This is a genomic window from Kitasatospora sp. NPDC002543 (genome assembly GCF_053594915.1).
In genome coordinates this window covers 57,440-98,875 of the sequence record NZ_JBSFWR010000021.1, presented here as the reverse complement: position 1 = coordinate 98,875, position 41,436 = coordinate 57,440, and the positions used below count along the sequence as shown (strand labels likewise).

The 41,436-nt window shown below is 72.2% G+C and carries 37 protein-coding genes; 6 read left to right on the top strand and 31 right to left on the bottom strand.

Annotation, left to right across the window (positions count from 1 at the left end):
- Nucleotides 1–420 precede the first annotated feature (420 nt).
- The 9 genes from ACWD4P_RS12560 to ACWD4P_RS12520 all read right to left on the bottom strand — a co-directional run bounded on the left by ACWD4P_RS12560 (nucleotide 421) and on the right by ACWD4P_RS12520 (nucleotide 10,882).
- Nucleotides 421–1,947, bottom strand: coding sequence for a CoA-acylating methylmalonate-semialdehyde dehydrogenase (locus ACWD4P_RS12560; protein WP_359831718.1), 1,527 nt, complete (start codon nucleotides 1,945–1,947; stop codon nucleotides 421–423).
- 265 nt (nucleotides 1,948–2,212) lie between these two features.
- Nucleotides 2,213–2,986 carry a hypothetical protein gene (locus tag ACWD4P_RS12555; RefSeq protein WP_449779539.1) on the bottom strand — a complete coding sequence of 258 codons (774 nt, stop codon included), beginning with the start codon at nucleotides 2,984–2,986 and terminating at the stop codon, nucleotides 2,213–2,215.
- Between the two features lie 131 nt (nucleotides 2,987–3,117).
- Nucleotides 3,118–3,549, bottom strand: a complete 432-nt coding sequence (locus ACWD4P_RS12550) for a hypothetical protein (RefSeq protein WP_359827401.1) — start codon at nucleotides 3,547–3,549, stop codon at nucleotides 3,118–3,120.
- 133 nt (nucleotides 3,550–3,682) lie between these two features.
- The gene (locus tag ACWD4P_RS12545; protein ID WP_359827402.1) at nucleotides 3,683–5,077 is read right to left on the bottom strand and encodes an NAD(P)/FAD-dependent oxidoreductase; all 1,395 of its coding nucleotides are present in this window, start codon (nucleotides 5,075–5,077) and stop codon (nucleotides 3,683–3,685) included.
- Nucleotides 5,078–5,140: 63 nt separating this feature from the next.
- Nucleotides 5,141–5,944, bottom strand: coding sequence for an ABC transporter permease (locus ACWD4P_RS12540; RefSeq protein WP_449779538.1), 804 nt, complete (start codon nucleotides 5,942–5,944; stop codon nucleotides 5,141–5,143).
- Nucleotides 5,944–6,885, bottom strand: coding sequence for an ABC transporter permease (locus tag ACWD4P_RS12535; RefSeq protein WP_359827406.1), 942 nt, complete (start codon nucleotides 6,883–6,885; stop codon nucleotides 5,944–5,946). Before ACWD4P_RS12535 ends, ACWD4P_RS12540 begins: the two co-directional genes overlap by 1 nt.
- A complete protein-coding gene (locus ACWD4P_RS12530) occupies nucleotides 6,882–8,024 on the bottom strand; it encodes an ABC transporter ATP-binding protein (RefSeq protein ID WP_359827408.1) in 1,143 nt (380 codons plus the stop codon). The genes ACWD4P_RS12535 and ACWD4P_RS12530 overlap by 4 nt, the downstream gene beginning before the upstream one ends.
- 40 nt (nucleotides 8,025–8,064) lie before the next feature.
- Nucleotides 8,065–9,315 carry a polyamine ABC transporter substrate-binding protein gene (locus ACWD4P_RS12525; RefSeq protein ID WP_449779537.1) on the bottom strand — a complete coding sequence of 417 codons (1,251 nt, stop codon included), beginning with the start codon at nucleotides 9,313–9,315 and terminating at the stop codon, nucleotides 8,065–8,067.
- 55 nt (nucleotides 9,316–9,370) lie between these two features.
- Nucleotides 9,371–10,882, bottom strand: coding sequence for a gamma-aminobutyraldehyde dehydrogenase (locus tag ACWD4P_RS12520; protein WP_359827411.1), 1,512 nt, complete (start codon nucleotides 10,880–10,882; stop codon nucleotides 9,371–9,373).
- Between the two features lie 282 nt (nucleotides 10,883–11,164).
- Between ACWD4P_RS12520 and ACWD4P_RS12515 the strand changes: the two genes are divergently transcribed.
- Nucleotides 11,165–12,817, top strand: coding sequence for a PucR family transcriptional regulator (locus tag ACWD4P_RS12515; protein ID WP_359827412.1), 1,653 nt, complete (start codon nucleotides 11,165–11,167; stop codon nucleotides 12,815–12,817).
- Nucleotides 12,818–12,845: 28 nt separating this feature from the next.
- On the opposite strand, the gene ACWD4P_RS12510 is transcribed toward ACWD4P_RS12515, so the two are convergent.
- The 3 genes from ACWD4P_RS12510 to ACWD4P_RS12500 all read right to left on the bottom strand — a co-directional run bounded on the left by ACWD4P_RS12510 (nucleotide 12,846) and on the right by ACWD4P_RS12500 (nucleotide 17,198).
- Nucleotides 12,846–14,000 (bottom strand): polyamine ABC transporter substrate-binding protein, encoded by a 1,155-nt coding sequence (locus ACWD4P_RS12510; protein ID WP_359827418.1) that lies wholly within the window; start codon nucleotides 13,998–14,000, stop codon nucleotides 12,846–12,848.
- Between the two features lie 130 nt (nucleotides 14,001–14,130).
- The gene (locus tag ACWD4P_RS12505) at nucleotides 14,131–15,489 is read right to left on the bottom strand and encodes an aspartate aminotransferase family protein (protein ID WP_359827414.1); all 1,359 of its coding nucleotides are present in this window, start codon (nucleotides 15,487–15,489) and stop codon (nucleotides 14,131–14,133) included.
- 215 nt (nucleotides 15,490–15,704) lie between these two features.
- Complete coding sequence (locus ACWD4P_RS12500; RefSeq protein WP_359827415.1) at nucleotides 15,705–17,198, bottom strand: gamma-aminobutyraldehyde dehydrogenase; 1,494 nt, start codon at nucleotides 17,196–17,198, stop codon at nucleotides 15,705–15,707.
- A gap of 251 nt (nucleotides 17,199–17,449) precedes the next feature.
- Between ACWD4P_RS12500 and ACWD4P_RS12495 the strand changes: the two genes are divergently transcribed.
- From ACWD4P_RS12495 to ACWD4P_RS12480, 4 genes are all read left to right on the top strand, one after another.
- Nucleotides 17,450–17,923: an Lrp/AsnC family transcriptional regulator gene (locus ACWD4P_RS12495; protein ID WP_030243538.1), complete on the top strand. Its 474-nt coding sequence runs from the start codon at nucleotides 17,450–17,452 to the stop codon at nucleotides 17,921–17,923.
- Complete coding sequence (locus ACWD4P_RS12490) at nucleotides 17,920–19,314, top strand: aspartate aminotransferase family protein (protein ID WP_196946910.1); 1,395 nt, start codon at nucleotides 17,920–17,922, stop codon at nucleotides 19,312–19,314. Before ACWD4P_RS12495 ends, ACWD4P_RS12490 begins: the two co-directional genes overlap by 4 nt.
- Before the next feature lie 235 nt (nucleotides 19,315–19,549).
- Complete coding sequence (locus ACWD4P_RS12485; RefSeq protein ID WP_359827416.1) at nucleotides 19,550–20,305, top strand: ABC transporter ATP-binding protein; 756 nt, start codon at nucleotides 19,550–19,552, stop codon at nucleotides 20,303–20,305.
- A gap of 17 nt (nucleotides 20,306–20,322) precedes the next feature.
- Nucleotides 20,323–21,474: a hypothetical protein gene (locus ACWD4P_RS12480; protein WP_449779536.1), complete on the top strand. Its 1,152-nt coding sequence runs from the start codon at nucleotides 20,323–20,325 to the stop codon at nucleotides 21,472–21,474.
- 35 nt (nucleotides 21,475–21,509) lie between these two features.
- On the opposite strand, the gene rlmN is transcribed toward ACWD4P_RS12480, so the two are convergent.
- The 6 genes from rlmN to rpsB form a co-directional block, all read right to left on the bottom strand.
- Entirely contained in the window at nucleotides 21,510–22,610 is a 1,101-nt protein-coding gene (rlmN, locus tag ACWD4P_RS12475; protein ID WP_359822325.1) for a 23S rRNA (adenine(2503)-C(2))-methyltransferase RlmN, read from the bottom strand.
- Between the two features lie 79 nt (nucleotides 22,611–22,689).
- Nucleotides 22,690–23,877: a phosphatidate cytidylyltransferase gene (locus ACWD4P_RS12470; protein WP_449779535.1), complete on the bottom strand. Its 1,188-nt coding sequence runs from the start codon at nucleotides 23,875–23,877 to the stop codon at nucleotides 22,690–22,692.
- Nucleotides 23,878–24,158: 281 nt separating this feature from the next.
- Complete coding sequence (gene frr / locus ACWD4P_RS12465; protein ID WP_359822329.1) at nucleotides 24,159–24,716, bottom strand: ribosome recycling factor; 558 nt, start codon at nucleotides 24,714–24,716, stop codon at nucleotides 24,159–24,161.
- 98 nt (nucleotides 24,717–24,814) lie between these two features.
- Complete coding sequence (pyrH, locus tag ACWD4P_RS12460; protein WP_030056790.1) at nucleotides 24,815–25,579, bottom strand: UMP kinase; 765 nt, start codon at nucleotides 25,577–25,579, stop codon at nucleotides 24,815–24,817.
- Between the two features lie 261 nt (nucleotides 25,580–25,840).
- Nucleotides 25,841–26,680 (bottom strand): translation elongation factor Ts, encoded by an 840-nt coding sequence (tsf, locus tag ACWD4P_RS12455; protein WP_359822331.1) that lies wholly within the window; start codon nucleotides 26,678–26,680, stop codon nucleotides 25,841–25,843.
- Between the two features lie 129 nt (nucleotides 26,681–26,809).
- Nucleotides 26,810–27,682, bottom strand: a complete 873-nt coding sequence (gene rpsB / locus ACWD4P_RS12450) for a 30S ribosomal protein S2 (RefSeq protein ID WP_449779534.1) — start codon at nucleotides 27,680–27,682, stop codon at nucleotides 26,810–26,812.
- Between the two features lie 888 nt (nucleotides 27,683–28,570).
- Between rpsB and ACWD4P_RS12445 the strand changes: the two genes are divergently transcribed.
- On the top strand, nucleotides 28,571–28,987 hold the full coding sequence (locus ACWD4P_RS12445; protein ID WP_359822335.1) for a M23 family metallopeptidase: 417 nt from the start codon (nucleotides 28,571–28,573) through the stop codon (nucleotides 28,985–28,987).
- 138 nt (nucleotides 28,988–29,125) lie between these two features.
- Here ACWD4P_RS12445 and ACWD4P_RS12440 read toward each other — a convergent pair whose 3' ends face one another.
- The 13 genes from ACWD4P_RS12440 to trmD form a co-directional block, all read right to left on the bottom strand.
- A complete protein-coding gene (locus ACWD4P_RS12440; protein ID WP_359822373.1) occupies nucleotides 29,126–29,710 on the bottom strand; it encodes a TetR/AcrR family transcriptional regulator in 585 nt (194 codons plus the stop codon).
- A gap of 257 nt (nucleotides 29,711–29,967) precedes the next feature.
- Nucleotides 29,968–30,804, bottom strand: coding sequence for an RNA polymerase sigma factor WhiG (gene whiG, locus ACWD4P_RS12435; RefSeq protein ID WP_449779542.1), 837 nt, complete (start codon nucleotides 30,802–30,804; stop codon nucleotides 29,968–29,970).
- A 536-nt stretch (nucleotides 30,805–31,340) separates the two neighbouring features.
- Nucleotides 31,341–32,528, bottom strand: a complete 1,188-nt coding sequence (dprA, locus tag ACWD4P_RS12430; RefSeq protein WP_449779541.1) for a DNA-processing protein DprA — start codon at nucleotides 32,526–32,528, stop codon at nucleotides 31,341–31,343.
- Nucleotides 32,529–32,560: 32 nt separating this feature from the next.
- Nucleotides 32,561–34,276, bottom strand: a complete 1,716-nt coding sequence (locus ACWD4P_RS12425) for a YifB family Mg chelatase-like AAA ATPase (RefSeq protein ID WP_449779533.1) — start codon at nucleotides 34,274–34,276, stop codon at nucleotides 32,561–32,563.
- A gap of 1 nt (nucleotide 34,277) precedes the next feature.
- Entirely contained in the window at nucleotides 34,278–34,781 is a 504-nt protein-coding gene (locus tag ACWD4P_RS12420) for a YraN family protein (RefSeq protein WP_359822342.1), read from the bottom strand.
- A gap of 168 nt (nucleotides 34,782–34,949) precedes the next feature.
- On the bottom strand, nucleotides 34,950–35,276 hold the full coding sequence (locus ACWD4P_RS12415; protein ID WP_030056781.1) for a DUF2469 domain-containing protein: 327 nt from the start codon (nucleotides 35,274–35,276) through the stop codon (nucleotides 34,950–34,952).
- A gap of 55 nt (nucleotides 35,277–35,331) precedes the next feature.
- Nucleotides 35,332–35,805 (bottom strand): NUDIX hydrolase, encoded by a 474-nt coding sequence (locus ACWD4P_RS12410; RefSeq protein ID WP_449779532.1) that lies wholly within the window; start codon nucleotides 35,803–35,805, stop codon nucleotides 35,332–35,334.
- A gap of 127 nt (nucleotides 35,806–35,932) precedes the next feature.
- On the bottom strand, nucleotides 35,933–36,685 hold the full coding sequence (gene lepB, locus ACWD4P_RS12405; RefSeq protein WP_359822347.1) for a signal peptidase I: 753 nt from the start codon (nucleotides 36,683–36,685) through the stop codon (nucleotides 35,933–35,935).
- Between the two features lie 160 nt (nucleotides 36,686–36,845).
- A complete protein-coding gene (lepB, locus tag ACWD4P_RS12400) occupies nucleotides 36,846–37,850 on the bottom strand; it encodes a signal peptidase I (RefSeq protein ID WP_359822349.1) in 1,005 nt (334 codons plus the stop codon).
- A 241-nt stretch (nucleotides 37,851–38,091) separates the two neighbouring features.
- A complete protein-coding gene (gene lepB, locus ACWD4P_RS12395) occupies nucleotides 38,092–39,051 on the bottom strand; it encodes a signal peptidase I (RefSeq protein ID WP_449779531.1) in 960 nt (319 codons plus the stop codon).
- On the bottom strand, nucleotides 39,035–39,985 hold the full coding sequence (gene lepB / locus ACWD4P_RS12390; protein ID WP_449779530.1) for a signal peptidase I: 951 nt from the start codon (nucleotides 39,983–39,985) through the stop codon (nucleotides 39,035–39,037). Before lepB (ACWD4P_RS12390) ends, lepB (ACWD4P_RS12395) begins: the two co-directional genes overlap by 17 nt.
- A gap of 78 nt (nucleotides 39,986–40,063) precedes the next feature.
- Nucleotides 40,064–40,414, bottom strand: a complete 351-nt coding sequence (gene rplS, locus ACWD4P_RS12385; protein WP_030306736.1) for a 50S ribosomal protein L19 — start codon at nucleotides 40,412–40,414, stop codon at nucleotides 40,064–40,066.
- 154 nt (nucleotides 40,415–40,568) lie between these two features.
- Nucleotides 40,569–41,387, bottom strand: a complete 819-nt coding sequence (trmD, locus tag ACWD4P_RS12380) for a tRNA (guanosine(37)-N1)-methyltransferase TrmD (RefSeq protein WP_359822378.1) — start codon at nucleotides 41,385–41,387, stop codon at nucleotides 40,569–40,571.
- Between the last annotated feature and the right edge of the window lie 49 nt (nucleotides 41,388–41,436).

The window sequence follows — 41,436 nt, the reverse complement described above, 5'->3', positions numbered from 1 at the left end:
TTCCAGCGGACCCTCCGGGCTTCGTTCTTTCGTGTTTCCAGCTTATCAGATGTTTTCCGCTCCGTTTCCGGGGCTTCGTTCATCCAACTCGCCGGCGCCTTCCGGGGTTTGACGCCCCGTCCGACGTTTCAAACTCTAGCCGATCCCCGCTCCGAAAAGCGAATCCGATCGCAACCCGATAAAACGAGCACACCGAATAAGCACCAGGCCGTCACGCGAAAGCGAGAAAGACCGGCACGAACCGGAAGTGGTGTTTCAAGGGATTGGCCGCCCCGGGACCGTCCGCGCAGATGCGTGTCCGATGCTCCCTGCCAGGCAGCTCGAAGAACTGTACGCGCTTCGGCGACCGGATGCAAACGTCGTGCAAGGACGGCCGGCCGGACCCCGGGGAGAGGGGTCCGGCCGGTGGAGCCGCGCGGCTCAGCTGTTGGTGGGGAAGCCCAGGTTGATGCCGCCGTGCGACGGGTCCAGCCAGCGCTGGGTCACGGCCTTGCCCCGGGTGAAGAACTGCACGCCGTCCTGGCCGTACGCGTGGGCGTCGCCGAAGAGCGAGGCCTTCCAGCCTCCGAAGGAGTAGTAGGCGACCGGGACCGGGATCGGCACGTTGATGCCGACCATGCCGACCTCCACCTCGAACTGGAAGCGCCGGGCCGCGCCGCCGTCGTTGGTGAAGAGCGCGGTGCCGTTGCCGTACGGGTTGGCGTTGATCAGCGCCAGACCCTCCTCGTACGAGTCGACGCGCACGACGGAGAGCACCGGGCCGAAGATCTCGTCGTTGTAGACGGACATGCCGGGCTTCACGTGGTCGAACAGCGTCGGGCCGAGCCAGAAGCCGTCGGCCGTCGGGGAGCCGTTCCGGTCCTCGGCGGTGACGGGGTGCTTGCGGCCGTCCACGGCGAGCTCGGCGCCGTCGGCGATCCCGGACTCCACGTAGGAGGTGACCTTGTCGCGGTGCTGGCCGGTGACCAGCGGCCCCATCTCGGAGTCGCCGTTGCAGCCCGGGCCGACCTTCAGGGTGGCCACCCGCTGCTTGATCTTCTCGACCAGCTCGTCGCCGATCGGGTCGACCGCGACCAGGACGGACACCGCCATGCAGCGCTCGCCGGCCGCGCCGAAGCCGGCGTTGACGGCGGCGTCGGCGGCGAGGTCGAGGTCGGCGTCCGGCAGGACCAGCATGTGGTTCTTGGCGCCGCCCAGGGCCTGCACGCGCTTGCCGTAGCGGGTGCCGGTCTCGTAGACGTAGCGGGCGATCGGGGTGGATCCGACGAAGCTGACGGACTTGACGTCCGGGTGCTCCAGCAGGCGGTCGACGGCCACCTTGTCGCCGTGCACGACGTTGAAGACGCCGTCCGGCAGGCCGGCCTCCTTCCACAGCTCGGCGAGGAAGTTGGCGGCGGACGGGTCCTTCTCCGAGGGCTTCACCACGACGGTGTTGCCGGCCGCGATGGCGATCGGGAAGAACCACATCGGCACCATGGCCGGGAAGTTGAACGGCGAGATGATCGCGACCGGGCCGAGCGGCTGGCGGATCGAGTAGACGTCGACGCCGGTCGAGGCCTGCTCGGTGAAGCCGCCCTTGATCAGCTGCGGGATGCCGCAGGCGTACTCCACGACCTCCAGGCCGCGGGCGATCTCGCCCAGCGCGTCGGAGTGCACCTTGCCGTGCTCCGCCACGATGATCGAGGCCAGCTCGTCGCGGCGGGCGTTCAGCAGCTCGCGGAAGGCGAAGAGCACCGTCGTCCGCTTCGCGATCGAGGCGGTGCGCCACTCGGTGAAGGCCGCCGCGGCGGCGGCCACCGCCTGGTCGACCTCGGCGATCTCGGCGAAGTCGACCTGGCCGGCGACCTGGCCGGTGGCCGGGTCGAAGATGTCTCCGCGACGGGGGGCCGCACCGGCGGTGGCGACCGGCTTGCCGCCGATCCAGTGAATGATGTGCTTGCTCAAGATCCGTCTGCCTCCGAAGTCCCGGGCGGCGTCCTGCCACCGGTCCGGTCTGGCGCCGCCCGCAGCGGGCCGGGCGCCGTGAAATCACGGGGCTACCGCGTCGTCTCCCAGTCTGGTGGCCGCTCCGGCCCGGCTCAACGAACAGGCTGACGGGGATCGTGGATTCAGCCTTACAGGTCGTCCGGTCACCCGGCCGAACGAGCGCACCGCAGTGTGGGCGCACCGCGTGACCACCACGACCCGTCGCCTGGACCGGCGGGGCCGGCCGTCAGGACTCCCCGTCCTCCAGCTCGTCCAGGTACGGATCGTGCAGCCCGTCCGCGGCCTCCTGGGTCTCCAGCAGGTCCAGCCGCAGGTCCTGGGCCCAGGCCAGCGCCCAGCGCTTCAGCTCGGCCACCTCCCCGGCGGGGACGCCCCGGGCCCGGAACCGCCCGTCCGCAGCCTCGGCGAGCGTCTCCAGCCGCTCGGCCAGCGCCGTGGGCTGGAAGTCCGGGTCCAGCTCGCCCGCCAGCGCGAGCAGTTCGCCCTCCCGGTAGTTCCGGGTGAGGGCGCGCACGTCGATCAGGTCGCGCGGCATGCCCCGGTCGACCAGCAGCGCGGTGGTCAGCGCGGCCGCGTCCTCCAGGGCGACGACGGGCAGCACCACCGGCGGCTCGTCCGGTCCGGGCGCACCGAGGTCGAGCCGGACCGGACGGTGGCCCAGCGGCTCCTTGCGCAGTTCCACCGAGTGCGACCGCCCGCCCAGCGCCAGCCGGACGGTGAGCTGCTCCAGCCTCGGTGTGCCCGGCCGCTCGACGGCCCCGCCGCCCGCCACCCGGTACGCCTCGCCCAGGGCGGCGGCCACCTCCGGCAGGTCGGCGCGGCCGGTCGCCAGGGTCAGCCCGTCCTGCGGGCAGGCCGCGACCCCGTGGGCGCGCAGCGCGTGCCCACCGGCCAGCGCGAGGCCGTACCGGTCGCAGACGGGCGCGGCCACCGCGGCCAGGCGCAGCTGGGCGGGGCCCGGGCGGAGGGGCGCGTCGACGGCGTGCGGGACGGTGGTCACGCCTCCAGTCTGACGCGGCCGCCCGCTCCGCGCGCCACCACGGTCACGCGCCCCCGGGTGTCCGGGGAGCCCGGCCGCGCGCCGGCCCCGCGCCGACCGGGACCTCCGCGCCGCGCCGGGCACCCCCTGGCTCACCGGCCGCCGAGCCCCGCGGCGGCCTCGTGCAGGGCGAGTTCCAGCAGCATCGGGTCGGTGAGCCGCCCGGAGCCGTCGGGCGGGACCAGCCAGCGCACGCCGCGGCTGCTGCGCCCGGGGTGCGGGACGACGATCCAGGTGCCCTCCCCCGCGCTGCGCACGCCGCTGCCGATCCAGCGGGCGGCGGTGCCGACGGGCACCAGGAAGCTGAGGTGCCCGCCCCCGAAGTCGGCGAGGACCGGGCCGCGGGTGCGCGGGTCCAGGACCTCCAGGGCCGGGCGTCCGAGCCGTCCGGGAACGGAGAGGACGTCCCAGCGCCGGCCGGCGGGCAGCAGCATCAGGCCCAGCCCGGTGCGCTCCCACTGCTCCCGGAAGGACTCCGGGTCCGGTGCCACCTGGGCGAGCCAGTGCAGTCCGGTGGTCTCCATGTCGCGTCCCCGCTTCTCGCCGTTCGTACTGTTCGGTGACGGCGGGAAGAGCGAGACCCGCCGTCACCAGGGAGAGGCGGACGGCGGGTCCCGATTACACGACTAGGAGCACCCGGCTTCGGGCGTTCGCGCTTCAGCTGTCGAAGCCGAGCCCCAGCCGGTCGAGGGTGCGCAGCCAGAGGTTGCGGTGGCCGCCGGTGCGGTCGGCCCGTTCCAGCGACCGGGTGGTGAGCTCGATCCCGGCCCAGCGCACCGGCTCGGGCGGGAACGGCAGCGGCTTGCTGCGGACCATGTCCAGCGCGGTGCGTTCGGTGCGCTCGCCGGCGAGCAGGTCGAGCATCACCTCGGCGCCGAAGCGGGTCGCGCCGACGCCGAGCCCGGTGTAGCCGACGGCGTAGGCGACCTTGCCCCGGTAGCCGGTGTCGAAGAACGCCGAGAACCGGCTGCAGGTGTCGATCGCGCCGCCCCAGGCGTTGGTGAAGCGCAGGCCCTCCAGCTGCGGGAAGCAGCGGAAGAAGTGGTTGGCCAGGGTGCGGAAGGTCTCCGGCCGCTGGTCGTACTCGTGCCGGACGTGGCCGCCGAAGTGGTAGACCGCGTCGTAGCCGCCCCAGAGGATCCGGTTGTCGGCGGAGAGCCGGAAGTAGTGGAACTTGTTGGCGCTGTCGCCGAGGCCCTGCCGGCCGCGCCAGCCGATCGAGGCGAGCTGCTCCTCGGTGAGCGGCTCGGTCATCAGCGCGTAGTCGTACACCGGGACGATGTACGGGCGGACCCGCTTGAGCAGCGACGGGAACACGTTGGTGCCGAGCGCGACCTTCCGGGCGAAGACCCGGCCGTACGGGGTGCGGACGGCCATGCCGCTGCCGTGTTCCCGCAGGTCGGTGGCGCGGGTGTGCTCGAAGATCCGGACGCCCTGGCCGAGGCAGGCGTCCTTGAGGCCCCAGGCGAGCTTGGCGGGGTGGACCATCGCCACGCCCTCCTTGTCCCAGAGGCCGCCGAGGAAGGTCGGCGAGTTCACCTCGGCGCGCAGCTGGTCGGCGTCCAGGACGGTGATGTCGAAGCCGTACCGGGCGACCGCCTCGGCGATCTCGTGGAGCTCCTCGACCTGGTGGGGCTGGGTGGCGACGTCGATCTCGCCGGTGCGCTCCCACTCGGCGTCGATGCCGTAGCGCTTGAGGGTGGCCTCGATGCCGTCGAGGTTGGCGGCACCGAGGCGTTCCAGCTGGGCCAGTTCGGACGGCCAGCGGTCCAGGCCGTTGCCGAAGCCGTGGGTCAGGCTGGCCGCGCAGAACCCGCCGTTGCGCCCGGACGCGGCCCACCCGACCTCGTTGCCCTCGACCAGCACGACGTCCAGCGAGGGGTCGCGTTCCTTGGCGATGAGGGCGGTCCACAGGCCGGAGTACCCGCCGCCGACGACCAGCAGGTCGCAGGTGGTGTCGCCGACCAGGGCGGGCAGTGCCGCCGGCCGACCGGGATCCTCCAGCCAGAAGGGGGTGGGCCTGGCGTCACTGAGTGCGCGGGCGGAGTCCATGCATTATCAGCCACTTTCTACGAATAGGTGATGGTTGTCCGTGCCACCGCTGTCGACCGTACGTCAGGCGGTGGCCTTCCGGCGGTTGCCCAACCACTGGCCGACGACGGTCAGCACGACGGCGGCGAGGAACATCGCGGTGCCGATGACGTTCACCTGCACCGGGATGCCGCGCTGCGAGGCGCCCCAGACGAACATCGGGAAGGTGACCGTGGTCGGGCCCGAGTTGAACTGGGTGATGATGAAGTCGTCGAAGGAGAGCGCGAAGCTGAGCAGCGCGCCCGCGGCGATGCCGGGCGCCGCCAGCGGCAGGGTGACCTTCAGGAAGGTCTGGGTGGGGGTCGCGTAGAGGTCCTGGGCGGCCTGTTCGAGCCTCGGGTCCATGCTCATCACGCGCGCCTTGACCGCCGTCACCACGAAGCTGAGGCAGAACATGATGTGGGCGATGAGGATGGTGGTGAACCCGAACGGGATGCGCATGTTGAGGAAGAGCGTCCCCAGCGAGGCGGCCATGACCACCTCGGGCATGGCCATCGGCAGGAAGATCATCGCGGTGGTGGCCGAGCGGCCGCGGAAGCGGTAGCGGGCCAGGGCGAAGGCGACCATGGTGCCGAGCACGGTGGCGCCGATGGTGGCGAGCACCGCGATCTGCAGGCTGAGCGAGAGCGACTGGCACATGTCGGCCACGCCGCAGGGGTTGGTCCAGGCGTCGGTGGAGAACTCGTTCCACTCGTAGTTGAACTTGCCCACCGGCTTGTTGAACGAGAAGGCGAGCACGACCAGGTTGGGCAGCACCAGGTAGGCGAGGGCCAGCAGGCCGGCCAGCACCACCAGGTGGGCACGGACCCACTTGAACATCCGGGACATCAGACCAGATCCTCCGTCCCGGCCTTGCGCATGTAGACCGTCACCATGCCCAGGATCAGGGCCATCAGGATGAAGCTCAGCGCGGCCGCCGTGGGGTAGTCGAGCACGTTCAGGAACTGCTTCTGGATGCCGTTGCCGACCATCTGCTCGCTCGGCGATCCCAGCAGCTGGGCGTTGATGTAGTCGCCGGAGGCCGGGATGAAGGTCAGCAGGGTGCCCGCGACGACGCCCGGCAGCGAGATCGGGAAGGTGACCTTGCGGAAGGTGGTGAACGGCCGGGCGTAGAGGTCGCCGGCCGCCTCGTGCAGGCGCGGGTCGATCCGCTCCAGCGAGGTGTACAGCGGCAGGATCATGAACGGCAGGAAGTTGTAGGTCAGGCCGCAGACCACCGCGAGCGGCGTGGCCAGCACCCGGTCCCCGTCGGTGAGGCCGAGCAGGTTGGTGACGTCCAGGACGTGCAGCGCGTTCAGCGCGCCGACCACCGGTCCGCCGTCGGACAGGATGGTCTTCCAGGCCAGCGTGCGGATCAGGAAGCTGGTGAAGAACGGCGCGATGACCAGGATCAGGATGACGTTGCGCCAGCGCTTGCTCGCCTTGAAGGCGATCGTGTACGCGAGCGGGTAGCCGACGGCCAGGCAGAGCACGGTGGCGACGGCGGCGTAGGAGAACGACCGCAGGAAGTGCCACTTGTACTCGACCAGGGCGTCCCAGTAGGTCGAGAAGTGCCAGGTGACCTTGAAGCCCTCTTCGAGCGAGCCGGTCTGCAGCGAGGTCGAGCCCTGGTAGAGCATCGGGACGGCGAAGAAGATCACCAGCCAGGCGATGCCGGGCAGCAGCAGCCAGTACGGGGTGAGCTTGCGCCGGGGCTTCGGCGCCGGTTCCTTCAGGGGGCCGTCGGGGGGTATCGCCTGGGGCGGCGCGGCCGGGGCGGTGGCGGTCATGCGGCCTCCTCCGCGGTGCCCGCGTCGATCGCCTGCGCGGCGTCCAGGGCGAAGGAGTGGGCCGGGTTCCAGTGCAGTCGGACGGCGGCGCCCGGGACGATCCGGGCGTCGCGCTCCATGTTCTGCTCGAAGACGGTGACCTCCTGGCCACCGTCGGTGCGCACCAGGTACTGGGTGGAGACGCCGATGAAGCTGGAGTCGAGCACCGTGCCGGCCAGCGCGTTGCGGCCGTCGGCGACCTGCTCGGAGGCGTGGGTGATGGTGATCTTCTCCGGGCGCACGCCCAGGTGGACGCGCTTGGCGTCGGTGGCGCAGCGTGCCTTCGGCACCGCGAGGCGGGCGCCGGCCGCGCTGAGCAGCAGGTCGCCGCCCTCGGTGCCGGTGACCTCGGCGGGCAGCAGGTTGGACTGGCCGAGGAAGTTGGCCACGAAGGTGGTGGCGGGGTTCTCGTACAGCTCGGCGGGGGCGCCCAGTTGCTCGACCCGGCCGCCGTTCATCACCGCGATGGTGTCGGCCATGGTCATGGCCTCCTCCTGGTCGTGGGTGACGTGCACGAAGGTGATGCCGACCTCGGTCTGGATCCGCTTGAGTTCCAGCTGCATCTGGCGGCGGAGCTTGAGGTCGAGCGCGCCGAGCGGCTCGTCCAGGAGCAGCACCTGCGGGTGGTTGATCAGTGCGCGGGCGACCGCGACGCGCTGCTGCTGGCCGCCGGAGAGCTGGTGCGGCTTGCGCCGGGCGTACTGGCCGAGTTCGACCAGCTCCAGCATCTCGTCGACCTGCTTCTTGACGTCCTTCTTGCCGCGCCGGCGCAGGCCGAAGGCGACGTTCTCGAAGATGTCCAGGTGCGGGAAGAGGGCGTAGCTCTGGAAGACGGTGTTCACCGGCCGCTTGTACGGGGGCAGGGAGGTGACGTCCTGGCCGCCGATCAGGACGGTGCCGCTGGTGGGCTCCTCCAGGCCGGCGATCATGCGCAGGGTGGTGGTCTTGCCGCAGCCGGAGGCGCCGAGCAGGGCGAAGAACGAGCCCTGCGGGACGGTCAGGTCGAGCGGGTGGACGGCGGTGAAGGAGCCGTAGGTCTTGCCGATGCCGGTGAGCCGGACGTCGCCGCCGACGGCCGCGTCGCGCTGCTGGTCTGTCATGGGGTGGTGTCTTCCTGGGTTTCTCTGCCGGGAGTGGGGGTCAGGCGCCGATGAGCTTGGAGAACTTCTGCTCGAAGTCGCTCTCCTCGCTCTCGGAGAGCGTGCGGAACACGTGTGCCTTGACCGCCATCTCGGGGGTGGGCACGACCAGCGGGTTGGCCGCGGTGTCCGGGGCGATGCCGGCGAGTTCGTCCTTCATCCCGGTGACGGCGGAGACGAAGCCGATTCCCGCGACCAGCTGCGCCGCGATCTTCGGCTGATAGTAGAAGTCGATCAGCTTCTCCGCGTTCGCCTTGTGCCGGGCCTTGGCCGGGACCAGCATGTTGTCGGTCGAGGCGACGTAGCCCTTCTCCGGGATGACGAACGCGATGTCCGGATTGTCGGCCTGCAGCTGGATCAGGTCGCCGCCCCAGGCGACGCAGGCGGCGATGTCGCCGGCGGAGAGCTCCTGGCCGTAGTCGTTGCCGGTGAAGCGGCGGATCTGCTTGTTGTCGACGGCCTTCTGCAGCCGGGCCACCGCGCCGTCGTAGTCGTCGGCGGTGAACTTCTCGGTGCTCTTGCCCTGGTCCAGCAGGACCATCCCGATGCTGTCGCGCATCTCGGAGAGGAAGGTCACCCGGCCCTTGAGGTCGGGGTCGTCCAGCAGTTGGGAGACGCTGGTGACCTCCTTCCCCCTCGTCGCCTTCCGGTTGTAGGCGACGACGGTCTGGATGCCGGCCCACGGGTAGGAGTAGAGCCGCCCCGGGTCCCAGTCGGGGGCGCGGAAGCGCGCCTCGATGTTCGTGATCGCGGTGGTGACGTTCGCCGGGTCGAGCTTCTGCGCCCAGCCGAGCCGGATCAGCCGGGCGGCCATCCAGTCGGTGAGCACCATCAGGTCGCGGCCGGTGTCCTGGCCGGAGGCGAGCTGCGGCTTGACCTTGCCGAAGAACTCGACGTTGTCGTTGACGTCCTCGTTGTACCTGACCTTGATGCCGGTGGCCTCGGTGAAGGCCTCCAGGGTGCCGTGCCTCTCCTTGTCCTTCTCGTCCGTGTCCACGTACAGCGGCCAGTTGGAGAAGTCGACCTCCTTCTGCGTCTCCGAGAGGTCCGGGGCGGCGTTCGCGGTCGAGTCCCCGGTCGCCCGCGGGGCGGCCGGGATCCCGCAGGCCGCCAGGGTGCCCGCCCCGGCGGTCAGCGCGGCGGCCCGCAGCAGGGTGCGGCGGCCGAGCGCGGCCCGGCCGCTGGTCAGACTGCGCTCCCAGGCCCTTCGGACCGGTTCGGGCAGACCGTCGGTGAGCTCGTTGAACGCCATGGAACGGGCCTCCTGGGGGAGATGGGGTGTGGGGGCACCCGCTTGGGCCGAGGGGTTATCTGTCTCCGAAGACGGTGCGGTGCCAGTCCTTGCGGGCCACCGCGGTGGTGTCGAACATGACGTGCTTCACCTGGGTGTACTCGTCCAGCGAGTACTGGGACATGTCCTTGCCGTAGCCGGACGCCTTGTAGCCGCCGTGCGGCATCTCGCTGATGATCGGGATGTGGTCGTTGACCCAGACGCAGCCGGCCGCGATCTCCCGGGTGGCGCGCAGCGAGCGGTGCACGTTGCCCGTCCAGGCGGAGGCGGCCAGGCCGTACGGGGTGTCGTTGGCCAGCCGCAGGCCCTCGTCGTCGCCGTCGAAGGGCAGCACGACCAGCACCGGGCCGAAGATCTCGCCCTGCACGACCTCGCTGTCCTGGGCCGCGCCGGTGATCAGGGTCGGCCGGTGGTACGCGCCCCGGGTGAGGTCGGTGCCGTCGTGGCCCTTCTCCGGGGCCCGGCCGCCGGTGACCACGGTGGCGTAGGAGCGGGCGCGCTCGACGAAGCCGGCCACCCGGTCCCGGTGGGCGAACGAGACCAGCGGGCCGAGGTCGGTGTGCGGGTTCAGCGGGTCGCCGATCCGGATCGCCGCGTACAGCTCGGCCACCCCGGCCACGAAGGCGTCGTACAGCGGGCGCTGGACGTAGGCGCGGGTGGCGGCGGTGCAGTCCTGGCCGCCGTTGATCAGCGAGGCCGCGACCGCCCCGTGCACCGCGGCGTCCAGATCGGCGTCGTCGAAGACCACGAACGGGGCCTTGCCGCCGAGCTCCAGGTGGGTGCGCTTGACGCTCGCGGTGGCGATCTCGGCGACCCGCTTGCCGACGCCGGTGGAGCCGGTGAAGGAGACCATCGCGACGTCCGGGTGCCCGACCAGGTGCTCGCCCGCGGTGCGCCCGGCCCCGGTGACCACGTTGACGACGCCGTCCGGGATGCCGGCGGCGGTGCAGGCGCGGGCGAACATCACCGAGGTCAGCGGGGTCAGCTCGGCGGGCTTGAGCACGATGGTGTTGCCCGCGGCGATCGCCGGGAGGATCTTCCAGGCGGCCATCTGCAGCGGGTAGTTCCACGGCGAGATCGAGCCGACCACGCCCACCGCCTCGCGCCGCACGTACGAGGTGTGGTCGCCGGAGTACTCGCCGGCCGCCTTGCCCTCCAGGTTGCGGGCGGCGCCGGCGAAGAAGGCGGCGTTGTCGACGGTGCCGGGCACGTCGAACTCGGTGGCGAGCTTGACCGGCTTGCCGGTCTGCGCCGTCTCCACCCGGGCCAGGTCGTCGGCCGCCGCGGCCAGCTCGGCGGCCAGCCGGGTGAGTGCCTCGGAGCGCGCTCCCGGGGTGGCCGAGGACCAGCCGGGCAGCGCGGCCCTCGCGGCGGCGACGGCGGTGTCCACGTCCCCGGTGGTGGCCAGCGCGACCTGCTCGACCACGCTGCCGTCGGCGGGGTTGACGACCTGGAAGGGCTCTCCGCTCCCCCGGGTCTGGCGGCCCGCGATGTACTGCGCGCCCGGGCCGAAGTCGGTCAGGTCCATCTGGTTCCTCCAAGTGCCGTGGTTCGACCGCTGCGGGGTCACGCGTCCGCGGGTGGGGGTCTGCGGTCCCGCTGACCTTGCCTGCTGGGGGGTTGGGGTGACAAGGGTCACTTCGGCAATCTCGGCGCGAAGGGCCTTACAGGGTGCAAGGGTGCGGGCAGGGCAACAGGTCGTCGGGTCGATGGATGATTTACCTGACACCCTGTGCGTTGTCCGACCCACTCCGACCCCCTGATCGCCCGGAGCCCCCGCTCCGGACCCACCGCGCCCCGGAGGCCCGCGATGCTCCCCACCGTCGCCCGAATCCTCGACCTGGACGTGATGCGGCGCGGCCTGCCCCAGGTGGTGGCCGGCGCCGACCACCTGGAGCGGCCGGTCCGCTGGGTCCACGTCAGCGAACTGCCCGACGTCGCCGGGATGCTCCGCGGCGGCGAGCTGGTGCTGACCACCGGCATCGCCCTGCCCGAGGACCGCGAGGGCCTGGCCCGCTACGTGCGGGAGCTGGACGAGGTCGGGGTGGCCGGGCTGGTCGTCGAGTTCGGGCGGCGCTACTTCGACTCGCTCCCCCGCGCCCTGGTCAACGCCGCCGAGCAGCGCGGACTGCCGCTGATCACGCTCCGCCGCGAACTGCGCTTCGTCGCCGTCACCGAGGCCGTCCACGCCCTGGTGGTCAACGCCCAGCTGGAGCAGCTGAGGGCCTCCGAATCGGTCCACCAGGTCTTCAACGAGCTGGTGGTGGAGGGCGCCGAGGCACCCGAGGTGATCCGCCAGGTGGCCCGGATGGCCGGCGCCCCCGTCGTCCTGGAGAACCTGGCCCACCAGGTGCTCGCCCACGACACCGCCGGTCGCCCCGAGGCCGAGGTGCTGGAGGACTGGGAGCGCCGTTCGCGCGGGGTCCGCCCGCCCGGACGCACCGGTCACGACCCGCGCAGCGGCTGGCTGGTCACCACCGTCGGCGCCCGCGGCCAGGACTGGGGCCGCCTGGTGCTGGTGCAGGAGCCCGGCCCGCTGCCCGAGGGCGAGGCCCATCCGCACACCATGCTGCTGGAGCGCGGGGCCTCCGCGCTGGCGCTCAACCGGCTGGTGGTGCGCGACCGGGAGAGCCTGGAGCGGCAGACCCACCGCACCCTGCTGTCCGGCATCCTCACCCACGCGCTGACCGTCTCCGAGGCGGCGCTGCGCGCCCAGGCCCTCGGCGTCCCGCTGGAGGGCCGCCGGCTTGTCGGCGTGGTGCTGCGGCAGCGGCGCGGGCCGATCCCGGCCGCGCTGGAGGCCCAGGCCCGGCTGCGCGACTTCACCGAGCTGGCCGCCGGCGCGGTCCGGGCCTGCCGGCTGACCGCCCTGGTCGGCGCGCTGGACGACGAGGCCGTCGGCCTGCTGATCGCGCTCGGCACCCAGCAGGACGAGCACGCCTCGCTGGACGCCCTGTCGGCCGCGCTGCGCCGGATGTCGGCCGAGGCCGGCCGCGACGGCGGCGACCCCCAGGGCCCGGTGGTCGCCGTCGGCTCCTCGGTCGGCTCGGTGCGCGACGCCCGGCGCACCCTGCTGGAGGCCACCCAGGTCGCCGACGCCGCGCTGCACGACGCGCCCGGCGGCCGCAGTTCGTCCTACTACCGGCTGCCGGACGTCCGGCTGCGCGGCCTGCTCCACCTGCTGCGCGACGACGCCCGGCTGCAGACGTACGTGGAACGGGAGTTGGGCCCGCTGCTGGCCCACGACGCCGAGCACAACGGCCAGTTGGTGCAGATGCTGCGGATCTACCTGGAGCAGGGCCGGAACAAGTCGGCGGCGGCGGACGCCGCGCACCTGTCCCGGCCGTCCTTCTACGACCGGCTGCACAAGGTCGAGCGGATCCTCGGCGTCGACCTCGACCAGGTGGAGTCCTGCCTCTCCCTGCACGTGGCGCTGCTCGCGCTGGACGCCGTACGGCGCTGACGGGCCGCCCGGCGGCCCCCGGCGGCCCTCACACCCCGGTGATGCGCCCCCAGACCTTGTGCAGCTCGGGCCGCTCGGCCGAGGTGACGTCGCGCATGGTCCGCAGCCGGGCGCGCATCTCCTCGGTCGGGAACACCAGCGGGTTCTCGGCGAGTTCGGCCTTCTCCTTGTCGCCGCTGTCCGCCAGCACCTCGCGGGCGGCCGGGACCGGGCAGATGTACTGGACGAACGCGGCGAGCTCGGCGGCCACCTCGGGCTGGTAGTAGTAGTCGATCAGCAGCTCGGCGTTGCGCTTGTGGACGGCCCGGTTGGGGATCATCAGGCTCTCCGCCCACAGCTCCCCGCCCTCCTCCGGCACCACGAACTCGATGTCCGGGTTCTCGGCGGTGAGCTGCACGGCGTCGCCGGAGTAGGCCTGGCAGGCGATCGCCGCGCCGGAGGCCAGGTCGCTGGTGTAGTCGTTGCCGGTGAAGCGGCGCACGTGGCCGCTGTCCACCATCTTCTGCACCAGGTCCATCGCCTTGCCCGCGTCGTCGTCGCCGAACTTCGCGATGTCCGCGCCCTGGGAGAGCATCAGCAGCCCGAGCGCCTCGTCCAGCCCGGCGAACAGCGTGACCCGGCCCTTGAGGTCGGGCGCCCACAGGTCCGCGGTGGACCTGATCTCGCGGCCGAGCGCCTTGCGGTTGTAGGCGATGCCGGTGATCCCGGACTGCCACGGCACGCTGCGCCGCCGCCCGGGGTCGAAGGCCGGGTCGGCGAGCTGCGGGTCCAGGTTGGCGGTCACGTTGGGCAGGTTGGCCCGGTCCATCGCCTGCACCCAGCCCAGCGAGACGTACCGCCCGGCCATCCAGTCGCTGATCACCATCAGGTCCCGGCCGGGGGCGGCGCCCTGGGTGAGCACCGGGCTGATCTTGCCGAAGAACTCGTCGTTGTCGTTGATGTCCTCGGTGTAGGTGACCGCGATGCCGCTCTTCTCGCTGAAGGCGTCCAGGGTCGGGCGCCCGCCCGCGTCGTCGGTGTCGATGTACTGCGTCCAGTTGGAGAAGACGAGCCGCTTGTCGCTCTCCGAGCGGTCCGGCGCCGAGCGGCGGTCCTCGGCCACGTACGCGGACGGGATGCCGCAGCCGGTCAGCGTGCCGGCGCCGAGCAGCGCGGCACCGCCGAGCACGGAACGGCGGCGGATGGTTCCGGGCCCCAGCGGGCGGTCGGAGCGGGAGCGGCGGGTCAGGATGGTGCGGCGGGGCATGAGCGGCCTTCCGGAGCGTGGGACGGCCCCGGGCACACGGGTGCCCGGGGCCGTCCTGGGAGGTACGTCAGACAGTGTGCGCGTCGGTGAGCGACAGCACCTCGTCCAGCACCGCGAGGCCGGTCTTGGCCTCCTCCTCGGTGACGGTGCACGGCGGGACGACGTGGAAGCGGTTCATGTTGACGAACGGCCAGAGCCCGCGCTGCTTGCAGGCGGCGGCCAGTTCGGCCATCGGCGCGTTGTCGGCGCCGGCCGCGTTGTACGGCACCAGCGGCTCGCGGGTCTCCCGGTCCTTCACCAGGTCGAGCGCCCAGAACACGCCGAGGCCGCGGACCTCGCCGATCGACGGGTGCCGCTCGGCCAGCTCGCGCAGGCCGGGGCCGAGGACGTTCTCGCCGATGTGCCTGGCGTTCTCGACGATGCCCTCCTCCGCCATGGTGTTGATGGTCGCCACCGCGGAGGCGCAGGCCAGCGGGTGGCCCGAGTAGGTGAGCCCGCCGGGGAAGGCCCGCTCGGCGAAGGTCGCCGCGATCTCGGCGCTGATCGCCACGCCGCCCAGCGGCACGTAGCCCGAGTTGACGCCCTTGGCGAAGGTGAGCAGGTCCGGGGTGACGCCCCAGTGGTCGGCGGCGAACCACTCGCCGGTGCGGCCGAAGCCCGCCATCACCTCGTCGAGGATGAACACGATCCCGTAGCGGTCGCAGATCTCCCGGACCCCGGCCAGGTAGCCCGCCGGCGGGACGAGGACGCCCGCGGTGCCGACCACCGTCTCCAGGATGACCGCCGCGACGGTGCCCGGACCCTCGAACGCGATCACCTGCTCCAGGTGCTCCAGGGCGCGCTCGCACTCCTGCGCCTCGTTCTCGGCGTGGAAGTTGGTGCGGTAGGCGTACGGCCCCCAGAAGTGCACCACGCCGGAGACGCCGCCCTCGTTGGGCCAGCGCCGCGGGTCGCCGGTGAGGGCGATCGCGTTGGCGGTGGCGCCGTGGTACGAGCGGTAGGTGGAGAGCACCTTCTGCCGGCCGGTGTGCAGCCGGGCCATCCGGATGGCGTTCTCGTTGGCCTCGGCGCCGCCGTTGGTGAAGAAGATCTTGTCCAGGTCACCGGGGGTGCGCTCGGCGATCAGCCGGGCCGCCTCGCTGCGCGACTCGACCGCGAAGCCGGGGGCGATGGTGCAGAGCTTCGCCGCCTGCTCCTGGATCGCGGCGACCACCTTCGGGTGCTGGTGGCCGATGTTGGTGTTGACCAACTGCGAGGAGAAGTCGAGGTACCGATTGCCGTCGTAGTCCCAGAAGTACGAGCCCTCGGCGCCGGCCACCGCGAGGGGGTCGATCAGCGCCTGGGCGGACCACGAGTGGAAGACGTGCGCGCGGTCGGCGGCCTTGACCACCTGGCCGGCGGCTGAGTCAGCAGTGGGGATGCTCATGCCGGTAAGGCTAGGGCGGCCCGTCCCCGAAGGGCAGTTCCATCGTGTCAGCCGGTCGCGCCAACCATCGACAGGATGCAAAGACGAAGGGCCCGGGTCGACGAGACCCGGGCCCTTCGTCATGTCAGCCGATCATCAGATCGCGGTCATCCTGCGCTCGACCGTCCCGACCCGCTCAGATCGCGGTCATCCTGCGCTCGACCGCCCTGACCCGCTCAGATCGCGGTCATGACGTGCTTCACGCGGGTGTAGTCCTCGAAGCCGTACGCCGACAGGTCCTTGCCGTAGCCCGACTTCTTGAAGCCACCGTGCGGCATCTCGGCGACCAGCGGGATGTGGGTGTTGATCCAGACGCAGCCGAAGTCCAGGCGGCGCGACATCCGCATGGCGCGGGCGTGGTCCTTGGTCCACACCGAGGAGGCCAGGGCGAACTCGACGCCGTTGGCGTAGGCGACGGCCTGCTCCTCGTCGGTGAACTTCTGCACGGTGATGACCGGGCCGAAGACCTCGTTCTGGATGATCTCGTCGTCCTGGTGCAGGCCGGAGACGACGGTCGGGGCGTAGAAGTAGCCCTTGTCGCCGACCTGGTGGCCACCGGCCTCGACCTTGGCGTGGGCGGGCAGCCGCTCGATGAAGCCGGAGACCTGCTTCAGCTGGTTGGCGTTGTTCAGCGGGCCGTACAGGACGTCCTCGTCGTCCACGCCGCCGGTCTTGGTCTCGGCCGCGGCCTTGGCCAGCGCCTCGACGAAGGCGTCGTGGATCGACTCGTGCACCAGCACGCGGGTGGCGGCGGTGCAGTCCTGGCCGGCGTTGAAGTAGCCCGCCACCGAGATGCCCTCGACGGCCTCGGCGATGTCGGCGTCCTCGAAGACCACGACCGGGGCCTTGCCGCCCAGCTCCAGGTGGACGCGCTTGACGTCCTTGGAGGCGGACTCGGCGACCGAGATGCCGGCGCGCACCGAACCGGTGATGGAGGCCATCGCCGGGGTCTTGTGCTCGACCATCAGCTTGCCGGTCTCGCGGTCGCCGCAGATGACGTTGAAGACGCCGGCCGGCAGCTCCAGCTCCTTGAGCACGCCGCCGATGATCTCGGCCAGCAGCACGGTGGAGGCCGGGGTGGTGTCGGAGGGCTTCAGCACGACGGTGTTGCCCGCGGCGATGGCCGGGGCGAACTTCCAGACGGCCATCATCATCGGGTAGTTCCACGGCGCGACCTGGGCGCAGACACCGACCGGCTCACGGCGGATGATCGAGGTCATCCCGTCCATGTACTCACCGGCGGCCTTGCCCTCCAGCATGCGGGCGGCACCGGCGAAGAACCGGATCTGGTCCACCATCGGACCGATCTCCTCGGAGAGGGTCATCGCACGGGGCTTGCCGGTGTTGCGCACCTCAGTGTCGACGATCTCGTCGGCGCGGGCCTCGACCGCGTCGGCGATCTTGAGCAGCAGCTTCTGCCGGACGCTCGGGGTGGCGTCGCGCCAGATCGGGAACGCGGCGGCGGCGGAGGCCATGGCGGCGTCCACGTCAGCGGCCCCGGACAGCGGCGACGTCGCGTACACCTCGCCGGTGGTCGGGTCGACGATGTCGAGCGTGCGGCCATCGGCCGCGTCGACGAACTCACCGTTGATGTAGTTGCGCAGCGTGCGAAGGTCGCTCACGGATCTCTCCTCGGTCTGGGCCTGCGGCGTTGCAGATTCCGGCGCCATGGTACGTCGGCGGCTCCGGCGTACGAAGGGTGCCGAGTGGCCGTGCCCGGAACGGCGCGGTCCACTGGTGGCGGTACGTGCGCCGACCCCCGGGGGCGCGCGCGTACGGTGCCCAGGGTAACCGCACGACTGCTGGTATCGACAGGACGAGTGGGCTTCAGCGATGAAATCCGCATGCGTTTTCCAAGATCACGACGAAATCAGCAGTTTCCACGCTTGCGAACACGGGAACGATCAGGCACAGTGGCCGCGTGGCCAACCGCGACCGGAACGCCAGCGTTCCCCTCGACGCCGCCTCCAAGGCGATCATCGAGCAGCTCCAGGAGGACGGGCGTCGCCCGTACGCCGCCATCGGCAAGGCCGTCGGCCTGTCCGAGGCGGCCGTGCGGCAGCGCGTCCAGAAGCTGCTCGACCAGGGCGTGATGCAGATCGTCGCCGTCACGGACCCGCTCACCGTCGGCTTCACCCGCCAGGCGATGGTCGGCATCCGGGTCGAGGGCGACATCGAGCCCGTCGCCGACGCGTTGGCCGCCCTCGACGAGGTCGACTACGTCGTCTGCACCGCAGGCTCGTTCGATCTCCTGGCCGAACTGGTCTGCGAGGACGACGAGCACCTGCTCGAACTGATCAACAAGCGCATCCGCGCGCTTCCCGGCGTGCGGAGCACCGAGAGCTTCGTTTACCTGAAGCTCCGGAAACAGACCTACACCTGGGGCACCCGATGACAGCCGACCCGGCGCAGAAGGACCTTTCCAAGACCGCCTACGACCACCTGTGGATGCACTTCACCCGCATGTCGTCGTACGAGAACTCCCCCGTGCCGACGATCGTCAAGGGCGAGGGCACCTACGTCTGGGACGACAAGGGACGCAAGTACCTCGACGGCCTCGCCGGCCTGTTCGTCGTCCAGGCCGGCCACGGCCGTGAGGAGCTCGCCGAGGCCGCCGCCAAGCAGGCCAAGGAGCTCGCCTTCTTCCCGGTGTGGAGCTACGCCCACCCGAAGGCCGTCGAGCTGGCCGAGCGCCTGGCCAACTACGCCCCGGGCGACCTGAACAAGGTCTTCTTCTCCACCGGTGGCGGCGAGGCCGTCGAGACCGCCTGGAAGCTCGCCAAGCAGTACTTCAAGCTGACCGGCAAGCCGACCAAGTACAAGGTCATCTCGCGCGCCGTCGCCTACCACGGCACCCCGCAGGGCGCTCTGTCCATCACCGGCCTGCCGGGCCTGAAGGCCCCGTTCGAGCCGCTGGTGCCGGGCACCCACAAGGCGCCGAACACCAACATCTACCGCGCCCCGGCCTTCCTCGAGGGCCCCGACGGCACGGTCGACCCCGAGGCCTACGGCCGCTGGTGCGCCGACGAGATCGAGGTGGCCATCCTCAACGAGGGCGCCGAGACCGTCGCCGCCGTCTTCGTCGAGCCGGTGCAGAACGCCGGTGGCTGCTTCCCGCCGCCGCCCGGGTACTTCCAGCGCCTGCGCGAGATCTGCGACCGCCACGACGTGCTGCTGGTCTCGGACGAGGTCATCTGCGCCTTCGGCCGCCTGGGCACCATGTTCGGCGCCGACAAGTTCGGCTACCAGCCCGACATGATCACCTGCGCCAAGGGCATGACCTCGGGCTACTCCCCGATCGGCGCCACGATCATCTCGGACCGCCTGGCCGAGCCGTTCTACAAGGGTGACAACACCTTCCTGCACGGCTACACCTTCGGTGGCCACCCGGTTTCCTCCGCGGTGGCGCTGGCCAACCTCGACATCTTCGAGCGCGAGGGCCTGAACCAGCACGTCCTCGACAACGAGGCCGCGTTCCTGGGCACCCTGGACAAGCTGCGCGACCTGCCGATCGTCGGCGACGTCCGCGGCAACGGGTACTTCTACGGCATCGAGCTCGTGAAGGACAAGGTCACCAAGGAGTCCTTCAACGACGAAGAGGTCGAGCGCGTGCTCTACGGCTTCCTCTCGAAGGCCCTGTTCGACAACGGCCTGTACTGCCGCGCCGACGACCGTGGCGACCCGGTCATCCAGCTGGCCCCGCCGCTGATCTCCGACCAGTCGACCTTCGACGAGATCGAGCAGATCCTGCGGACCAGCCTGACCGACGCGTGGGCGAAGATCTGATCCCCTGAGCCTTCTTCCCCACCCTCCGCCGAAGGGCGGTCCCGCTCCCCGCGGGGCCGCCCTTCGGCGTTCCCGGACCGCCCTCCCCGGCCCGCAACATCACAGTCGTACGACCAAACATGCCTGAATGCGGGTGATATGCCCGTGATGGACCAGTGCGCCGCAACCGCGCCCAGCCCCGGTCGTTCTAATCTGACGACTGTCATATCCCTGCGGCCACCCAGGATGGATCCTCATGTCAGCGGCACCGCCTGACAACGACGTGCTGTGGGCCCGAGGGATCGTCAAGTCCCATGACGGCACCCCCGCCCTGCGCGGCATCTCGATCGGCGTCCGCGACGGCGAGGTGCTCGCCGTCACCGGCCCGCGCGGCTCCGGCAAGAGCACCCTGCTCGGCTGCCTCTCCGCGCAACTCCCGGTCGACGAGGGCGAGGTCTGGTTCAACAGCGCCCCCGTGCACACCCTCCCCCGGGCCGGCCGCGAACGGCTGCGCCGCGACCGCTTCGGCTTCGTCGGCTCCGAGCCCCACCTGGTGCCCGAACTGACCGCCCGGGAGAACGTCGCCCTGCCGCTGCTGCTCGCCGGGGCCGGCCACAAGGCCGCCTACACCGCCGCCGACGAGTGGCTGGAGCGCCTCGACGTCGGCGACTGCGCCCGGCTGCGCCCCGAGCGGCTGGTCCAGAGCCGGCGCCAGCGGGTCGCCGTCGCCCGCGCCCTGGCCCCGCTGCCGCCGGTCGTCTTCGCCGACGACCCCACCGCCCCGCTGCACCGCGAGGCGGCCGACCAGGTCATGCGGATACTGACCAGCGCGGCCCGCTCCCACCAGCTCACCCTCGTCCTGGCCACCCACGACCGCGAGCTCGTCCGGTTCGCGGACCGCACCGTCGCCCTCGTCGACGGACGGCTCACCGCGCCCGTCGCCCCCGTCCCCCGCGGCACCCCCGCGCCCGGGTCCGCCGGTGCGCCCGCCGTCACGGCCACCCACCGCTGACGCCCGAAAGAGTCGACGTGTTCTATCTCCGTCTGGCCCGGGGCTACCGGGTGTCCGACCTCGGCCGCTGGCTGCTCACCGCGCTGGCCGCCGCCGTGGTCGCCGCCTTCCTGCTGCGCTCCCTCGGCCGGGCGATGAGCGAACCGAGCGGCGGCCCCGACCCGCTGGCCCGGCTCCTCTGGTGCCTGCCCCCGCTCGCCGCCGTCGCCTGGTTCGCGGCCGTCGCCGCCCGCGCGGTGCCCGCCCGCCGGCCCGAACGGATCGCCGGCCTCACCGCCGCCGGAGCCGGCTCCCGCCGGATCCGGACACTGATCGCCGGCGAGGTCGCGCTCGCCTGCACCCTCGGCGCCGCGCTCACCCTGCTGGCCTTCCTGGTGCTGCGCAACGACATCGCCGGGCCCGCGCTCGCCCCCGACCTCGGCATGGGCGTGCCGCTCCCGGCCGCCGCCCCCGTCGCCCTGCTCGTCCTCGTCCCGCTCACCGCCGGCACCGCCGCCGCCTGCGCGGTGCCCGTCGCCGACACCCTGCCCGGCGGCCGCACCCAGGCCCCGACCGGCTTCGGCTCCTGGCGGATCGCCCTGCCGGTCGGCCTGGTCGTGATCGGCGCCGCGCTCGAACTCATCGCCCTGCGGCCCGGCGCCGCCGTCGACGGCCGCCCGGTCCACCTGCCCGCCGGGCTCGGCACCACCAGCACCGCCGCCCTCGGCGGCTGGGCCGCCGGCGCGCTCGGCCTCGCCCTGCTCACCGGCCCACTGCTGGCCTGGGCCGGACGGTTGCTCGCCATCGGGCGGCCCACCCCGCTGCGGCTGCTGGCCGGGCGCGGACTCACCGCCCAGGCCCGCCGGCTCGGCGCGCCGCTCGCCGTGCTCACCCTCGCCGTCGCGCTGGTGCTCACCACCGTCCGCTACTGGATCGGCACGCCCGACAGCGCCGACGCGCTGCCCGCGGTCGAGGCCTGCCTGGTGCTCGGCTGCGCGGCCGCGGCGGTGGCCACCCGGCTCGCCGAGGTCCGCAGCGACCGCCGGGAGGTCACCGACGCGCTGCTGCGCCTCGGCACCTCGCCCCGGCTGCTGTTCGGCGCGGTCGCGCTGCGCACCCTCGCGGTGGGCAGCACGCTGCTGCTGACCGGCGGGGCGACCGCCGCGCTGGCGGCCGCCGGACTCCGGTAGCGGGTTCCCCGCGGGTCGTCCCCGAGGGGTGGGGCTCAGCCCGCCGCGGCGAGCTGGCCGCAGGCGCCGTCGATCTCCTGGCCGCGGGTGTCGCGGACGGTCGTCGGCACGCCGTGCGACTGGAGACGGCGGACGAACTCGCGCTCGTCCTCGGGCCGGGAGGCCGTCCACTTGGACCCGGGGGTCGGGTTCAGCGGGATCAGGTTGACGTGCACCCGGCGGTTCTTGATCAGCCGGCCGAGCAGGTCGGCCCGCCAGGCCTGGTCGTTGATGTCCTTGATCAGCGCGTACTCGATGGAGATCCGGCGGCCGGACTTCTCCGCGTAGTTCCAGGCCGCGTCCAGCACCTCGGCGACCTTCCACCGGGTGTTCACCGGCACCAGCTCGTCGCGCAGCTCGTCGTCTGGGGCGTGCAGCGACAGCGCCAGGCGGCAGCTGAGGCCCTCGTCGGCGAACCGGTGCATCGCCGGGACGAGACCGACGGTGGAGACGGTGATGCCGCGCTGGGACAGGCCGAAGCCGTCCGGCGCCGGGTCGGTCAGCCGGCGGATCGAAGCGAGCACCCGGTTGTAGTTGGCCAGCGGCTCGCCCATGCCCATGAAGACCACGTTGGACAGCCGCGCCTCGCCGCCGGGGATCTCCCCGGTCCTGAGCGCGCGCATCCCGGCGGCGATCTGCTCGACGATCTCGGCGGTGGAGAGGTTGCGGGTCAGCCCGGCCTGGCCGGTCGCGCAGAACGGGCAGTTCATGCCGCAGCCGGCCTGGGAGCTGATGCACATGGTGACCCGGTCCGGGTAGCGCATCAGCACGGACTCCACGAGCGTGCCGTCGAAGAGCCTCCAGAGCGTCTTGCGGGTGGCGTCGTCGTCGCAGGAGACGTGCCGGACCACCGACATCAGCTCGGGCAGCAGGCTCTCCGTGAGCTTCTCCCGGCTGGCGGCGGGAATGTCCGTCCAGCTCGCCGGGTCGTTCGACATCCGGCCGAAGTAGTGGTTGGAGAGCTGCTTGGCGCGGAACGGCTGCTCGCCCAGCTCGGCGACGGCCTCCTTGCGCTCGGCGGGGCTCAGGTCGGCGAGGTGTCGCGGGGGCTTGGCGCCGCGCGGCGCGACAAAGGTGAGTTCTCCGGGCTTAGGCATGGTTGTTCCAGTGTCGCAGACGCGCGAGGGCCCCGGACGCCAGGCGTCCGGGGCCCTCCTTCGTACGTCTCGTCGCAGGTCAGCTGCCGACGAAGGCCGCCAGCAGCAGCCAGACCACCGGGGCGGTCGGCAGCAGCGAGTCCAGCCGGTCCATGATGCCGCCGTGGCCGGGCAGCAGGGTGCCCATGTCCTTGATCCCGAGGTCGCGCTTGATCATCGACTCGCCCAGGTCGCCCAGGGTCGCCGTGACCGCCGCGCAGCCGCCCAGGATCAGGCCCTGCCACCAGCTGCCGCCGTCGATGATCAGCTGCATCAGCAGCGCGCCCGCCAGCATCGACAGGGCGATGCCGCCGGCCAGGCCCTCGCGGGTCTTGCCCGGGCTGATCGTCGGGGCCAGCTTGGTCTTCCCGAACTTGTAGCCCACCGCGTAGGCGCCGGTGTCACTGCAGATCGTCACGATCAGGAAGAGCACGATCCGCTGGGGGCCGTCGTCGGCCGCCAGCATCATCGCCACGAAGGTGGCCAGGAACGGCACGTAGAAGGCCGTGAACACGCCTGCCGTTATGTCCCGCAGGTAGTCCTCCGGCGGCTCGGCCATCCGCCAGACCATCACCGCCAGCCCGGTCAGCGCGAGCGAGGCGGCGGCCCACTGGATGCCCGCCCAGTAACCGGTGGCGACCATGGCGACGCCGCCGACGACCAGCGGGACCAGCGGCGCCTTGATCTGCTTGCGCTCGGCGAGCCGGCTGGTCAGCTCCCAGACGCCGACCGCGACCGCGGCCATCACGACGACCAGGAACAGCGCCTTCACCACGAACAGCGAGGCGACGATCACCGCACCGAGGCCGACGCCCACGCCTATGGCGGCCTGGAGGTTACGGCCACCGCGCTGCTTGCGCGGCTGCGGCTGCGGAGCGGGCTGGGCGGCCACGGGTGTCTCCTGCCCTGGGTGGGACGACGGCACGAAGTGGAGCTGCCCGGCCGCCAGGTGGTTCGCCGGCGGCGCGGGAGGCACCGGTGCCCCCGGGTGCGGCGGGAGGCCGTGGCCGGGGGCGGGGGGCGCGTCGCCGGATATCGCGCGCAGCACGACCGTCTCGGTCACGCCCGGCGCGGCCGGCTCGGACTGCTCGTCCCGGAACAACGGGCCGCTCAGCCGGCCGGACTCCCGGGACGGCCCCTCGGCGGGGTCGGCCGGTCCACCGGCGGCGGGCCGACCGTGGTCGGGCGTGCCGGGCGGCGGGCCGGGCTCGGCCGGGACGGGAGGCATGACCTGAGTCTCCTCCGCGTCGCCGCCCCAGTACACCGGAGGCTGCTGCGACTGATCCGAACGGAGGCCCGGCGCTCCCTGGGCGACGCCCGGCGTGCCCGGGGGCACGGCCTGGCCGCCCGGGTGGCCGGGGTACCCCCGGACCGGCGCCGGACGCGCGCCGTACCCCGGCGCCGGATGGGCCGGGGTACGGGCCGCCTGCGGGTGAGGCGCCGGGCGGTAGGGCTGGAACTGCTGGTCGGACGGGCCCCAGTAGCCGGGGGCGTCAGGGGCGTCGTTCATCAGACCTCGAGCAGCTCGGCTTCCTTGTGCTTCAACAGCTCGTCGATCTGGGCCACGTACTTGGCCGTGGTGTCGTCGAGCTCCTTCTCGGAACGGCGGCCGTCGTCCTCGCCGACCTCGCCGTCCTTCACCAGCTTGTCGATGGCGTCCTTGGCCTTGCGGCGCACGGCGCGGATCGAGACCTTGGCGTCCTCGCCCTTGGTGCGGGCGATCTTGATGAACTCCCGGCGACGCTCCTCGGTCAGCTCGGGCAGCACCACGCGGATGATCGAGCCGTCGTTGGAGGGGTTGACGCCCAGGTCCGAGTCGCGGATCGCCTGCTCGATGGCCTTCAGCGCGGTCTTGTCGAACGGCGAGACGACCGCCATCCGCGGCTCCGGCACCGAGAACGAGGCCAGCTGGTTGATCGGGGTCTTGGCGCCGTAGTACTCGGCGACGATCTTGGCGAACATCGCCGGGTGCGCACGGCCGGTGCGGATGGCCGCGAAGTCGTCCTTGGCGTGGAGGACGGCCTTCTCCATCTTCTCCTCGGCCTCGAGGAGGGTCTCTTCGATCACTGTGGTCTCCCTGTCCGGTTCATCTGCTGTTGTCCCGACCGGTGTCGGCGCGGCGGCCGGTCGCGGCGCCGGCGCCGTCCGGTGCGGCTGATTGCTGCTCAGGCCCGGACAGAATCCTGGCTGATGAGTGTGCCGATCTTCTCACTCTTCACCGCGCGCGCGATATTGCCCTCCGCCAGCAGTTCGAAGACCAGCATCGGAAGGTTGTTGTCCTTGCACAGCGTGATCGCGGTGAGGTCGGCGACCTTGAGGTCGCGCGCGATGACCTCGGAGTACTCCAGCGCGTCGAACTTGACCGCGTCCGGGTTGGTCCGCGGGTCGGAGTCGTAGACGCCGTCCACACCGTTCTTGCCCATCAGCAGGACGTCGGCGTGGATCTCCAGGGCGCGCTGGACGGCCGTGGTGTCGGTGGAGAAGTACGGCATGCCCATACCGGCGCCGAAGATCACCACACGGCCCTTCTCCAGGTGCCGGACGGCCCGCAGCGGCAGGTACGGCTCGGCGACCTGGCCCATGGTGATGGCGGTCTGGACCCGGGTCTCGATGCCCTCCTTGACCAGGAAGTCCTGCAGCGCCAGGCAGTTCATGACGGTGCCGAGCATGCCCATGTAGTCGGAGCGGGCCCGGTCCATGCCGCGGACCTGGAGCTCGGCGCCCCGGAAGAAGTTGCCGCCGCCGATGACCACCGCGACCTCGGTACCGGCACGGACGACGGTGGCGATCTCCCGGGCGATCGCGTGCACGACGTCCGGGTCGACGCCGAGTCCGCCACCACCGGCGAAGGCTTCACCGGACAGCTTGAGCAGCACCCGGCGGCGCGAGCCGGCCTTGGGGTCCTGCGCGGTCTCCTGCGTCTCCTGCATGGACTTCTCCTTTTTGCACCTACTGGTCACAGGCGCGGGTGTGCGGATGCCCCGCCTGCGTGTACGCGAGAGGAGGCCACTGCCGCGGGAACCGGTTCGGTGTCCTGCACGGCAATGGCCTCCTCGTCGTTCATGGTGCCGACGCGAGCCCGCCCGTTGGCGGTAGGCGCGGGGTGAGCCCGTTCGGCGTTCCTCCCACCCTGGTCAGCGGGCGGGGGCGGTTCCCAGCCTAGAGGGGCCGGGGACCAGGTGGAACGTGGCTCAGGCGCCGACGCGGAAGCGGGCGAAGCGCTTGAGGGCGACGCCGTTCTCCTCGAGGACCTTGGCGACGGTCTTCTTGTTGTCCTTCGCGAAGGCCTGCTCCAGGACGGAGTTCTCCTTCACGAAGCCGGTGACGCGACCCTCGACGATCTTCGGCAGGGCGGCCTCCGGCTTGCCCTCCTCGCGAGCGGTGGCCTCGGCGACGCGACGCTCGTTCTCGAGCGCCTCGGCCGGGATCTCCTCGCGGGACAGGTACTTCGGAGCGAAGGCGGCGATGTGCTGCGCGACGTCCTTGGCGACCTCGGCGTTCTCCTTGTCCAGCTCGACCAGGACGCCGACGGCCGGCGGCAGGTCGGGGCTGGTCTTGTGCAGGTAGACCGCGACGAAGCCGTCACCCTCGAACTGGGCGAAGCGACGGAAGACGATCTTCTCGCCCAGGGTCGCGTTGGCCTCGTCCACGAACTGCTGGACGGTCTTGCCGGGCTCGATCTCGGACGCCAGGGCGGCGTCCAGGTCGGCCAGGGGGGCCTTGGCGACGTGGGCGGCGAGGGCGTCGACGACCTCGACGAACTTCTCGCCCTTGGCGACGAAGTCGGTCTCGCAGTTCAGCTCGACCAGGACGCCGGACTTCTTGTCCTCGGCGATCACGGCGGAGACGGCGCCGTTGGAGGCGTCACGGCCCTCGCGCTTGGCAACGCCCTTCTGGCCCTTGATGCGCAGGAGCTCGACGGCCTTCTCGACGTTGCCCTCGGCCTCGTCCAGGGCCTTCTTGCAGTCCATCATGCCGGCGCCGGTGAGCTCACGGAGCTTCTTGACGTCCGCGGCGGTGAAGTTCGCCATGGTGTGAATCTCTTCTCGCGTCTCGCGTGTCTGCGTGGAGTGGCGCCGGGACCGGTGGTTCGGTCCCGGCGCGGGAGAGAGGGGCACCTGCCGGCGTCGTACCGGCGGGTGCCCCTCACCCTTGGTACGTCAGGCCTGCTCGGCCGGCGCGTCGGCGGCCGGGGCCTCGGCGGCGGGAGCCTCGGCGGCGGGGGCCTCGGCGGCGGCGGGGGCCTCCTCGGCCTTCTTCTCGCCCTCGAGGAGGTCCTTCTCCCAGGCGGCCAGCGGCTGGTCGGCACCCGGCTCGGCCTTGGCGTCGCCCTTGGCGACACCGGCGCGGGACTTCAGGCCCTCGGCCACGGCGTCGGCGATCACGCGGGTCAGCAGGGTGACGGAGCGGATCGCGTCGTCGTTGCCCGGGATCTTGTAGTCGACCTCGTCCGGGTCACAGTTGGTGTCGAGGATGGCGACGACCGGGATGTTGAGCTTCCGGGCCTCGCCGACCGCGATGTGCTCCTTCTTGGTGTCCACGATCCAGACGGCGCTGGGAACGCGCTGCATGTCGCGGATACCGCCGAGGGTCTTCTCCAGCTTGTCGTGCTCGCGCTGGAGGACCAGGAGCTCCTTCTTGGTGAGGCCGGAGCCGGCCACGTCCGAGAAGTCCAGCTCGCCGAGCTCCTTCAGGCGCTGGAGGCGCTTGTAGACGGTCGAGAAGTTGGTCAGCATGCCGCCGAGCCAGCGCTGGTTCACGTAGGGCATGCCCACGCGGGTGGCCTGCTCGGCGATGGCCTCCTGGGCCTGCTTCTTCGTGCCGACGAAGAGGACGCTGCCGCCGTGGGCAACGGTCTCCTTGATGAACTCGAAGGCGCGGTCGATGTAGTTCAGCGACTGCAGGAGGTCGATGATGTAGATGCCGTTGCGCTCGGTGATGATGAAGCGCTTCATCTTCGGGTTCCAGCGGCGGGTCTGGTGACCGAAGTGGACGCCGCTCTCCAGCAGCTCCCGCATCGTGACGACGGCCATTGCCGTACTCCTTGGTGTTGCGGCCCGGCGGCGGCGCGTTGCGGCGCTTCCTGCCGGGTCAGGCTCGGTTTGTCCGTGGCGGCCAGGTGACAGCCACGCCTGACGCCCCGAACGTGCCGAGCCGCTTCAGCCCGCTCGGTCCGGGGACCGGTCGGGCTCGGCGGACCGAGCGGCACTCGCACCTGGCGGGGCTGCGGACGAACCGCGTCCGACCGCCGGTGGCGGGGCGTGCGAAGTCGACCCGGCGGACCGGGTCGCGTGTGAAGTGTACGGGAAGCGCCGAGGGGCGAGCGACTCCACGCGTGGCCGGGGGCCCGCAGAGGGCCTGGGAGAAGCCCCGGAGAACGGCCGGGGACGGGCTCGGCAGCGGGCGCGGGAGGCGCGGGGAGGCGGGCTCGGGAAGGGCGGACGCGGGTCGGTCACTACCTGCGCCGGAACTGTCGCCGCTATGCCGTTTGTACACCGGATGGCGGCATCCGTACACCCGGCCGGGGGATGGCGACCGGGAGAGGGGGCGATTTGTCCACAGGAATCCGGATGTGGGTGGTGCGGGAGCGGCTCGACGGGGAGCCTGCCGGCATGACTGGTCTCAGGTGGTCGTGGTCGTGGGCGTGGTCCTGGTCGCGGGCGTGGTCCTGGTCGCCGCCGTGGTCCTGGCCCGGCGGGGTGATCGGAGTGGTGGCGATGGCGCTCGCGCTCGCGCTGGTGGGGGCTTCGGGGGCTTCAGGGGTTTCGGTGGCTTCGGGCGCTTCGGGGGTGGCCCCTGGCGGGTCGGCGCCGGGGACGGTCGGAGGCCCACGGAGTCCCGATGCTTCGGGAGGTGCCGGCCTCCTGGGCTCTCCGGGGCCGGACGGCGAGGCCGGGCCGAGCGGTGCACGGGCCTGGCCGGTGGGCGGGCCCGGCGGCCTGCTGGGCCGGTTCGAGCCGCCGGCGAAGGCCTGGACCGCCGGGCACCGAGGGGTGGACCTCGCCGCCGCGCCCGGGGCGGAGATCCGGGCGGCGGCTCCCGGGGTCATCGCGTTCTCCGGGCTGGTGGCGGGGCGACCGGTGGTGACCGTCTCCCACCCGGGCTCGGGCACACCCCCGCTCCGGACCACCTACCTGCCCGTCACCGGCACCCTCCCGGTCGGCACCCCGGTGGCCGCCGGACGGACGATCGGGCTGCTCGCCCCGGGCGGACGGCACTGTCCCGGGCGCGACTGCCTGCACTGGGGGCTGCTGCGCGGCAACCGCTACCTCGACCCGCTGGCCCTGTTCGGCGCGGGCGCGGCGCGACTGCTGCCGCTGAACGGCGGCGCCGGGTAGGTCGGGGCGCCGGGTAGGTCGGGGCGCCGGGTAGGTCAGGGCGCCGGGTAGGTCGGGGCGCTGGGGCGGGAACCGGGGCAGGCCAGAGGGACGGGCTCGGACTCGGGTGCCGGCTCGGGGGCTGGGCCCCGGGGTGGCTCAGGCGCGGACGAGTCCGTGCAGCACCATCGCGACGGCGGCCTCGGCGATCTCCTCGGGGCTCTCCGTCGCACAACCCGCCCGGACTCCGGCTACCGCCCGCTCCGCCCGACGGGTCGCCGCTTCCACCACACCCTGGACCAGGGCCGCGGCGAGCCGGGGCTGCTCGTGACCGAGCTCCTCCAGCGTCCGTCCGACCAGACCGGCCAGCCTGCCGTGCGCCGCCCTGATCCGCTCGCGTGCGGCCTCGTCGAGCTCCAGCGCGGAGATCGCCACCACCGCGCGGTGCCGCGGGTCGGCGGCCAGCGCCAGTTGGCCCCGGACATAGGCCTCGATCCGCTCCACGGCGGTGTCGCAGCTCTCCATCCCGGCCTCGATCTCGGCCGCCCAGAGCGGGAGGTCCACCTCGCAGAGCGCCTCGACCACGGCGGCGCGGGAGCGGAAGTACTCGTAGACCGAGGAGCGCGCCAGCCCGGTGCGCGCCGCGAGCGCGGGGAAGGTCAGGGCATCCATGCCACCTTCGGTGAGCAGGATGCGGGCAGCATCGAGGAGGGCTGCCCGCTGGAGCTGGCGATGCTCGGCCACCGTGGCCGCTCGGATCTTCGGCACGCTCCCACTGTACGGAGCCATATCTCCGGCCGGTACGGCGCCGCGCGTCGAAAGGAGGCGCGGGGCCCGCGACGCCTTCCGACGCCCGGCTGTCCGCACCCCTGGGTCAACACCCCTCCGCCGGCATCCCTCCGCCGGCATCCCTGCGGTCGATGCCCGGCTCCCGATCCCCGGACCCGAACCCGGCTCCGGCTACGGCTACGGCTACGGCTACGGCTACAGCTACCGACGCCCTATCGGATGTCCGACATTTTGGCGCGCAGCTGGAGGACGGACTTGGTGTGGATCTGGCTCACCCGACTCTCCGTCACCCCCAGCACCTGCCCGATCTCGGCGAGGGTGAGGCCCTCGTAGTAGTAGAGCGTCACCACCGTCTTCTCCCGCTCTGGGAGGGTGTTGACCGCCTGAGCCAGCAGCCTGCGCAGCTCGCGGTCCTCGGCGACCTCGACCGGGTTGTCCGCACCGTGGTCCTCCAGGGTGTCCATCAGGCTCAGCCGGTCACCGCCCTCCCCCACCGGGTGGAGCAGCTCGTCCAGCGCCACCACGTTGGCGAGCGACAGCTGGCTGAAGATGGCGTGCAGGTCCTCGATCGCGATGCCCATCTCGGCGGCGACCTCGGGTTCGTGCGGCGTCCGGCGCAGCCGGGCCTCCAGCGTCGCGTACGTCCGCTCGACCGCCTTCGCCTTCTGCCGCACCGAGCGCGGGATCCAGTCCAGGGCGCGCAGCTCGTCGATGATCGCGCCGCGGATGCGGCTGATCGCGTAGGTCTCGAACTTGATGGCGCGGTCGATGTCGAACTTCTCGATCGCGTCGATCAGCCCGAAGACGCCCGAGGAGACGAAGTCCGCCTGCTCGACGTTGGAGGGCAGGCCGACGCCGACCCGCCCCGCCACGTACTTGACGAGCGGTGAGTAGTGGAGGATCAGCTGCTCCCTCAGCCGCTGGTCCCCGGTCTCCTTGTAGGAGCGCCAGAGCTCTTCGAGCGCGGTGCGCCCCTGGGCCGCGGCCTCCCGAGCATCCTGTCCCCGGTCACCGTCCGCCGCCGCCCTCTCCCGGCGGAGCGGGGACACCGGCGAGGCGAACGTCGGGGAGGTGGTGCCCCGGGTCGGCGCATTGCCGGGCAGCGGGGGCGCGTCGGCCACGATTGCGCCGGGGGGCGCGCCGGCGGGGTCGGCCGCGTCCGCGCCCCGGGCGGGCTCGGCACCCCGGGCCGCATCCGCGGGTTGGGGCACCACCGTCGGCCGGCCGCCCTGGCGTGACAGGCCTCCCATCGTCCCCGCCGACTTGGACGGGAAGTCTGGCGCGGGGCGCCGCTCGGTCCGCGGCCCTCCCGAGGACCGAGCACCACCGGTCACTCTGTGTCCGGGAATGTGTGTGGGCATGCGTTGGTCTGAGCCGTTCTGCCGAGTCATGTGCTGATAGGGAAGGCATGTGGAGCGTAGCGTGACCGACTCACTGCGAAGCGCTACCGCCGCTCGGTCGTCCCCCGATCCGGTGGCGCTCGCACACCGGATCCGGGCGACGAACAGCAGAACCGGATCGGCAGGTCAGCCGGGCGGCTCCGACAGGCGTTCCCTCGACGCGAACGTGTTCCAGCTTCCGGCGCTCACCTCCTGCGCACCACGCGCCAGTGCGCGCCGTGTCGCTCCACGTAACCGAGCGAGGCCAACTCGTAGAGCCGTTGCAGGACTTCGTCCGGGGGGAGACCGGACTGCCGGGCCAGTCGTTCCACCGGTGCGCCCTCCGCCGTCGCCGGTACGGCCTCCAGCACCCGGGCCACCGACGGCTCCAGCAGGTCGCGCGGGAGCACCGGGCCGCTGCGCTGCGGAGCCAGGTCGTCCCCGATCGACCCGATCAGCTCGGCGATCTCCCCCGCGTCGGTGACCAGGGTGGCTCCGCCGCTGCGGATCAGGGCGTGCACCCCGGCGGAGAGCTCCGAGGTCACCGGGCCCGCCACGCCCATGGTGTGGCGGTTGAGGTCCCTCGCCCGCCTGGCCGTGCACAGGGCGCCGCTGCGCACCGCTGCCTCGACCACCACCGTGCCCCGGGTGAGCGCCGCGATGACCCGGTTGCGCAGGACGAAGCGGAAGCGGTTCGGGTGCTCCCCGGGCGGGAGTTCGCTGACCAGCAGCCCCTGGGCGCCGATCCGCCGGATCAGTTCGGCGTTGCCCTTGGGGTAGGCCACGTCGACGCCGCAGGCCAGCACGGCGGCGGTCGCCCCGCCGACCGCGAGGGCCCCGCGGTGCGCGGCCGCGTCGATCCCGTAGGCGGCTCCGGAGACCACCACCCAGCCGCGCTCGGCCAGTTGGGCCGCCAACTCCCCCGCGACGTGGGCGCCGTAGGCCGTGCAGGCGCGTGAGCCCACCATCGCGACCGAGCGGAGTGCGAGCAGCCGCAACGAGCCGGTACCCGTCACCCAGAGCCCGATCGGACGTCCGTCGCCCAGGTCGTCGAGCTGGCTGGGCCACTCCGTGTCCCCCGGAATGATGAACCGCCCACCGACGTCCCTTACCCGTTTCAGGTCCATCTCCGGGTGCAGCCCCGGGAGCCGCGCCTGGTACCCGGCCAGTCGGGTGGCGTCCAGTCCGGGGTGGTCGGGCACCGTCCCCGCCCGGATCGCCTTCACCACGTCGACGGCGGGGAGCTGGCCGAGCCACCGGCCGACCACCGCGTCCCCCGGTTCGCTGAGCCGGCCGAGCAGCACTCTGGCAAGGCGTTCGGGTTCGTTCCCCGCGGTCCTTGCGGTGGTCGCGGTGGTCGCGGTGGTCGCGGTGCCGGGCCCGTCCCCGTCCATGCCGGGAACTCGCGCTTGCCCCAACAACTGGTTCATGCCTCACCCTCCTGGTTCTGCGGACCTTCCTCGGGCGCCCCGGCCTTGCCGGGCCGGCCTCCGTCCGGGCTGGCGCGTTGCGCCGGGATGCCGCCGAGCCGGCCGAAGACCCGCTCGGTCAGCGGCAGTCCGTTCTCCACCCCGGTGCGCAGGACCAGGGCGGTGCGCACGTCCCGCTGGTCCGGCCGGTCCCGTCCGGCGAGGTCGGCGACCGTCCAGGCGACCCGGAGCACCCGGTCCAGGCCCCGGGCAGTGAGCAGCCCCCGCTCCAACTGGCGCGCGGCATCGTTGAGCGCGCCGGCTCCGAGCCGCCAGCGGGTGCGCAGCTCGTGGCCCGGGACCTCCGCGTTGGTCCGCCACGGGGTGTTCGCCAGCCGGGCCGCCGCCCTCTCCCGTGCGGCCAGGACCCGGGCCGCGACGGTCTCGGTGGTCTCCGCCGTGGTGTCCCGCTCCATGAGCTCCACCCTCGTCACCGGGGCGACCTGGACCTGGAGGTCGACCCGGTCCAACAGGGGCCCGGAGAGCCGCCCCTGGTAGCGGCTGACCATGGCCGGGGTGCACTCGCAGCCCTCGCCCCGCCGCGAGTACCGGCCGCAGGGGCAGGGGTTGGCCGCCAGGCAGAGCAGGAAGCGGGCCGGGAGCCGCAGCGAACCGGCCGAGCGGGCGATCACCACCTCGCCCGCCTCCAGTGGCTGGCGCAGCGCGTCGAGCACCCGGACCGGGAACTCCGGCGCCTCGTCCAGGAAGAGCACGCCCCGGTGGGCGAGCGAGACCGCCCCCGGTCTCGGCAGCCCGCTGCCGCCGCCGACGATGGCCGGCATCGTCGTGGAGTGGTGCGGGGCGCAGTAGGGCGCGGTGTCGATCAGCGGACGCCCGACGGGGAGCAGCCCTGCCACCGAGTGGACGGCGGTGACCTCCAGCGCCTCCTTCTGGGTCAGCGGTGGGAGCAGCGCGGGCAGCCGCTCCGCCAGCATCGTCTTGCCCGCGCCCGGCGGACCCTTCAGGTAGAGGTGGTGTCCTCCGGCGGCGGCGATCTCCAGTGCCCGCCGGGCCTCGTACTGGCCGGCCACGTCGGCCATGTCGAGCCGGGCCGCCTTGTCGTCGGGCAGGCCCCGCACACCCGCGCTGGGCAGCATCAGGCCGGCCATCAGCGGATCCGGCCGGCCTCCGATCGGATCGGGCGGCTCCTCCGGTGCCGTCGCGCCGGTCAGGATGGCGACGAGCTGGCGCAGGCTCCGGACGCCGATCACCGTCACCCCGGGGACGAGCGAGGCCTCGGGCGCCGTCTGCTCGGCGACCACGACCCGCTCGTACCCGGCGTCGGCGGCGGCCAGCACCGACGGCAGCACCCCTCGGACCGGCCGCACCCTGCCGTCCAGCCCCAGCTCGCCGATGACCAGTAGATCGGCGATGGCGGAGGGGTCGAGCCGTTCGGCGGCGGCCAGCACGGCGCAGGCCACCGCGAGGTCGAAGCCGCTGCCGCTCTTGGGCACCGAGGCGGGGCTGAGGCCGACCGTCAGTTTGCGCTGCGGCCAGGCCTCGCCGCTGTTCACGACCGCGGCACGGACCCGGTCACGGGCCTCGGTGAGCGCCTTGTCGGGCAGGCCGACCAGGGTGAACGCGGCCACCCCGGGCTCCAGATCGGCCTGGACCTCGACGATCACTCCGTCGACGCCGACCAGCGCGACGGAACAGGTACGGGCGAAGGCCATCTCAGACCACCCCCCGCAGGTGGTCGACCAGGGCCGCACCCCGCGCCCGGTTGACCACCGCGACCAGGTCGATCCGCACCCCGCCCGGTGGGGCGGGCGGCCACTGCGGATCGGTGGGCCCCGGGTCGTAGCCGGGGCCGGCCAGCCGGGCGAAGTGGTCGGGCCAGCGCTCGGCCATCCAGCGCTCGGCCAGGCGTTGCAGCCGGGCGGCCTTGGCCCGGTCGATCGCCTCGGTGGGCTGCTGGAAACCCCGCTCGGAGCGGGTCTTCACCTCGCAGACCGCCACGGTGTCTCCGTCGAGGGCGACGATGTCGAGCTCGCCCTCGGCGCAGCGCCAGTTGAGGTCCAGGATGCGCAGCCCGGCCTCCACGAGGCGGCGGGCGGCGACCCGCTCCCCGTACCGGCCGAGCCCGTTCCTGGTGCCGCGGTCCGGGACCGACCGCGGGGCCTCCCCGACTGCGGCCGCGTTCGGTACGGCCTGGTCCTGCACGACGGTCTGCTGCATGGTGACCACCTCCGCCGAGGAGGCTGTACCACTGCGCACGACGAGGCCCGGGAATTCCCGTTCCCTGTGGATAACTCGGGTTCGTGGTCGGTTCTTGTCACCCGCAGGGGTGAGAAGCCTCGTCCTCGCGAAATTCGGCTGGACAACGCGGGACGGAGTCGTTCAACGTCAGTTCCCGAAGCCGGACTCGTCCGAGGGCAGCTCCAGATCGCTCTTCGCGAGTTCCTCGATGTTCACGTCCTTGAAGGTCAGCACCCGGACCTTGCGGACGAACCGGGCCGGCCGGTACATGTCCCAGACCCACGCATCCGCCATCGACACCTCGAAGAACACCTCACCCTGGACCGAGTGCACCTGCAGCTCGTAGTCGTTGGTGAGGTAGAACCGTCGCTCGGTCTCGATCACGTACTTGAACAGGCCGACGACGTCCCGGTACTCCCGGTAGAGCTTGAGCTCCATCTCGGTCTCGTACTTCTCGAGATCTTCGGCACTCATCCAGGCGTCCCCTCAACTTGTCACGTCCACCCATTGTGGACCACCGCACCCACGGTCAGAGCCGTACCGGATCCACCGGCGGGCCCTCGGCCAGCAGCCGCTCCAGGAAGTCCGCCAGACCGGCCGGATAGACCGTCTCGGCGGTCCCCCTCAATTCCTCGACCGTCCACCAGCGCGCCGCGAGCAGCTGGGCGTGCTCGTCCGCGCCCATGCCCGAGTGGTCCAGCCCCGTGTCCGTGGTCCGGGCCAGGTGGAACCACTGCTCCTGCTCGTAGCGCTGTCCCTGAAAGGAGAACGACACCGTGCCGTACGCCACCAAGGGCCCCAGGTCCACACCCCGCAGGCCGGTCTCCTCGGCGAGCTCCCGCTCGGCGGCCTCGCGGACACCCTCGCCCGCCTCCAAGCCGCCCCCGGGTGTGATCCACCAGGTCTCCCCCGGGGCAGCCGGGTCGGCCCCCAGCAGAAGGAGGATGCGGTCCTGCCCGTCCAGCAGCAGGATCCGCGCCGCCCTGCGACGCCGTGCTGTCATGGCAGCGCTCCACACTCCTCTCCCGCGCGTCGGTGGCGTTACCGGTCCTGGCGTTACCGATCCTGCCACCCGACGCGGCCGTCCGGGGCGATGTTCGGCAGAGCGGGCGGCACGGCGGCGGTCCCGCTCAGGGGCTGCGCCTCCGGAGCCGGCGGGCCAGGCCCGCCACCCCGCCCACCGCCGAGGTCACGAGGATCAGCGCCGCGCCCGCGACGGCGGCGTAGGCGGCGGGCTCCAGCGGCCCCGGCTGCGAGGCCTTCGGGCCCGCGAAGCCGTCGAAGTCCGTGACCCGGTCGAGCAGGCCCGTCCTGCCGAAGGGCAGCACGGTGGCCTCGACCCTGGCCTCGACGGCGTCGGCCGGGACGGTTCCGCCGTCGACCTCCAGGTGGGTGCGGGAGTCCAGCGAGCCCACCCGGTTGTCGCCGAGCAGGAACAGCCGGCCCTGTGGCACCGTCGCGCTGAACGAGTCGCCCTGGCGGCCCTGCGTCGCGAGGTAGGGCTCGTCCACCGGCTGCCCGTTGACCGTCAGCCGGTGCTCGGCCCCGGTGGTGGCGACGGTGTCCCCGCCGACCGCGACCACCCGCTTGACCATGAGCTCGCCGCCCCAGGCACGGTCCCGGAAGACCACCACGTCGCCCCGTCCGATGTCGCCGCCGCCGACCTTGCGGGCGAGCACGGTGTCACCGATGCGCAGCGTCGGGTGCATCGAGGCGGTGGGGATCTTGTACGGCCGGTAGTCGACCGCGATCAGGCCGAAGCCGCCGACCATCAGCACCAGCCCGAGTGCCAGGGCGACACCCTGCAGCACCGCGGCGGGCCGCGGGCGCGCGCGGCCGGGCGCGGCGGGGCGGTCGGCCGTCTGCTCCACGACACTGCTCATCGACACCGTCCACCTCTGGCCGACCGGAGAACACCACTGGCACGCCGGGGGCCCACGCGGAAATGCCGACGGGCCGTGGCACGTCCGAGCAGATTACTCGTCGGTACCACGGCCCGCGCAAGAGCCGGAGCCAACCCGGTGGAACACGATCCGGCGGAGCTCAGGACTCCCTGCGGCGCTCCGCCCGACCCCGCACCCGGCGCACCAGCGGAAGCAGGGCAACAGCCCCCACCGCACCGGCCACGGGGGGCGCCATGGGCGCGGCCGCCGCCAGGCCCTTCTGGTCGAAGGTGTCCGGCACCGGCAGCGTCGACCAGTGGCCGACCGGCCAGGCCACCACGAAGGCGCGCCCGATCACGTTGTCCACCGGGACGGTGCCGCCGCCCGGCTGGTCCATGTGGAACCGGGAGTCCAGCGAGTTGGCGCGGTGGTCGCCCATCACCCAGATCCGGTCCTTGGGCACCTTGACCGGGCCGAAGGGGTGGTCTCCACAGGGGGTGTTGCCCTGGTAGACGTACGGCTCGTTGAGCGCGACGCCGTTGACCTTGACCGGCCCCTCGCCCTCGCACTCGACGGTGTCCCCGCCGACCGCGATGACCCGCTTGATCAGGTCCTTCTCGTTGGCGGAGGGCATCAGCCCGACGAAGCTGAGCACGTCCTGCACGCCGCGGAGGAAGGTGTTGCTGCTCTGCTGGGTCGGCTCGTCGTTGAGCCAGCCGCCCGGGTCGTGGAACACCACGACCTCGCCGCGCTCGGGCTCGGCCCCGAACCACGGGGTCAGCTTGTCCACCAGGACGCGGTCGCCGACCTGCAGCGTGTTCTGCATCGATTCCGACGGGATGGAGAAGGCCTGGACGAAGAAGGTCTTGATCACCAGCGCGAGGATCAGCGCGATGCCGACCAGGATCGGCAGTTCCTTCCAGAACGAGCGCGGTTTGCGCGGCTTGGACGGAGCCTGCGACTCCGATCCGTCCGCGGGCTCGGCCGCGTGCGGGGAGTCCGGGGAGTCGTCCGGTCCGCCCCCGCCCTGTCCGTCGGCGGTCTGCGCCGCCGCGGCCTCGGCCGAGGCGGGCGAGGCCGCGGACTCGGCAGACCGGTCCGCCCGGCGGCCCGAGCCCTCGGGTTCTCCGGCGCCTGATCGGGCGCCGATCACCAAATCCCCCACAACGTCTCCTCCCTGCTGTGCGGACGCCCGCGCGCCCGCGCTCAGAGTGCCGCACAGCGGGCACCACGCTCACCACGACCATGAAACGTCTCAGGGCTTCCCACCGCGGGCTCCCCTGACACCAGCACAGCCTCGGCCCACGGCCGGAACCGCTCCCGGCCGCACCTGCACTTCTCTATCACTCCAAGGCATCCGGCTCGCGGTCCCACGCGAGGCCGTTCCGGTCGGCGGCCGGCCCGGCTCACTCCGGAGGCCGCCCCGATCGGCGAACGACGAACGGAAGGATGCCCAACACACCCATAACGAGCGGAGGTTCCACAGGAACCGGTCCAACGCCCACCGATTCCGCGGCAGTTCCGCCGGCCTGCGGCATCCGGGCGAGGGAGGAGAGCGAACCGGGCGCTTCGAGCCGGTGGAAGCGGTCCAGCGGCCAGGCGATCACGAACGCGCGACCGACGACGCCGCTCAGCGGGATCGTCCCCTGTCCCGGATTGCCCATGTGGAAACGGGAGTCGGCGGAGACGTCCCGGTGGTCGCCCATGACCCACAGCCGCCCCTGCGGCACCTGGATCCTGAAGGTCTGCCGGGACGGCGGGTTGCCGGGCGCGAGGTAGGACTCCTCCACCGGACGGCCGTTGACGCTGAGACGCCCCTGCGCGTCGCAGCACTCGACAGTGTCCCCGCCCACGCCGATCACCCGCTTGATCAGGTCCTGCTCGTTGCCGGAGGGCAGCAGTCCGACGTAGGTCAGCACCTGCTTGGCCGCGCCCAGCACCGGACCGTCCGAGGACGGCTTGCGATCGCGTTCCAGCCAGCCGCCCGGATCCTTGAACACCACGATGTCGCCGCGCTGCGGCTCACTGCCGAACCAGGGGGTCAGCTTGTCGACCAGTACCCGGTCCCCGATCAGGATGGTCTGCTCCATCGAGCCCGAGGGGATCACGAACACCTGGACCAGGAAGGTCTTCATCACCAGTGCCACCAGCAGGGCCACCAGGACGATCAGCGGGATCTCCCGCACCAGCGAGCGCTTGCGCCGTCGGGTCGCCTTGCGGGCCGTGCGGCGGCGCTCGGCCCGGCCGCGCGTCGGCGGGGCCTCGGCCGACCCGCGGGCCGCCGCACCCTCCTCCCCCGCTCCCCAGGGTGTCGCTCCCCCGGCCGCCGGCCGGTCGGCGAGCCGTCCCCTACCCCTGGTCCCCATGACCGCCCGTCCCCGCAGTCGCGGCGAAGGCCGCGGGCCGGTCCAGGCCGGTCCAGCGCGAGAACGGGTAGACCACCCAGTCCGCGCGGCCGATCACCTTCGCCTCGGGCACGAATCCGCCGCCGGGCTCACCGAGGTGGTCGCGGGAGTCCCGGGAGGCGCTGCGGTGGTCGCCCATCACCCACAGCTTGCCGGGCGGCACGATGACGTCGAAGGCCACGCTCGACGGGTCGTCGCCCGGGGACAGGTAGCCGCTCTCGTCGATCGGCACGCCGTTGACGGTGATCGGCGTGCCCGGGCCGGCACTGGTCACCCGGTCCCCGGCGACGCCGATCACGCGCTTGACGTAGACGGTGTCCCCGGCCGGGGCCAGCCCGAGGTCCTGCGCGAACGAGCGCAGGCCGTCCCCGAAGCCGGCCGGCTTCGCCGACTCCCGGAGGAAGGAGCCCCTCCCGTCGAAGACCACGATGTCGCCCCGCTGGGGGTGGCCGCCGAAGGCGTAGGCGAGCTGGTTCGCGACCAGCCGGTCGCCCGGGCGCAGGGTCTCCTCCATCGATCCGGAGGGCACCGAGAACGGGCGTGCGACGAAGGCGTTCACCAGCAGCAGGGCCGCCAGGCAGATCCCCACCAGGAGCAGCAGGTCCCGCGAGCGCGAGTGCCCGGGCTCCTCCTCCTGCTCCGAGCCGTCGCCGTCCGGGACCCCAGCCTGCTCCGGGCCCTCGGAGCGCTGTGCGCGTCCTGCGCCCGCGCCGGGATCGCGCTCGTCGGACTCGACGGACTCGACGGACTCGGCGGACTCGACGGACGCGTCGGACGCGCTCCCGGAAGCCCCGCCCGGACTGCTCCCGGAAACGACCGCGGACCGCGACAGCGAGTCCGCACCGGTGGGTGCGGGACTGCCGTCGCGGTCCGCGGGTGGTTCGTGCGTGCTCATCGGGGGGTGAGCCTACCTTGCGGCGGCCCGCTCCCCTCAGAGCGTTCCGATCCCCCGGCGAGGCCGGGGGCCGGTGGATCAGCGGTCGCGCTTCTCCTTGATCTTCGCGGCCTTGCCGCGGAGGTCACGCAGGTAGTACAGCTTGGCGCGGCGAACCGCACCGCGGGTCACGACCTCGATCTTCTCGACGACCGGGGTGTGCACCGGGAAGGTGCGCTCCACGCCGACGTTGAAGCTGACCTTGCGGACGGTGAAGGTCTCACCGATACCGGCGCCGTGGCGGCGGATGACGACGCCCTGGAAGACCTGGACACGGGAGCGGTTGCCCTCGATGACCCGGACGTGAACCTTCAGGGTGTCACCGGCGCGGAAGGCCGGGATGTCGCTACGCAGCGAGGCCGCGTCGACAGCAGCGAGCTTGTTGCTCATGTTGCTCTCCATCGCAGGCGCCACGGGCCGCCCACGGAAAATCGTCACAATGGGGTCTGCTGCGGGCCGCATCGGCTGACGACGATCCCCCCGTGGCGGGGGCGCCGGTCCACGTGCCCCCTACAGGAGGGAACCAGCGACAGACAGCAAGCGCCTATTCTTCCACATCACCGGCCGCGGACCGAAATCGGCCGAGCCGCTCGTCCCAGGCCAGGCCGAGGATGCTCAGCGCCTCCCGCTCCTTCTTGTCGAAGGCGCCGTACTGCCAGCGCTCGACCAGGTCGGGCCGGTTCGCCAGGGTCCGGGCGAAGGCCTGCTCACGGCGCCAGCGGGCGATCCTGCCGTGGTTGCCGCTGAGCAGCACGTCCGGCACCGTCCGACCGCGCCACTCGGCGGGCTTGGTGTAGACCGGGCCCTCCAGCAGGTCGGCCATCGCGCCCGGGGCGAAGGAGTCGTCGCGGTGGGACTCGGCGTTACCGAGCACCCCGGGAAGCAGCCGGGCGATCGCCTCGACCATCACCAGCACGGCGACCTCGCCGCCGGCCAGCACGTAGTCGCCGATCGAGGCCTCGACCACCGGCATCCGGGTGGCCGCCTCCTCGATCACGCGGCGGTCGATGCCCTCGTACCGGGCGGGGGTGAAGGCCAGCCACGGGCGGCCGGCCAGCTCCTGGGCGAGCTCCTGGGTGAACGGGCGCCCGCTCGGGGTCGGCACGACCAGGGTGGGCACCTGCCCCTCGGGGCCGGCGGCGACCACCGCGTCCAGCGCCTCGCCCCACGGCTCGGGCTTCATCACCATGCCGGGGCCGCCGCCGTACGGGCTGTCGTCGACCGTGCGGTGCACGTCGTGGGTCCACGCGCGCAGGTCGTGGACGTGCACGTCCAGCTGGCCGCGGGCGCGGGCCTTGCCGACCAGCGAGATGTCCAGCGGTTCCAGGTACTCGGGGAAGATCGTGACGACGTCGATCCGCATACCGCTCTGCACGCCGCCGGACACGGCGTCCACGACGCCCGCCTCGGCG

Coding starts and splice junctions, on each gene's coding strand:
- ACWD4P_RS12550 (WP_359827401.1), bottom strand. CDS start 3,549: ATGGAGACCACCGGACTGCACTGGCTCGCCCAGGTGGCACCGGACCCG.
- ACWD4P_RS12545 (WP_359827402.1), bottom strand. CDS start 5,077: ATGGACTCCGCCCGCGCACTCAGTGACGCCAGGCCCACCCCCTTCTGG.
- ACWD4P_RS12540 (WP_449779538.1), bottom strand. CDS start 5,944: ATGTCCCGGATGTTCAAGTGGGTCCGTGCCCACCTGGTGGTGCTGGCC.
- ACWD4P_RS12535 (WP_359827406.1), bottom strand. CDS start 6,885: ATGACCGCCACCGCCCCGGCCGCGCCGCCCCAGGCGATACCCCCCGAC.
- ACWD4P_RS12530 (WP_359827408.1), bottom strand. CDS start 8,024: ATGACAGACCAGCAGCGCGACGCGGCCGTCGGCGGCGACGTCCGGCTC.
- ACWD4P_RS12525 (WP_449779537.1), bottom strand. CDS start 9,315: ATGGCGTTCAACGAGCTCACCGACGGTCTGCCCGAACCGGTCCGAAGG.
- ACWD4P_RS12520 (WP_359827411.1), bottom strand. CDS start 10,882: ATGGACCTGACCGACTTCGGCCCGGGCGCGCAGTACATCGCGGGCCGC.
- ACWD4P_RS12515 (WP_359827412.1), top strand. CDS start 11,165: ATGCTCCCCACCGTCGCCCGAATCCTCGACCTGGACGTGATGCGGCGC.
- ACWD4P_RS12505 (WP_359827414.1), bottom strand. CDS start 15,489: ATGAGCATCCCCACTGCTGACTCAGCCGCCGGCCAGGTGGTCAAGGCC.
- ACWD4P_RS12500 (WP_359827415.1), bottom strand. CDS start 17,198: ATGGCGCCGGAATCTGCAACGCCGCAGGCCCAGACCGAGGAGAGATCC.
- ACWD4P_RS12490 (WP_196946910.1), top strand. CDS start 17,920: ATGACAGCCGACCCGGCGCAGAAGGACCTTTCCAAGACCGCCTACGAC.
- ACWD4P_RS12485 (WP_359827416.1), top strand. CDS start 19,550: ATGTCAGCGGCACCGCCTGACAACGACGTGCTGTGGGCCCGAGGGATC.
- rlmN (WP_359822325.1), bottom strand. CDS start 22,610: ATGCCTAAGCCCGGAGAACTCACCTTTGTCGCGCCGCGCGGCGCCAAG.
- ACWD4P_RS12470 (WP_449779535.1), bottom strand. CDS start 23,877: ATGCCTCCCGTCCCGGCCGAGCCCGGCCCGCCGCCCGGCACGCCCGAC.
- pyrH (WP_030056790.1), bottom strand. CDS start 25,579: ATGCAGGAGACGCAGGAGACCGCGCAGGACCCCAAGGCCGGCTCGCGC.
- tsf (WP_359822331.1), bottom strand. CDS start 26,680: ATGGCGAACTTCACCGCCGCGGACGTCAAGAAGCTCCGTGAGCTCACC.
- rpsB (WP_449779534.1), bottom strand. CDS start 27,682: ATGGCCGTCGTCACGATGCGGGAGCTGCTGGAGAGCGGCGTCCACTTC.
- dprA (WP_449779541.1), bottom strand. CDS start 32,528: ATGGACGGGGACGGGCCCGGCACCGCGACCACCGCGACCACCGCGACC.
- ACWD4P_RS12425 (WP_449779533.1), bottom strand. CDS start 34,276: ATGGCCTTCGCCCGTACCTGTTCCGTCGCGCTGGTCGGCGTCGACGGA.
- ACWD4P_RS12420 (WP_359822342.1), bottom strand. CDS start 34,781: ATGCAGCAGACCGTCGTGCAGGACCAGGCCGTACCGAACGCGGCCGCA.
- ACWD4P_RS12415 (WP_030056781.1), bottom strand. CDS start 35,276: ATGAGTGCCGAAGATCTCGAGAAGTACGAGACCGAGATGGAGCTCAAG.
- ACWD4P_RS12410 (WP_449779532.1), bottom strand. CDS start 35,805: ATGACAGCACGGCGTCGCAGGGCGGCGCGGATCCTGCTGCTGGACGGG.
- lepB (WP_359822347.1), bottom strand. CDS start 36,685: ATGAGCAGTGTCGTGGAGCAGACGGCCGACCGCCCCGCCGCGCCCGGC.
- lepB (WP_449779531.1), bottom strand. CDS start 39,051: ATGGGGACCAGGGGTAGGGGACGGCTCGCCGACCGGCCGGCGGCCGGG.
- lepB (WP_449779530.1), bottom strand. CDS start 39,985: ATGAGCACGCACGAACCACCCGCGGACCGCGACGGCAGTCCCGCACCC.
- rplS (WP_030306736.1), bottom strand. CDS start 40,414: ATGAGCAACAAGCTCGCTGCTGTCGACGCGGCCTCGCTGCGTAGCGAC.
- trmD (WP_359822378.1), bottom strand. CDS start 41,387: ATGCGGATCGACGTCGTCACGATCTTCCCCGAGTACCTGGAACCGCTG.